This window comes from Sphingomonas hominis, from assembly GCF_013328205.1.
In the GTDB taxonomy this organism is placed as follows: domain Bacteria; phylum Pseudomonadota; class Alphaproteobacteria; order Sphingomonadales; family Sphingomonadaceae; genus Sphingomonas; species Sphingomonas hominis.
In genome coordinates this window covers 1-49,522 of the sequence record NZ_JABULH010000011.1, presented here as the reverse complement: position 1 = coordinate 49,522, position 49,522 = coordinate 1, and the positions used below count along the sequence as shown (strand labels likewise).

46 protein-coding genes and 1 pseudogene are annotated in these 49,522 nt (G+C 64.8%); 32 read left to right on the top strand and 15 right to left on the bottom strand.

All coding sequences use genetic code 11. The annotated features are described in order from the left end of the window. Window positions 1-148: 148 nt before the first annotated feature. Window positions 149-973: a hypothetical protein gene (locus HRV97_RS16070; protein ID WP_126014483.1), complete on the bottom strand. Its 825-nt coding sequence runs from the start codon at window positions 971-973 to the stop codon at window positions 149-151. Between the two features lie 20 nt (window positions 974-993). Continuing rightward, a complete protein-coding gene (locus HRV97_RS16065) occupies window positions 994-1,575 on the bottom strand; it encodes a recombinase family protein (RefSeq protein WP_007406331.1) in 582 nt (193 codons plus the stop codon). A 349-nt stretch (window positions 1,576-1,924) separates the two neighbouring features. On the opposite strand from HRV97_RS16065, the gene HRV97_RS16060 reads away from it, so the two are divergent. The 4 genes from HRV97_RS16060 to HRV97_RS16045 all read left to right on the top strand — a co-directional run bounded on the left by HRV97_RS16060 (window position 1,925) and on the right by HRV97_RS16045 (window position 5,421). Beyond that, entirely contained in the window at window positions 1,925-3,448 is a 1,524-nt protein-coding gene (locus HRV97_RS16060) for a Mu transposase C-terminal domain-containing protein (protein WP_223176904.1), read from the top strand. A 2-nt stretch (window positions 3,449-3,450) separates the two neighbouring features. Next, a complete protein-coding gene (locus HRV97_RS16055; protein WP_021245552.1) occupies window positions 3,451-4,368 on the top strand; it encodes a TniB family NTP-binding protein in 918 nt (305 codons plus the stop codon). Then, complete coding sequence (locus HRV97_RS16050; protein ID WP_021245551.1) at window positions 4,358-4,744, top strand: TniQ family protein; 387 nt, start codon at window positions 4,358-4,360, stop codon at window positions 4,742-4,744. Before HRV97_RS16055 ends, HRV97_RS16050 begins: the two co-directional genes overlap by 11 nt. Window positions 4,745-4,824: 80 nt before the next feature. Beyond that, window positions 4,825-5,421: a recombinase family protein gene (locus HRV97_RS16045; RefSeq protein ID WP_021245550.1), complete on the top strand. Its 597-nt coding sequence runs from the start codon at window positions 4,825-4,827 to the stop codon at window positions 5,419-5,421. 111 nt (window positions 5,422-5,532) lie between these two features. Here the strand turns inward: HRV97_RS16045 and HRV97_RS16040 are convergent, their stop codons facing one another. Then, a complete protein-coding gene (locus HRV97_RS16040) occupies window positions 5,533-6,009 on the bottom strand; it encodes a YkgB family protein (RefSeq protein ID WP_010339850.1) in 477 nt (158 codons plus the stop codon). Window positions 6,010-6,113: 104 nt separating this feature from the next. Here HRV97_RS16040 and HRV97_RS16035 point away from each other — a divergent pair, with 104 nt between their 5' ends. Together HRV97_RS16035 and HRV97_RS16030 are read left to right on the top strand one after the other, a co-directional pair. Then, window positions 6,114-6,656 (top strand): MarR family winged helix-turn-helix transcriptional regulator, encoded by a 543-nt coding sequence (locus HRV97_RS16035; protein ID WP_010339851.1) that lies wholly within the window; start codon window positions 6,114-6,116, stop codon window positions 6,654-6,656. Window positions 6,657-6,685: 29 nt separating this feature from the next. Further along, window positions 6,686-8,059, top strand: coding sequence for an ATP-binding protein (locus HRV97_RS16030; RefSeq protein WP_343044536.1), 1,374 nt, complete (start codon window positions 6,686-6,688; stop codon window positions 8,057-8,059). 4 nt (window positions 8,060-8,063) lie between these two features. Here the strand turns inward: HRV97_RS16030 and HRV97_RS16025 are convergent, their stop codons facing one another. The 3 genes from HRV97_RS16025 to HRV97_RS16015 form a co-directional block, all read right to left on the bottom strand. Further along, on the bottom strand, window positions 8,064-8,435 hold the full coding sequence (locus HRV97_RS16025) for a response regulator (RefSeq protein ID WP_093068257.1): 372 nt from the start codon (window positions 8,433-8,435) through the stop codon (window positions 8,064-8,066). A gap of 1 nt (window position 8,436) precedes the next feature. Further along, window positions 8,437-9,861, bottom strand: coding sequence for a sensor histidine kinase (locus HRV97_RS17535; protein WP_279333643.1), 1,425 nt, complete (start codon window positions 9,859-9,861; stop codon window positions 8,437-8,439). Window positions 9,862-10,053: 192 nt separating this feature from the next. Further along, window positions 10,054-10,839: a COG4705 family protein gene (locus tag HRV97_RS16015; protein ID WP_093068227.1), complete on the bottom strand. Its 786-nt coding sequence runs from the start codon at window positions 10,837-10,839 to the stop codon at window positions 10,054-10,056. A gap of 135 nt (window positions 10,840-10,974) precedes the next feature. Here HRV97_RS16015 and HRV97_RS16010 point away from each other — a divergent pair, with 135 nt between their 5' ends. The 5 genes from HRV97_RS16010 to HRV97_RS15990 are packed head-to-tail and all read left to right on the top strand — an operon-like array spanning window position 10,975 to window position 18,443. After that, complete coding sequence (locus HRV97_RS16010; RefSeq protein ID WP_093068224.1) at window positions 10,975-11,952, top strand: efflux RND transporter periplasmic adaptor subunit; 978 nt, start codon at window positions 10,975-10,977, stop codon at window positions 11,950-11,952. Further along, window positions 11,952-15,059, top strand: a complete 3,108-nt coding sequence (locus HRV97_RS16005; protein ID WP_093068221.1) for an efflux RND transporter permease subunit — start codon at window positions 11,952-11,954, stop codon at window positions 15,057-15,059. The genes HRV97_RS16010 and HRV97_RS16005 overlap by 1 nt, the downstream gene beginning before the upstream one ends. After that, window positions 15,056-16,432 (top strand): efflux transporter outer membrane subunit, encoded by a 1,377-nt coding sequence (locus HRV97_RS16000; RefSeq protein ID WP_093068218.1) that lies wholly within the window; start codon window positions 15,056-15,058, stop codon window positions 16,430-16,432. Before HRV97_RS16005 ends, HRV97_RS16000 begins: the two co-directional genes overlap by 4 nt. Window positions 16,433-16,439: 7 nt before the next feature. Continuing rightward, on the top strand, window positions 16,440-17,117 hold the full coding sequence (locus HRV97_RS15995) for a response regulator transcription factor (protein ID WP_093068215.1): 678 nt from the start codon (window positions 16,440-16,442) through the stop codon (window positions 17,115-17,117). Further along, on the top strand, window positions 17,118-18,443 hold the full coding sequence (locus HRV97_RS15990; RefSeq protein ID WP_093068212.1) for a sensor histidine kinase: 1,326 nt from the start codon (window positions 17,118-17,120) through the stop codon (window positions 18,441-18,443). It begins immediately after the preceding gene. A 248-nt stretch (window positions 18,444-18,691) separates the two neighbouring features. Here the strand turns inward: HRV97_RS15990 and HRV97_RS15985 are convergent, their stop codons facing one another. Together HRV97_RS15985 and HRV97_RS15980 are read right to left on the bottom strand one after the other, a co-directional pair. After that, on the bottom strand, window positions 18,692-20,122 hold the full coding sequence (locus tag HRV97_RS15985; RefSeq protein ID WP_093068209.1) for an IS1182 family transposase: 1,431 nt from the start codon (window positions 20,120-20,122) through the stop codon (window positions 18,692-18,694). A 172-nt stretch (window positions 20,123-20,294) separates the two neighbouring features. After that, window positions 20,295-20,648, bottom strand: coding sequence for a protealysin inhibitor emfourin (locus HRV97_RS15980; protein ID WP_093068206.1), 354 nt, complete (start codon window positions 20,646-20,648; stop codon window positions 20,295-20,297). Window positions 20,649-20,820: 172 nt separating this feature from the next. Here HRV97_RS15980 and HRV97_RS15975 point away from each other — a divergent pair, with 172 nt between their 5' ends. The 3 genes from HRV97_RS15975 to HRV97_RS15970 are packed head-to-tail and all read left to right on the top strand — an operon-like array spanning window position 20,821 to window position 22,764. Next, window positions 20,821-21,468 carry a ParA family protein gene (locus HRV97_RS15975; protein WP_093068204.1) on the top strand — a complete coding sequence of 216 codons (648 nt, stop codon included), beginning with the start codon at window positions 20,821-20,823 and terminating at the stop codon, window positions 21,466-21,468. Between the two features lie 2 nt (window positions 21,469-21,470). Continuing rightward, entirely contained in the window at window positions 21,471-21,764 is a 294-nt protein-coding gene (locus HRV97_RS17885; RefSeq protein WP_369523884.1) for a ribbon-helix-helix domain-containing protein, read from the top strand. A 46-nt stretch (window positions 21,765-21,810) separates the two neighbouring features. Then, window positions 21,811-22,764 carry a replication initiator protein A gene (locus HRV97_RS15970; RefSeq protein WP_093068201.1) on the top strand — a complete coding sequence of 318 codons (954 nt, stop codon included), beginning with the start codon at window positions 21,811-21,813 and terminating at the stop codon, window positions 22,762-22,764. A 650-nt stretch (window positions 22,765-23,414) separates the two neighbouring features. Here the strand turns inward: HRV97_RS15970 and HRV97_RS15965 are convergent. Further along, entirely contained in the window at window positions 23,415-23,663 is a 249-nt protein-coding gene (locus HRV97_RS15965) for a helix-turn-helix domain-containing protein (RefSeq protein ID WP_218142216.1), read from the bottom strand. Between the two features lie 75 nt (window positions 23,664-23,738). Here HRV97_RS15965 and HRV97_RS15960 point away from each other — a divergent pair, with 75 nt between their 5' ends. Continuing rightward, window positions 23,739-24,020 carry a hypothetical protein gene (locus HRV97_RS15960; RefSeq protein WP_093068199.1) on the top strand — a complete coding sequence of 94 codons (282 nt, stop codon included), beginning with the start codon at window positions 23,739-23,741 and terminating at the stop codon, window positions 24,018-24,020. Continuing rightward, window positions 24,001-24,606, top strand: coding sequence for a hypothetical protein (locus HRV97_RS15955; protein ID WP_093068196.1), 606 nt, complete (start codon window positions 24,001-24,003; stop codon window positions 24,604-24,606). Before HRV97_RS15960 ends, HRV97_RS15955 begins: the two co-directional genes overlap by 20 nt. Window positions 24,607-25,047: 441 nt before the next feature. On the opposite strand, the gene HRV97_RS15950 is transcribed toward HRV97_RS15955, so the two are convergent. Continuing rightward, complete coding sequence (locus HRV97_RS15950; protein ID WP_093068193.1) at window positions 25,048-25,314, bottom strand: hypothetical protein; 267 nt, start codon at window positions 25,312-25,314, stop codon at window positions 25,048-25,050. Window positions 25,315-25,316: 2 nt separating this feature from the next. After that, the gene (locus tag HRV97_RS15945) at window positions 25,317-25,742 is read right to left on the bottom strand and encodes a helix-turn-helix domain-containing protein (RefSeq protein ID WP_093068190.1); all 426 of its coding nucleotides are present in this window, start codon (window positions 25,740-25,742) and stop codon (window positions 25,317-25,319) included. 65 nt (window positions 25,743-25,807) lie between these two features. Between HRV97_RS15945 and HRV97_RS15940 the strand changes: the two genes are divergently transcribed. Together HRV97_RS15940 and mobF are read left to right on the top strand one after the other, a co-directional pair. After that, window positions 25,808-26,656: a hypothetical protein gene (locus tag HRV97_RS15940; protein WP_174195153.1), complete on the top strand. Its 849-nt coding sequence runs from the start codon at window positions 25,808-25,810 to the stop codon at window positions 26,654-26,656. Beyond that, on the top strand, window positions 26,653-30,015 hold the full coding sequence (gene mobF, locus HRV97_RS15935; protein ID WP_174195152.1) for a MobF family relaxase: 3,363 nt from the start codon (window positions 26,653-26,655) through the stop codon (window positions 30,013-30,015). The genes HRV97_RS15940 and mobF overlap by 4 nt, the downstream gene beginning before the upstream one ends. 50 nt (window positions 30,016-30,065) lie before the next feature. On the opposite strand, the gene HRV97_RS15930 is transcribed toward mobF, so the two are convergent. After that, window positions 30,066-30,239 (bottom strand): hypothetical protein, encoded by a 174-nt coding sequence (locus HRV97_RS15930; RefSeq protein WP_164523884.1) that lies wholly within the window; start codon window positions 30,237-30,239, stop codon window positions 30,066-30,068. A gap of 250 nt (window positions 30,240-30,489) precedes the next feature. On the opposite strand from HRV97_RS15930, the gene HRV97_RS15925 reads away from it, so the two are divergent. The 8 genes from HRV97_RS15925 to HRV97_RS15890 all read left to right on the top strand — a co-directional run bounded on the left by HRV97_RS15925 (window position 30,490) and on the right by HRV97_RS15890 (window position 37,118). After that, window positions 30,490-31,932 (top strand): SIR2 family protein, encoded by a 1,443-nt coding sequence (locus HRV97_RS15925; protein WP_246248801.1) that lies wholly within the window; start codon window positions 30,490-30,492, stop codon window positions 31,930-31,932. Window positions 31,933-31,966: 34 nt separating this feature from the next. Then, complete coding sequence (locus HRV97_RS15920; protein WP_042491036.1) at window positions 31,967-32,449, top strand: TIR domain-containing protein; 483 nt, start codon at window positions 31,967-31,969, stop codon at window positions 32,447-32,449. Window positions 32,450-32,463: 14 nt separating this feature from the next. Then, window positions 32,464-33,024: a toll/interleukin-1 receptor domain-containing protein gene (locus HRV97_RS15915; protein ID WP_076711807.1), complete on the top strand. Its 561-nt coding sequence runs from the start codon at window positions 32,464-32,466 to the stop codon at window positions 33,022-33,024. A gap of 183 nt (window positions 33,025-33,207) precedes the next feature. Further along, entirely contained in the window at window positions 33,208-33,792 is a 585-nt protein-coding gene (locus HRV97_RS15910; protein ID WP_093068247.1) for a recombinase family protein, read from the top strand. 18 nt (window positions 33,793-33,810) lie between these two features. Then, window positions 33,811-34,890 (top strand): DNA-methyltransferase, encoded by a 1,080-nt coding sequence (locus tag HRV97_RS15905; RefSeq protein ID WP_218142218.1) that lies wholly within the window; start codon window positions 33,811-33,813, stop codon window positions 34,888-34,890. Next, complete coding sequence (locus tag HRV97_RS15900) at window positions 34,887-35,945, top strand: hypothetical protein (RefSeq protein WP_093068241.1); 1,059 nt, start codon at window positions 34,887-34,889, stop codon at window positions 35,943-35,945. The genes HRV97_RS15905 and HRV97_RS15900 overlap by 4 nt, the downstream gene beginning before the upstream one ends. 21 nt (window positions 35,946-35,966) lie before the next feature. Next, on the top strand, window positions 35,967-36,362 hold the full coding sequence (locus HRV97_RS15895; RefSeq protein ID WP_143058630.1) for an ATP-binding protein: 396 nt from the start codon (window positions 35,967-35,969) through the stop codon (window positions 36,360-36,362). A 411-nt stretch (window positions 36,363-36,773) separates the two neighbouring features. Beyond that, window positions 36,774-37,118, top strand: coding sequence for a response regulator (locus HRV97_RS15890; protein ID WP_093068238.1), 345 nt, complete (start codon window positions 36,774-36,776; stop codon window positions 37,116-37,118). A gap of 25 nt (window positions 37,119-37,143) precedes the next feature. Here HRV97_RS15890 and HRV97_RS15885 read toward each other — a convergent pair whose 3' ends face one another. Further along, window positions 37,144-37,338, bottom strand: a complete 195-nt coding sequence (locus HRV97_RS15885) for a hypothetical protein (RefSeq protein WP_143058629.1) — start codon at window positions 37,336-37,338, stop codon at window positions 37,144-37,146. A 176-nt stretch (window positions 37,339-37,514) separates the two neighbouring features. Here HRV97_RS15885 and HRV97_RS17525 point away from each other — a divergent pair. After that, a pseudogene (locus HRV97_RS17525) lies at window positions 37,515-38,897 on the top strand (PAS domain-containing protein); the annotation flags it as partial. Window positions 38,898-38,939: 42 nt separating this feature from the next. On the opposite strand, the gene HRV97_RS17520 reads toward HRV97_RS17525, so the two are convergent. Further along, window positions 38,940-41,918 carry a Tn3-like element ISMpo10 family transposase gene (locus HRV97_RS17520; protein WP_012449407.1) on the bottom strand — a complete coding sequence of 993 codons (2,979 nt, stop codon included), beginning with the start codon at window positions 41,916-41,918 and terminating at the stop codon, window positions 38,940-38,942. Between the two features lie 4 nt (window positions 41,919-41,922). Beyond that, complete coding sequence (locus HRV97_RS15870) at window positions 41,923-42,507, bottom strand: recombinase family protein (protein ID WP_010339849.1); 585 nt, start codon at window positions 42,505-42,507, stop codon at window positions 41,923-41,925. A gap of 372 nt (window positions 42,508-42,879) precedes the next feature. On the opposite strand from HRV97_RS15870, the gene HRV97_RS15865 reads away from it, so the two are divergent. The 5 genes from HRV97_RS15865 (at window position 42,880) to HRV97_RS15845 (ending at window position 49,508) form a co-directional block, all read left to right on the top strand. Then, complete coding sequence (locus HRV97_RS15865) at window positions 42,880-44,403, top strand: Mu transposase C-terminal domain-containing protein (RefSeq protein WP_223176904.1); 1,524 nt, start codon at window positions 42,880-42,882, stop codon at window positions 44,401-44,403. Between the two features lie 2 nt (window positions 44,404-44,405). Next, window positions 44,406-45,323 (top strand): TniB family NTP-binding protein, encoded by a 918-nt coding sequence (locus HRV97_RS15860; protein WP_021245552.1) that lies wholly within the window; start codon window positions 44,406-44,408, stop codon window positions 45,321-45,323. Continuing rightward, window positions 45,313-45,699: a TniQ family protein gene (locus HRV97_RS15855; protein WP_021245551.1), complete on the top strand. Its 387-nt coding sequence runs from the start codon at window positions 45,313-45,315 to the stop codon at window positions 45,697-45,699. The genes HRV97_RS15860 and HRV97_RS15855 overlap by 11 nt, the downstream gene beginning before the upstream one ends. An 80-nt stretch (window positions 45,700-45,779) precedes the next feature. Then, window positions 45,780-46,376 (top strand): recombinase family protein, encoded by a 597-nt coding sequence (locus HRV97_RS15850; protein WP_021245550.1) that lies wholly within the window; start codon window positions 45,780-45,782, stop codon window positions 46,374-46,376. Between the two features lie 165 nt (window positions 46,377-46,541). After that, entirely contained in the window at window positions 46,542-49,508 is a 2,967-nt protein-coding gene (locus tag HRV97_RS15845; RefSeq protein WP_174195151.1) for a Tn3 family transposase, read from the top strand. Window positions 49,509-49,522 lie beyond the last annotated feature (14 nt).

The following is a 49,522-nucleotide window of genomic DNA, read 5'->3' as shown; positions in this document are numbered from 1 at the left end:
AGGGGGCACCTCAAGGTTTGTCATATGGACAGCGGCAGTCGGAACAAATGGTCAACAAAGGCCTGAGCGTTGCCGCAAAGTATATTAAGTTTCGTGGGTTTGTGAGGTTGGACGAGTTGGAAGTTACCGGATCACCTCTCGTGATGTTTCACCCGCGGAGCTCGTAGTAGACGATCTGCCATCCATTCTTGGGACCGCGCCACTGGGTGATCTGAAAGCTATGGGCTTGTGCAGACCCGTCCAGGACGCGGCTACTCCACCGTAGCGTTTCATCGTAACTGCTTCCGGACGATAACGCACCCGCTATGCGCCGAATGGGCAGCTTGGCGGGGAGCCTGCGGATGCGTCGGCCATCGTTGCCGACAAAGATAACGTCTTCGGCCACGCTTCGTCTTGGAACAGCCAACCAGTCGACCTGTTTGCCGGCCTGCTCCTGTCGCAAAACAGACGCGATCTCTTTCGCATCGCTAACGGCTTGGATTTGGAGCTGTTCATTGGTGAGTTTTGCCGAGCACTCAGGTTCGATCGCTTGTAAACTTTCTGCCGCTAATGCCTTCGATCCATCCCGACGATAGTCGTCGATTTCCCAGCGCCACCCCTCAGCACTGTTCCGCCAAAGCGTCTTATATGATCCAACTCGATTTCCGCCATCGTACAGCCCGCCGATAACAACTGCCGACCCGCTCGGATCACAGGACGGAAAGACAAGTTCGGGTCTGCGCTCGGCATGGCTCTCGACACTCATCATTGTGAGCCACCACCTTCGGCTACTCTCGGCTGCTTGCAACATGCTGGCCACAGATGGAGAGCGCGCGGTTTCGGGCGCATGTTGTATTGGCCAGGGGTCGCTTTGTGGACCGAAACTGCGTGCCGCTGCCTGACGGCCACTGGCAAGTACAGCTTCCGAGTAGGCCCGCTCCGCCTCCAGCGCGGAATTCGGCGAACTTGCCGCTAGTAGAAGCGCGAAGATCATGGCGAAATCCTACTCCTCAATCAACGTGTCGAGCGATGTACGGGCATCTGCGCCGGATGGTTGAGCGCCCGATAGAGCGTGGCATGATGACACTTCAGCAGCTTCGCCGCTTCGCGCACCGATGTGCCTTCGCCGACGAGACGCTGTCCGAGCGCGATCTGGTCCGGAGTGAGCTTGGGCTTACGCCCGAACTTCACGCCGCGCGCCATGGCTGCCGCGCGGCCGGAACTGGTACGCTGGTGGATCAGCTCGCGCTCGAACTCCGCGATGCCGGCGAACACGGTGAGCACCATGCGTCCCGCAGGCGTGGTCGTGTCGGCCCAGGGCTCGGCGAGCGAGCGCAGCCCCGCTCCCGCCTCGTTCAGCTTCTCGGCGATGTCGAGCAGGTCGCGCGTCGACCGCGCTAGGCGATCGAGCCGGGTGACCACAACCACGTCGTCGTCGCGCAGCTGCTCCAGCATCCGGTCGAGTTCCGGTCGGGCGCGCTTGGCGCCGGACACCTTCTCCTCGAATGTCCGCCGGCATCCGGCCGCCTTCAGTGCCGTCTTTTGAAGCGTGAGATCCTGATCGTCGGTAGATACGCGCGCATAGCCGAGGAGCATGTCGCAGATGTGCATTGGAACACGGCTGATTAGCAACAGACATTTGCGACAGCGTCCGCCCTCGTGGTGTCAGTTTTCGAAGCCAATGTCAGCGAAAGCCGAATGAACGCTTGCTAAGCGGGGCCGGCGTTTGTCACACTCGGCGTCGCTGGTGATCGGAGTCGATGTCAGCAGCTTGCACTTCCCTCGAAGTGGAGGTCGGCAGTTGGCGGAAGCAGCTTCGGACCTGAGCCTCGTTCCCGGGCCGTCATGGCAGGAGGCAGAGCGACGTGCGGCGGTGCTTCGGCCACTGGCGGCGCTGCCGGCCTGTCCCCGCGAGCAGGCCCGCGCAGCCGCAGTCGTCTTGGGCGTGTCCGAGCGTCAGGTTTACCGCTTGCTCCGAAAATGCCGCGAGGGCGGCGGTACGGTAACCACGCTGGTCAGCAGCGGATCGGATGGCGGGCGCGGCAAGAGGCGGATCGAGGAGCGCCGCGAGGCCCTGATCCGCGATGCCGTAGCCGAACTGTACCTGACGCCGCAGCGGCTGTCGGCCGAGAAGATCGTGGTCGAGGTTCGCCGGCGCGCCCGCGACCAGCATGTGCGCCCGCCATCGGCGAGTACCGTCCGGCGCAGGATCGCGGCTTTGTCGCAGGAAGAGCGGCGTAGACGCGGTGACGTGGCTGTTCCGGAAGCGGTGCTGGGATCGACCGTGACCGCCCAGGCGCCGCTCGACGTGGTGCAGATAGACCATACGCCAGTGGACCTCATCCTGGTCGATCCGATCGAGCGCCGCCCGATCGGCCGCCCCTGGGTGACGGTCGCAATCGACGTGTTCAGCCGCTGCATCGCCGGCCTCCTCGTGACGCTGGAAGCACCGTCCGCTACCAGCGTCGGGCTGTGCCTGGCGCATGTCGCGTCGGACAAGCGGTCGTGGCTGACAGCTATCGGGGTCGATGCGGACTGGCCGGTGATGGGACGCCCCCGGCAGATCGGCGTGGACAATGCCGCCGAGTTCCACTCCGAAGCTCTGGAACGCGGCTGCGCCCAGCACGACATCACGATCGACTGGCGACCATTCGGGCGACCGCAGGTCGGTGGTGTCGTGGAACGGGTGATCGGCACGCTGATGGAGTTGGTGCATGGCCTGCCCGGCACGACCTTCTCCAACGTCATGCAGCGTGGACGCTACGACAGCGACAAGGCCGCGTGCCTGACGCTCGCCGAGCTGGAACGATGGTTGGCCGTCGCCATCGCCAAGCTCTACCATCTGCGTCCCCATGCCGGGTTGGACGGCGAAGCCCCATTACAACGCTATCAGGAAGGCGTGCGCGCCCTTGCCACCGAAGGACTGGCACCGCCGTCGCCGCGTGATCCGCGCGCGTTCCTGATCGACTTTCTGCCTGTGGTCCGGCGGACCTTGCGGCGCGACGGGGTAGTGATCGACCACATCCACTATTTTTCGGATGCGCTGAAGCCCTGGATTGAACGGGACGGACCACCCCGGCGCATACTCATCCGCCGCGATCCCCGCGACCTCAGCCGCATCTATGTCCACGACCCCGACGACGGTGGCTATCTCGAAGTCGGCTACCGTGAACTTTCCCGGCCACCCGTCTCGCTATGGGAACACCGTCTCGCCCGATCCCGCCTGCGTCGCCAACGGCAAAGTGAGATAGACGAAGGCATACTGTTCGCCGGGATCGAGGAGATGCGTGAGATCGAGGTCCAAGCGCGAACCGCGACGCGCACGACCCGGCGCAATCAGGCCCGCCGGCTTGGGCTGCGTGTCATCACCGATCCCGCCCCACGGTTGAGCGAACCTGCTTCGCCTTGGCCTGTGCGAGCGGTCGATGGCACGGCATCATCCGAGCCTTTCGATGTAGAGGAGTGGTGAGCATGATGGGCGAGCCGGATCATCTCTCGCCCGCTGCCCGCCCTATCGCCGACCTGCCATCGTCGGAGCGCCTGGCGCATATGCACGGCCAATGGTGGATCGCTCATCCCCACGCGGAAGCGGCCCTGGCGCGGCTCGACGACGCCTTCCGATTTGGGCCAGGCCGCGTCCGGCCGCCCAACCTGCTGATCGTGGGGCCGACTAATAACGGCAAGAGCATGATCGCCGAGAAGTTTCGGCGCCTGCATCCGCCGTCACCAAGTTCGTGCGGCCAGCGCGAAGTCGTGCCGGTCGTGGTGATGCAGATGCCGACCGAACCAAGCGTCCGACGCTTCTACGGTGCGATCCTGACGGCGCTCAACGCGCCAGTGTCGTTCAACCTCCCCGGCGAACGTCTCGAACGCTATGCACTCGACCTTCTGCGCGCGGTCGAGGTGCGGGTGCTGATCGTGGACGAGCTGCACAACCTGCTCGCCGGCACGCACCGTCGCCGCGCCGAATTCCTGAACATGCTCCGCTTTCTCGGCAACACGCTCCGCATCCCGATCGTCGGCCTGGGCACCAAACAGGCTCAGATCGCGGTGCGCAGCGATGACCAGCTTGAGAACCGCTTCGAGCCGATCCCGCTACCGGCATGGCAGGACGACGGTGTGTTCGCGCGCCTCCTCGCCAGTTTCGAGCGGGCGTTGCCTTTGCGCGAACGATCGGCGTTGGCGGACGCTCCTGAAATACGCAGTATGGTGCTGCGCCGATCGACCGGCCTGATCGGCGAGGTCGCGGCCTTGCTCACTGCCGCGACGGTTCATGCGCTGCTGCATGGACGCGAACGGATCGACCGCGTGATGCTTGAAGGGTGCGACTTTCGTGGGCCGGACGAACGGCGCGCCCTGTTCGAAGCGTCCTTCCCCCGTGTTCGATGAAGTCGAGCTGATGGGCGACCTACCGCGCCCGCGCTGGCCGCTGCATCCGCAACCGCGTCCGTTGGAGAGGCTGGACACTTACGTCCGCAGACTGGCCGACACCTACGGCATGGGTGTAGCGACCTTCTGTCGATATGGCCTTGGCTGCAATGTCGGCGATCTTGACCGCTGCGCGGACGATCCGCCCCAAGCCTTGCTGGAACGCCTGTCGAGCGGCACCGGTCAGTCGATCCGCCGGCTCCGCAACATGACCGACGCCCGTTGCCATGCTCGAACCAAGGTGGCGGCGCGCTGGGTAATCCGCTGCGATCCAGAAATCGTCCACAAAATGCGGTTCAGATTTTCTGGACACGGCGGGTTTGTGGACAGTATTTAGAGACGGTCGGCGCCCGATTTTGCGAGCGCCGGCCCGCTTGTCCACAAACCGAGCGGATTAGGGACAGGGGTTACACCACGATGCCGGACGTGCTGGGCTATGCCCGCGTCTCCACCAGCGACCAGGACCTGGAGGTGCAGCGTCGCCGGTTGCGCGACGAAGCGGGCGCGATCCGCGTGTTCGACGATGTGATCTCGGGCAAGAGCTTCGATCGGCCCGGCCTAAACGAGCTGATTGGCTTCTGCCGACCCGGCGATATCATCTGCGTCGTCCGGCTCGATCGCCTCGGCCGATCGCTCAAGGAGCTGCTGGAAACCGTCGACATGTTCAAGGCGCGCGGGCTCGCATTCCGTTCGCTGGAGGAACGGCTCGATACATCCTCGGCTGCAGGCGAGCTGGTGTTCCATGTGTTCGGTGCCATCGCGCATTTCGAGCGCCGGCTGATCGTCGAGCGCACCCGCGACGGCATCGCCGCGGCGCGCGCGCGGGGAAAAGTGCCTGGACGCCCTACGCTCGACGCCGACAAGCTGGCGTCGGCGCTCAAGCTGATCGAGGCCGGCGTGCGTCCGGCGCAGGCGGCGAAGCAGCTTGGGCTTGGCCGATCCACTCTCTACCGCGAACTCGCTGCACTCAAAACCGAGGCACCCACCACGCCCGCACTCAACGCCGCAGAATGAGCCGTAACGTCGTGGCTGTCATCGTCTCTGACATATAGCTGACATCGACTTTGAAAACCGACAGTTCGGCAAAAGCGCAGGTCCGGAGCGTCGCCTATCACCTGTTTGCCGTCACGCGTCTGCTGTCCGTATGGACGCAAGTAGAAGGCACGCTGATGCCGCAAGAAGCACCAGGTCCTTCAACAGGAACTGTCCGGTTCCGGCCGAAATCGCCGGGAACCCGCCAGCGGTCGGCTCGGCGACGCCAGGCGTGCTCAGGAAAAACGTCAGTGTCACGGCATAAGTCAGGCATGACATCGCCGCGCCGAGAGCGGAGGCCGTCTTGTTGAAAGCACCGATAATCAGCGCAGCGGCCGTCGCGAGCTCGACGGTGCCTATAAAATAGCTTCCACCCTGCACCCCAAAAACGGCCGGAATCCAGCTCATGATCGGACTGTTCTTCATCAATGGCGCGATGCCCATCGCTTCATAGCTCGTGAATTTCATGCAACCGAACCAGAGAAAGATGACCACCAGCGCCCAGCGCAGCAACGCGAGAGACCCGCGAGAGCCGGTCGTCTTTTCAGCTATGTGTAATGTCGAAAACATGGTGCCTCGCTTTCATCATGGCGCATGACCTGCCTTCATGCTTAGACAGGCGTGATATATGCGCTGCGCATACACTATGCGCCGGCAATGAATGAGGCAACCCTTTGAACGTACTCTCGGACCGGCTCGTCAATCTGTTCGGCGCCCTCGCAGTGGGCATCACCGATCGAATTAAGAAGGCGGCATTCGACCCGACGATACCCGGCGGTGGCGAAACCACCGCGGCGATCGTCGTCATCGGTCACGCGACCGGTCTTTCGATCGACGAATTAGGACGGGTGCTAGGCTTGTCCCACGCGGGGACGGTGCGGCTTGTCGATCGATTGGTTGCAGCCGGGTTCGCCGTTCGATCCAAAGCGCTACGGGACCGTCGTGCAGTAGCGCTGATGCTCACTGAGGCAGGCGAGACTCGCCTATCTGCGATCCTGCAACGAAGAAACGAGACTTTATCCGAAATCCTTAGCCATGTCTCGAATGCTGACCGCCTCGTGCTGGAACGTATTGCCGAGACAATACTTGCGCAGATGTCTGACGACGCTGTCTCGGCGCTGACGATATGCCGGCTCTGCGACGAGAGGCGATGCTACAACTGTCCGATGGATGCCTTTGGAATGCTGGAGTCGTCGACGCATAGAGTCGACCCATAAGTGCGCGCAGAGACGCTTAGCGTATATCTGTGCCCGTTCTATGTCCTGACCCCTATTACTGGATCGAGGCGAACGGTCGTGTCGATCACGATCCCGATGGCACACCGCGCAGCTTTCCCGGCGTCCTCATCGACATCGAGGCCAAGCGGGCGGTCGAGGCAGAGCGCGACCGTGCCATCGCGGATTTGCGCACGCTGAACGAGACACTCGAACAGCGTGTCGCCGACCGTAGCGCCGAATTGATGGCAGCGGAGGAGCGGCTACGTCAGAGCCAGAAGATGGAGGCAATCGGCCAGCTCACCGGCGGGGTGGCACACGACTTTAACAATCTCCTGACTGTCATCCGCGGCTCCGTCGACCTGTTGCGGCGTGACAACGTCGCTCCCGAGAAGCGCCAGCGTTACCTCGATGCCATCGGCGACACCGCCGATCGCGCGGCCAAGCTCACCGGGCAGCTGCTTGCCTTTGCCCGCCGGCAGACGCTGGAGCCGGAGGTATTTGAGGTCGGGCAGCGGCTCGACGCTATCGCAGACATGCTCGACAGCATCACCGGCTCGCGCGTGTTGGTCCGCTTCGAAGTGCCGGACGCGATCTGCCGTGTGCGTGCCGACGTCAGCCAGTTCGAGACGGCGCTGGTCAACCTGGCGGTCAACGCGCGGGACGCGATGGAGAGCGAAGGCACGGTGACGATCCGGCTATGCTGCGACGCCCGAATGCCTTCGATCCGAGGACATGGGCCGGGAACCGGCGATTTCGTCGCCGTCTCGCTCAGCGATACTGGCATCGGCATCGCGCCCGACGATCTGGAGCGGATTTTCGAGCCGTTCTTCACCACCAAGGATGTCGGCAAGGGCACCGGCCTGGGCCTTAGTCAGGTGTTCGGTTTTGCGAAGCAGTCGGGCGGTGATGTCGATGTCGAAAGCGTCGTCGGCAAGGGCTCGACCTTCACCCTCTATCTGCCTCAGGCGGAATCGACGGTTCCTGGAGAGCCGCGACCGACCGGGCAGCAAGAGGCGATCGATGGCGAAGGGCGTTGCGTGCTCGTTGTCGAAGACAACATCAGTGTCGGGCAGTTTGCCACCCAGCTTCTCGAAGATTTGGGTTACGGTACGGCTTGGGTGACGAGCGCTGAAGAGGCGCTGGACCGTCTGGGGTCGGACGGCGATGGGTTCGACATCGTGTTCTCGGATGTGGTGATGCCGGGAATGGGGGGCATCGAGTTGGCGAAGCGATTGGCGCGCGATCTGCCGGCGATGCCGGTCGTGCTCGCCAGCGGCTACAGTCACGTTCTCGCGCAGGAAGGCGCGGAAGGCTTGGAGCTGTTGCGCAAACCCTATTCGGCCAGCCAGTTATCCGCTGCCCTCCAGCGGCGGATCGCATGGGCGAACGAACGCAACGGATGATCGCTTAGGAAGACAAGCGTTCGATCTCCCGCAGGACATACCGGGGATCGAACGGCTTGCTCACGAACAATGCTCGGGCTGGCAGTTCCGCTGAGGTCGGATTGACCATGCCCGAGACGACGATCAGGATCGTCGGCGGGTAGCGGTCGCGCACATGATGGGCGAGTTTCACGCCATCCATCGAGCCCGGCATCTGCACATCGGTCAGTACGATACGGATGGCGTGATTGGCGTCGAGCAAACCGATTGCTTCGTCGGCGTCCTCGGCTTCGAAGACACGAAATCCCCGATCTTCGAAAAAGTCGACCAGATCATAGCGGATGAACGGTTCATCCTCGACGATGAGGATGCTGCGCGGGGGCATGGCCTGTCCCATATCAGCCCGCCACCAGTTCGCCGGTGTCGCCGAGCGGCGCATCAATCCGGAACGTGACGCCTTCCGGCGCATAGTCCAGTACCGTCTCGCCCCGGAAATAGGACCGCAGCGAACGCTCAATCATGCGGGAGCCAAAGCCTCGACGCGCGGGGCTGCTCACCAGTGGACCACCCATTTCCTGCCAGAGAAAAGAGAAGTGAGGTCCATCGTTTTCGTCGGTTACCCGCCATCGAAGCGTGACCAATCCAGTATCGTTACTAAAAGCCCCGTACTTGGTCGCGTTCGTCGCCAGTTCGTGCACGGCCAATGTCAACGCGAGAGCCGCTTGAGAGTTCAGTTGGATACGCGGCCCCTCGACCCTGATCCGATCCAACAGACCCGCAACCGCGGAAAGCCCAGCGCCGAGTACATCGTGCAGTTCGGCCTGTTGCCAGGATGTGGCGGTGAGAACGTCGGTTGCCCGTCCGAGCGAGGCGAGCCGCGACGAGAAGGCGGCGGCTGCCTCTTCGAGGCTCCCGGCATCCCGCAACGTCTGATTGGCGATTGACTGTACCAGTGTCAGTACGTTCTTCAGCCGATGGCTAAGTTCACCGTTGAGAAGCTCCTGCTGTTCGCGCGCCTTGAAAAGGGCGGTATGATCGCGCGAAACGGACAGGATGCGCGAGGTGCTGCCGTCCGGTGCAAGGATCGGCGACACCGATACCGACCACCATTTCGGAATGCCCGCGTGTGTGTCTCCTGCCGCTTCAAAATGCGACGAGCCGCCCTTGGTCGCAGTGGCCAGCGCTTCCACGGCGAGGGCCGAGCCCCCGTCTTTCAAAAATTCGGGCCATGGGCATCCACGAACCGTGTTGAAGTCGCTGATGTCCATCACCTTCATGCCGCCTTCGCTCATGAAGGAAAGGCTGCCGTCCAGTTCCACGACCTTGATGCAATCTGTCGATGCCGCCAGGACGCTCGACATAAACGCCTCGCGCTCCGCCGACAGGCGTTCGCGCTCGACCAGTTCGGCGTTGAGCGCGATCGAGCGGCGCATCGCCTCCCTCAGTTCGGCTGCCAGCAACACAAGGCCGAGCGTCACCACCAGAAACAAGGTAGCGGCGATCCATTGAGCATGTGGTAGCCAGGAGGGATGGTTCGCATTCCCGATCGACACGATACCGGTAGCCGTCGATAGAACGCCGGCAAACAGGCCCGGCCCTTTGCCCAGTACGAGCGCGATACCGATCGTCGCCGGGATAAACAGCAGCCATGGCAGTGTATCCGGGACGAATAGAACCCGCGCCGCGCCAGCGGTGATGATCACGATGGCGGCGATCAGGTATCGCGTGATGACCGGTAACGGGCGGTTCAGCGACCATGCGACGATACGGTCAAAAAATCTTGTCGGCTGTGTCCTGGTCATCTCGGTGTCCGAAGTGGACACGCCCCCCGGCTTGTCCCAAGCTCCTGATTAGCGGCAAGTGTCGCAAAGGGCCATGCCGGGCATAGCTTCTGTGCTCGTCACAACTCGTCACCTGCATGAGCTATGGGAAGACAGCAGCAATCCCGTTTTACCATCCCAATCGAGAAATGGGATCAGTTAGGAGGTACGCTGGCGGCCTCTCCGCTTAGTTGTTCAGGCTGGGCTGCGGCCACGTCCATCAACAAGGTGCTGCCGGCGTTCGAAACACACGACAATGCCAGCAAGCAGCAGGACGCAGACCAAGGCAGTCGCAAACGTGTTGAGGCCAAAACCGCCCTTGGCGGCTTCCTTCGTGAGCAAATTCCCGAAGTCGGCGCCGAACGGCCTGGTGAAGACGAATGCCGCCCAGAATATAAATGCCGCGTTGATCCGGGCAACATAGTGCAAAAGCAAAACCGCGCCGATCACAGCCATGCAGACCAGCGATCCCGTGGTATATGTGAGGCCGAAAACATAGACGAGTCCATCGCCGAACGCCGTGCCGAGGCTGTTCGAGAACAGAACGGCGCCCCAGAAAAACAACTCGCTCTCACGGTCGACCACCGCGCTCACGTCACAGGTGCCCCGCCTGAGATACCAAATACCGAGGGTCAGCAACATGCCGCCGAAAAGGATGGCCGACGTCACGTTATAGCCAAGGTTGAGGGTGTGGGTCGACAGGTCGGCTATTTCGGTTCCCGCCGTGGTCGTACCGACGATCGTCGCCCAGAACAGAAAAGGACGATAGCGATCGGCACGAACCTGCGCGACGAGGAACGCCGCTAGCAGGCCCAGCGTGATGGCAAGCCCGGCGACGTAGCCCAGGTTCAGCGTCTGGGCGATGGCGTCACCCGCAACCTCACCCAATGTCGTGGCGACGACCTTGGCCAGCCAAAAGCCGAGGGTGATTTCGGCGACTTTACGGGCGGGATGCTCTCTCGTCACGTCGACTCTCTCCATACGCGCACCCCCGGGGCCGACGATCATCAGGTCGAAGCATCAAATTCAAATCGAAACTCGTGAATGACCAGCTACATTGGGACTTTGTATAGTCGGCTCCAGCAGCGCCCATGCTTTCGTGACTAAGCCGTCACGATGCGCCAGACCTTCCTTCTGATCCCGATCCTGCTTGCCGGTTGCGACGAGAAGGCTGCCAAGCCGCCCGCACCGCCTGCCCATGCCGAGACGATCGCGCATGAGAGCGAGCTGTTGAAGCTGACCCTGACCCCGCAGGCGCAGCAGCGGTTGGGCATCGCGCTTGCGCGGGTGGATGGCGGATCGGCCACGGCGACGCGCGAAGTGGCAGGCGAGATTGTCGTGCCGCCGATCAGCGCCAACGGCGTGCCGGTCAATTCGACAACCAACCTCCAGCAGATCGGCAGCCAGCAGGCCGCGGCAGATGCCGAACTGGCGCGTGCCACGGCGCAGGCGCGGCTTGCGCGGATCGCTCTCGATCGCGCCGCGAGCCTGGTGCGTGAGGAAGCGGGCAGCGTGCGTGCGCGTGACGAGGCCGCGGCGGCTCTGACCGCGGCGCAGGCCGCATTGGACGCGGCGCGGCAGCAGCGCCGGCTGCTCGGGCCGGCGGTCGCCTCGCTTGGCGCGCAACCCGTGCTGTGGGTGCGCGCATCGGTGTTCGGCAGCGACATGGGCGAGGTGCGACGCGAAGCCTCCGCTACGGTCCGCCCTCTTGGCGATGGCGGTGCGCCCCGCTCGGCGCGCCCGGTGCAGGCACCGCCTTCGGCCAACACCGTCGCCGGCACCGTCGACCTCTATTACGCGGTCGACAATCGCGACCGGGCTTTCCAGGTCGGCCAGCGCGTGTCGGTCGACCTGCCGCTCGCCGGGCAGACCGAGGGCCTGTCGGTGCCGTCTGCCGCAATCCTGCGCGACATTCATGGCGGCGAGTGGGTCTATCAGAAGACCGCGCCCGACACCTTCGTCCGGCAGCGTGTCGAGGTGGTATCGGAGAGCGGCGGACGGGCGCTGTTGGCGCGCGGACTGTCCGCCGGCGCGCAGGTCGTGACCGATGGTACGGCGGAGTTGTTCGGCACCGAGTTCGGGGCGGCGCACTGATGCTCGGCCGGCTCGTCCATTTCGCGCTGGCGCAGCGCGTCCTCGTTCTCGCGCTCGCCGCGCTGCTGGTGGTGCTCGGGGTCCGTGCCGGGCGCGACGTGCCGCTCGACGTGTTCCCCGAGTTCGCACCGCCGATGGTGGAAATCCAGACCGAGGCACCGGGCCTGTCGACCGAGGAGGTCGAGAGCCTGGTGACGGTGCCGATCGAGACCGCGGTCAACGGTGTCCCCGGCCTGATGACGCTTCGCTCCAAATCGGTGCTGGGCCTGTCGTCGGTGCAGATCCTGTTCGAGCGCGGCTCCGACGTGATCCGCGCGCGCCAGATGGTCGGCGAGCGCATCGCCCAGGTGCAGCCACGCCTGCCGCTTGCGGCACGACAGCCCGTCCTCATGCCGCCACTGTCCTCGACCAGTCGCGCGATGAAGGTCGGACTGTCGTCGACGAAACTCGATCAGATGCAATTGTCCGAGCTGGTCCGCTGGACGATCCGGCCACGGCTGATGGCGGTCCCCGGCGTCGCCAACGTCGCGGTCTGGGGGCAGCGCGACCGGCAATTGCAGGTGCTGGTCGATCCCGATCGTCTGCGTGCGTCCGGCGTGACGCTGGCGGAGGTCCGCGCCGCGGCCGGCGACGCGGTTTTGGTCGGGGGCGGCGGCTTCGTCGACACACCCAACCAGCGGCTCGCGGTCCAGCAGACCGGCACCGTCCAGACCGCCGCCGACCTCGCCCGGGCGATCGTCAAGCAGGCGGGCGAGGCACCGGTTCGGATCGGCGACGTCGCGCGCGTGGTCGACGGCTTCAATGCACCGATCGGCAACGCCATCATCGACGACGGTCCCGGCATCATGCTGATCGTCGAGAAACAGCCGACCGCCAACACGCTGGAGCTGACCCGCGCGGTCGAGGCCGCGTTCGCCGAGCTGAAGCCGGGCTTGAAGGACGTGAAGGTCGACACGACCATCTTCCGGCCCGCGACCTTCATCGAACGCTCGATTGACAACCTGACACGCGCGCTGATGATCGGCTGCGCACTGGTCGCGGCGGTGCTGTTCCTGTTCACCCGCGACTGGCGGCAGGCGACGATCAGCCTCGTCGCGATCCCGCTGTCGCTGCTCGGCGCCGGGCTGATGCTGCTGTGGTCGGGCGCGACGATCAACGTGATGATCATCGCCGGCCTCGTCATCGCGCTGGGCGAGGTGGTCGACGACGCGATCATCGACGTGGAGAATATCGCGCGCCGCCTGCGGCTGAACCGCGAGTCCGCCGATCCGAAGCCGGCCTTCGCGGTGGTGCTGGCCGCGTCGCTGGAAGTGCGCTCGGCGGTGGTGTTCGCCTCGCTGATCGTGATGCTTGTGTTCGTGCCGATCTTCTTCCTCGGCGGGGTGGCCGGCACCTTCTTCCAGCCGCTCGCCATCGCCTATGTGCTGGCGATCGGCATGTCGCTGCTGGTCGCGCTGACCGTCACGCCGGCGATGTGCCTGCTGCTCCTGCCGAACGCGCCGCTTACCGAGGAGCGCGACACCCGCTTCGTCGCCGGATTCAAGCGTCGCTATGTCGGCTTCCTGCCGCGCGTGGTGGGAAGGCCGGCGCTGGCGGTCGGGATCGTTGCGGGCGGGCTGCTGCTGGCGGGGGTCGGCTATGCGACCTTCAAGGACCAGTTCCTTCCCGACTTCCGCGAAACCGACTTTCTGATGCACTTCGTCGAGAAGCCGGGCACGTCGATCGAGGCGATGGACCGGATTACGATCCGCGCGTCGAAGGAGCTGCGCAGCATCCCCGGCGTGCGCAACTTCGGCGCGCATATCGGTCGCGCCGAGCAGGCCGACGAGGTGGTCGGTCCCAACTTCACCGAACTCTGGATCAGCCTTGACGAGAATGCCGATTACGATGCGTCGGTGAAGCGGATCAAGGAGGTGGTCGAGGGCTATCCCGGCCTCTACCGCGATGTGCTGACCTATCTGCGCGAGCGGATCAAGGAGGTGCTGACTGGTGCCGGCGCGACCATCGTCGTCCGCATCTACGGCCCCGACCAGCCGGAGCTGCGCGCGGCCGGCGCGCGTGTTCGGGACGCGATCGGCGGTATTCAGGGCGTGTCCGACCTGAAGCTGGAGAGCCAGGTGCTGGTCCCGCAAATCCGCATCCGCCCGCGCGCCGGCGAACTGGCCCGGCTCGGGCTGACCGCGGGCGAGGTCCGCCGGCAGGCGCAGGTGCTGGTCGCGCAGGCCAAGGTCGGCGAAATCTACCGCGACCAGCGCGCGTTCGACGTGGCGGTGTGGGGTGAGCCAGCGGTGCGGAACAGCGTCCATGCGCTTCGCGACCTGATGATCCAGGCACCCGTCACCGGCGCGCCGGTGCGGCTCGGAGACATCGCCGGTATCGAGATCGCGCCCGCTCCCAACGAGGTGAAGCGCGAGAACGGCCAGCGCCGCCTCGACGTGACGATGAACGTCGCGGGCGCGGATCTCGGCACCGTCGCGCAGGCGGTCGACGCCGCGGTCGCGAAGGTGCCGTTCGCGACCGGCTATCACCCGCAGGTGCTGGGCGAATATGCTGCCCTCAGGGAATCGCGCAGCCGGCTGTGGGGTATCGGCGCGCTTTGCCTCGTCGGCATCCTGCTGCTGGTGTGGATGGAGTTCCGCTCGCGCCGCATCACCGCGCTGGTCGCCGTCAGCCTGCCGTTCGCGCTGGTCGGGGGCGTGGTCGCGGTCGCGCTGACCGGCGGGGTGCTGTCGCTCGGGTCGCTGGTCGGGTTCGTCACCGTCATCGGCATCGCCGCGCGCAACGGCATCATGCTCCTCTCCCACTATCAGCATCTCGAACGCCACGAGGGCATGACCTTCGGCCGCGAGCTGGTGCTGCGCGGTGCCGAGGAGCGCCTGGTGCCGATCCTAATGACCGCCGCCTGCGCCGGTCTCGCGCTGGTGCCGCTGATCGTCGCGGGCAATGCGCCGGGGCACGAGATCGAGCATCCGATGGCGATCGTGATCTTGGGCGGCCTCATCTCGTCCACTGCGCTCAACCTGCTGCTGCTGCCGGCGCTCTATGCCCGTTATGGCGAGGAGCGCGCCGTCCCGCCTGCTCCTGCATCTACGGAGGCGCTGGCATGATCCGCCGCCTAGCCCCCGCCGCAGCCCTGCTCGCATCCGCCTGCATGAGCGTGCCCAAGCCGCCGCCCACTGTGGCGCCAGACAGCGCCACCGGGGCATTCGCGTCGCTTCCGGTGGCCTCGATCGCGCCCGTGCCCGACGACTGGTGGCGGCTCTATGACGATCCTGTGCTCGACGGACTGGTACGCTCGGCCTTGACCGCCAACGCGGACCTGCGGGTCGCCTATGCCAATCTCGATGGGGCACGCGCGGCCTTACGACAGGCACGGGCGGCGCGGTTGCCGCAGACGACGATCGAGAGCGCGCTTGGCGTCGACAACCCCGCCGGACAGCCGAGTGCGTCGGGCAATGTGCCCACGACGGATTACGATATCGCCGCAACCGCGAGCTGGGACCTCGACCTGTTCGGCCGGCTTCGCTCGGCCGCGACCGCGGCGGGCGCTGATACCGAGGCGCAAGCGGCCGTCGTCGACGGACTGCGCGTTGCGGTCGTCGCCGATACCGTGCTGGCCTATGTCGACCTGTGCGGATCGACCCGCGCCATCGCCACCGCGCGCGAGGTCGCTGCGGCGCAGGACCGTTCGGTCGCTCTCGTGCGCGAGCAGTTGCGTGCCGGCGAGGTGTCGCCGCTGGAAGTCTCGCAGGTCGCGACGATCGCCGCTGCCACTCGTGCCGCCATCGCCCCGTTCGAGGCGCAGCGCGCCAATGCGCTGTACCGGCTCGCGACGCTGCAGGGGCGCCCGCCCGCCGAAGCGCGCGCCTACCGCTTCGCCTGCACCGCCGCGCCCCGTCTGCGCGGGGCGGCACCGGTCGGCGACGGCACCGCGCTGCTGCTACGCCGTCCCGACGTGCGCGAAGCGGAGCGCCGCCTTGCCGCCGCGGCCGCACGGATCGGCGTGGCACGCGCGGACCTCTATCCACGGGTCAATCTGGGCGGGGCTGTCGGGTTGCTGTCCGGCGGGATCAGTGCGGCGGTGACGCCGCTCGTCAGCTGGGCCTTTCCCAACCAGGCACCGGCACGCGCAAGGCTGGAACAAGCCCGCGCGACCGAGCGCGCGGCGCTGGCCGGGTGGGACGTAGCGGTGCTTCGGTCGCTGCGCGAGGTCGAGACGGCGCTCGCCGCCTATGACGCCGAAACCCGCCGCAACCGCGATCTGGCGACGGCTTCGCGCGAGGCACAGGCCTATGCGCGGCGGGCCGCTGCCCGGGTCCGCCTCGGCGACGCGCCCGGCCTGCTTCAGGTCGACGCGCAGCGCGCGGCTGCATCCGCGACCCTCCAACAGGTCCAATCCGACATAGCGGTTTCGCAGAACGAGGTTGCACTGTTCCGCGCGCTGGGCGGTGGTTGGCGCGTTGACGCCGCTGCGCGATAGGTAAGCGATGCGGATATTGATCGTCGAGGATGATGCCGACACCCGCGCCTTCGTGGCACAGGGCTTGGGTCAGGCCGGGCACCAGGTTGCGGTCAGCGAGGATGGTCGCGACGGGTTGTTCCAGGCGACCGGCGGTGGCTTCGACGCGATCGTGGTCGACCGGATGCTGCCCGGTCTCGACGGGCTGGCGCTGGTGAGGGCGTTGCGCGCGGCCGGCGATGCCACCCCGGTTCTGATGCTTACCGCAGTCGGTGGAATCGCCGATAGAGTGGAGGGGCTGGAGGGCGGAGCAGACGACTATCTGGTCAAGCCCTTCGCCTTCTCCGAGCTGGCCGCGCGCCTCAACGCGCTGGCGCGCCGGCCTTCCTCGCGCGGCGATGACGCGCATCTGCTGCGGGTCGGCGATATCGTCCTCGACCTGCATCGCCGCACTGTCGAGCGCGATGGTCGGCGCGTCACCCTGCAACCGCGTGAGTTTGCGTTGCTCGCGGAGCTGATGCGCAACCCGCGCCGAGTGATGACCCGCACGATGCTGCTGGAGCGGGTGTGGGATTTCGATTTCGATCCGAAGACCAACATCGTCGAGACGCATCTGAGCCGGCTGCGCTCCAAGCTCAACGCCGGCTTCGACGCCGATGCGATCGAGACGGTGCGCGGTGCCGGCTACATGATCCGGGGTGAATAGATGCTCACCCGCCTGTGGCGCTCTACCTTCGGCATCGTCGTGCTGGTCGCGCTGGCGTTCAGCATCGCGACGCTGGCGATCGGCGCCGTCGCCTATGAGGTGACGCACGAGGCGCTGGAGGAACAATTGGACCACCGCGTCGCGGTGGAGACACGCGCGCTGATGGCCGAGGTGCGCGAAGGCGGCCTGGCGGGGGTGGCGGACGCAATCCGCTTGCGCGAGGACGCCCGCAACGAAGCGAGCCTCGACTATCTGCTCGTCGACCGCGCCGGGCGGCCGGTCGCCGCGACGATCACGTCGCTGACGCCGGTCGAACCTGGCTATCAGGAGCATTTCGGCTTCCGACGCGGCAACAATACCGGCGTCGGTCAGGCGCTCGCGACGCCGCTGTCCGGCGGGATGCTCGTCGTCGTCGCTGATAGGCGCGACCTCACGGCGATCGACCGCACGCTGGCGGCGCTGTTCGCGACGGCGCTAGCGGCGATGCTGGCGCTGGGGATCGGCGCGGCCGTGCTGGTTGGATGGCTGACCCGGCGTCGCCTGTCGCGCATCGATGCCACCGCGCAGGCGATCATCGCCGGCGACCTGACGCAGCGGGTGCCGCGCGACGGGTCGGACAGCGAGTTCGATCGCCTCGCCGCCACGCTCAACCGGATGCTCGACCGCATCGCCGCGTTGATGGATAATCTGCGGCAGGTGTCGACCGACGTGGCGCACGACCTGCGCACCCCCCTTACCCGCCTGTGCAACCAGCTTGATCGCGCCGCGACCGGGGACAAAGACGCGATCAAGGCGGCACGGCGGCAGGCCGACGATCTGCTGGAGATATTCGCCGCGCTGCTGCGCATCGCCGAGGTCGAAGGGTTGGCTGAACGTCGAGCGTTGGGAGCGGTCGATCTGTCGGCGCTGCTGGAGGACATGGCCGAAACTTATCGTCCCGACTTCGAGGCTGCCGGCCATACGCTGACGATCGACGTCATGCCCGGACTGCATATCGAGGGCGACCGGCGCCTGCTCGCGCAGGCATTGTCGAACCTTCTGGAGAATACGTTGCGGCACACGCCGGCCGGCACCGCCGCGAAGCTCTCCGCCAAGGTGTCGCATGATGCGATTGAAGTGACGCTGGAGGACAATGGTCCGGGCGTTCCTCCTGCTGATGCCAAACGCCTGTTTCAGCGTTTCGCCCGCGCCGAAGCGTCACGCACCACCGATGGACATGGGCTGGGCCTTGCTCTGGTTCGCGCCATCGCCGTTGGTCATGGCGGCGATGCGCTTCTGTCCCGATCCGAGCGGGCCTTCGGTGTCACCATACGCCTTCCCAAATAGAGCGAGAGGCGCTGGCGATCGACTTCAGAGTTCTCAAAACTTGAGTGAATGAGGCTTCTGAGAAGCCGCAAGCTTTCCCGTTTCAGCATCCAGACCGTGCGAAAACTCGCGGTCATGAAGCCGCCCGTCGTTCTTTTGGTCAGAGTGGCAGATACTGCTGATATGTTCGGGTTTCCCGCTGCATCGGGGTCAGAACGGCTTCGTGGGGAAGATATCAGACGCTGCGCTGGCCCATATAGCAGCGAGGTTCAGGCTTGCACCGCCCGGATCAGCCCCTGTACGCCGACGAGGTTGATCGCCCGCCTGAGGTTGTAGGTGAGCGCCGTCAGGCTGAACTCGCCGCGGACCTTGTCGAGCCCACGCATCAGGAAGGCCCCCTGGTTCATCCACTGCTTGATAGAGCCGAAGGGGTGTTCGACCGTCTCGCGCCGGATGTTCAGGATCTCAGGCCGCACGGCAAGGCGTGTCGCCATGCGGTCGAGCACCGCCTCGCCTTCCCACCGCGTGATGCGGCGGAAGCTACCGCGGGCACACTGCGCCTTGAGTTCGCATCCGCCACAGGCGCGCGGGTTTGAATATTGCACGATGATGTGACCGCCCTGGAGCCAGCGGTACCGTGTATCGAGCCGCTGGTTGCCCGGGCAGTGATAGCAATCCGCCGCTTCATCGTAGCGGAACCGCTCTTTGGGAAAGCGGCCGTCGCCGACGGCCGTGCCGCGCTGGGGACGGGCGACATAGGGAGTGATGCCGGCCCGTTCGCACGCGGCGATGTCCTCACCCATGTAATATCCCATATCGGCGACCACATCGATCCGGTCCACGCCGAGCAGGTCCTTGGCCGCACCCGCGGTTTCGGCCAGAAAACCCAGATCGCTGCCCGCGTTGGTGACATGCTGTTCGACGATCAGCTTGTGCTTCGCATCGACCGCGACCTGGGCGTTGTAGCCGACGCCGACCTTGGGATGGGCCGCCATCGCACGCGCATCGGGGTCGGTGAGCGAGATCTGGCTCTCGCCGCTGGCCTTCAGCTGCTCAAGCATCGCCTCGCTGACCTGACGCTGCTCGCGTACCCTGGCGATCTTCGCCGCGAGCGCCTCGCTCCGTCTGGTCGTGCCTGCCTCCTCACCACGGTCGGCGTCATCCAGCTGTGCGAGGTACTTCTCGAGCCGCTCGTCAGCGGATTTTACGTACTTGTCGAGCCTGGCCTTCGTGAAGTTGCGCGTCCGGCTGTTCACCGCCTTCAGCCGCGTGCCGTCCACCGCGAGCAGCTCGCGCCCGAACAGGTCGAGCTTGCGACACAGCACCATGAACGCGCGGAACACCGCCTTGAACGCCGAGCGGTTGTCACGGCGGAAGTCGGCGATGGTCTTGAAGTCGGGCCGCAGCCCGCGCAGCAGCCAGATCAGTTCGAGATTGCGCGTCGCCTCGGTTTCCAGGCGACGGCTCGACCGCACCCGGTTGAGGTAGCCGTACAGGTACAGCTTCAGCATGTCGCGCGGGGAATAGCCCGGTCGGCCAGTGGCCTTGGGTCGCGTCCGCAGGAAGCCGGCTTCGCCCAGATCCAAGTCTTCAACGAAGGCGTCGATGAAGCGCACCGCATTGTCCGCCGACACGTAATCCTCAACCGATGCCGGCAGCAGCAGCGCCTGGTCGCGCGCGTGACCCTCGATATACGCCATGCCCGCAGCATACGCCGATCCGCGACCGGGCGGAATCACAGGCGCGGCTTTTCACACGGTCTGGATCCTTTGCGGGAATTTCGATCGTGACAACGCGCCGCCCGCCGGCCGGGTCGAAGACGGCGAAGCGTGATCGGCGCATGGCTTGTCGGTGATTTCACCGGTGAGTTGGCTAAGAGCTCTGGCTCGGGCGTTGCTTGCTCAAGCGACGTACAACCGACACAAGCTTCGCCAGCGTTGGGTCGCGGATCGGTTCGGTGACGCGGAGTTCGTGACTGCGGCCGGCGATGGTCAGCCCAACCGTATAGCTGCGCGCATCCGGCCCCGCGCTGTCGTTTGCAGGCGTGCAGTTGAAGAAGTCCGCCTGATCGACGAGACTGGCGATCTCCTGGCACTCCGGGGTGGCGAGATCATCAAACGAGACCGTCTGCTCCTTCGCCAGTCCGGGGAAATGGGCAAGACCGCCCTCTATGCACAAGCGGACCTCACCTTTTATCGTCTCGTCCAAGGCCTTGCCCTTCTGCATCAGATCACTCCAACTATGCTCCGGGCCTCGGTAGCAGCGGCGCATCGTACAGATTTATCCAGCGCATGCCCATGCGTTGCCATGCTTTAGGAGCAGAGCGCCTCACCATAGCACTTGTGCGACCTTGCCGTTCTGCATAACGTCATATCTGAATTATTGAAGGTGTGCACACGTGCATATTATCACTCTTGCAGCTCAAAAGGGTGGCGTTGGCAAAACGACGCTCGCGGTGAATTTGGCGGTCGCTGCTGAAGCGGTCGGGATCAAGACGGCTCTCTTTGATCTCGACCCGCAGGAGAGCGCGACCGCTTGGAGCGAGCGACGAACGGCCGAGCTGCCGCACGTCGAGCCAATCAGTGCGAGACGCCTCGATCAAGCGATTGATGCAGCTGAGGCCAACGGCTTTGCACTTACTATCATCGACACACCGCCAGCGGCGGGCGCGGAAGCCGCCGCAGCGGCGCAGCGTGCCGATCTGGTCGTTATCCCCTGCCGTCCGTCATTGATCGATCTCGATGCGATCAAGCGCACGGCACAGCTTATCACCAGCACGGGGCGAACGGGCGTGGTCGTGCTGAATGCCGCCCCTCCTACCGCAACCACATTGCTGGACGATGCCAGAACGCTTGCCGAGGCAACCGGCTTGCGGGTGGCGCGTGCCGTATTGCGGGAGCGCAGCGCCTACCGAGCGGCATGGCCTTACGGCTTGGGCGTCATCGAGCATGAGCCGAAAGGTAAAGCTGCCTTGGAAATTGCAGCCTTGCAGAAGCACATATTTGATGATGTGATCAATTGCACACCTGCAAATGTGAAAGCTTGATTATGGCGAAACGGACTTCCCTGTTGGGGCCGGCAGTAGCGGCACCCTCCCCTCGCGAACCCGAGCCGGAACGCCAGTCGGCTCCGACGACCTTGCCGTCGAGTGCCGCACGATCAGGTGGCAAACGACCGGGTAAGTATCACCTTGGGGCATATTTCGATCCTGCAGATCCCACGGCGGAGGCATTTCGCGTTTTGGCAGCGCGGACCCGGCGGAGTCACCAAGATCTCCTTGCTGAAGCGATCAGCGAACTGGTCGCCAAGTATGAAGCCGACAAGCAATTCGGTCGTGTGTGACGATGTGCACACCTGCAATTATGCAGGATGGCAGGATTGATGTTTCATGACCAAGCGCCAAAATCCCAACCCCGAATTTGATCTGTTCATCCCGTTGATGGGCGACCTCCCGCTGAAAGATCAGCGGGAGACGATGGAGCGGCCGTTCTTCTCGCTCCAGAAGCGCAAGCGGGTGAAGCCGATCGAATATAGCAGCCCGGACGGCGAGACGTGGGTCAAGATTGAGGCGATCCCCGCCTACGGCATGGCCACGATCTGGGACGCCGATATCTTGATATGGGCGGCGTCCACGCTCAATCGGATGCGGGAGCAGGGGGTCAACGACCTTCCCCGGACACTTAGAACTACGTCCTATGACCTGTTGCGGGCGATCAAGCGCGACACCAGCGGCCGAGCTTATCAGGAGTTGCAGGCTGCACTCCAGCGGCTTCAAACGACTTCCATATCGACCTCGATCCGCGCGCCCAAGCGGCGGACCAAGGCCGGTTTCAACTGGCTCGACAAATGGACGCTGGAGGTGGACCCGGACACCGACCAACCGCGCGGGATGACCATTACGCTGTCGGACTGGGTGTATGAGGGTATTATGGGGGAGCGGTCACTGCTCACCATGCACCAGGATTATTTCCTGCTGACCGGGGGGCTGGAACGCGCCCTGTATCGTATCGCGCGCAAGCACGCCGGCAACCAGAAGGGCGGGTGGACGTGTCGCGTCGAGGTGCTGCGCGACAAGACAGGCAGCGACAGCAAACCAAAAGAGTTCAACCGGATGCTGCGCAAAGTGGTGGAGGCCGACCAGCTCCCCGATTATGCGATGCACATGGCCGCAACAGTCGATGGCAGTCCTGCCGTGCTGTTTCGACTTCGGGGTGAAGCGGAGGCGCTGGCACTGACTGCCAAGTTGGAAGCCGAGCAAGAGCGGCGGAACCGATTCGATGCCGATCGCCGCCGCGCCGCCGAGGTGGACGACCTGATGGACAAGCTTGCCGGAGAACGCTGACTATCGTGGTATCACACACCGCAAGGCCCATCCGTATCAGAGGCGGAGGCGGGCAGCAGGCGTTGAGAGTGTGGATCGAGCAATAATCGACCCGCAAAGAGGCAAGCGATCATCGTGGGATCACACACCCGGGCGTCGTGGGATCACACACCGCACTATCGTGGGATCACACACCGAATCACGTGGGATCACACACCGGGAAGATTCTCAAGGTATTACGAAGACGCGGTTTTTTGGCCGCTTTTCGACACTTAACCTTCTTAACGATTCCTATTTAACAGAATCACTTAACCCCAAGACCCGGCTCAAAAGGAAGGAAAAGGAATTGCGGAATTGCCCCTTGGGCAATGGCCCTTCGTTGCGTGCCGGCTATCGCCGTCACAAGAGCGGCCTGACGGCCGCAGGCTTCCGGGAGAAGCCAAGCCGATCCGGCGGTGTGTACCTGTCAGCGTGACGCCCGTTGAAAGGGCAGGGTGGGGAGATACCCCGAACCGATCGTCGGGTTCGCCGGTGTGTGCGATCACGGCGGATCCTAGAGGCCATCGAACGCGCGTTCGGCATCGTAGCAGATGTCGCGCCGTTGATCGGGTGGGCGTTATCGTCGGCAGATGCGCCTGGGCATCGCCTCGATGGGCGGTCCTGAGCTGTGATTACGAGCAGTCTTGACAGAGAAGTTCGCCGAGCAAGGCCACCGGATCGACCCCGATCGCCACGGCGACCGCGACATATTCATCCACGCTCAACTGGCGCTCACCGGTTTCGTAGCGCGATACATAGGCCTGCTGCCATCCGAGCCGCTTCGCGAGGTCGACCTGACGAAGCCTGGCGTCCCGCCGTGCCACGGTCAGCGCAGCGACGATGCGGGCGTGCAGATCGGATGGGACAGGGGAGGCGGGCACACCGAAGCATCTAGACCGGCTTGAGCGATATGCGGAAAGCGTATATCATCCAGGCTTCCGATCGGGAGTGCTGACATGAGACTGTTCGAGCGCATCGCCACCTGGTTCGACGACTGGACGCTCCCAGGCCACTCGGGAATTGGCAGCGACGGAACGGATATCAATCCGACAACCGGATTGCCGACGATCGCGGGGGCGGGAACACCCGACGTCGCCGGCAATCCCTACGGTTCTACCCGTTCGCACGATTACGAGTCCGACTGGCAGCGCCACGATCGCTGGGACAGCGGCGCTCACGACCATTTCCAGCATCACGACAGCTGGTCGGCGAGCAGCCATGATCCCTGGCGTGACTAAACGCGTCCCGATAGTCGACCGGCTGATCGCGCGATGGGAAGTGAGCCAGCTGAACGTCGTCCCTTATGCGATCAGCGCCATATCCTTCCTGCCGATGCTGATCGTGACGATCGGTATCGCCAGGGCGATCGGCGCCAGACCGGTCGTCATGGGACGAGGCATGCTCGTCATCTGGGTAGCCCTGTTCGCAACCGAGATGGGGCGAGGGATCTGGACGCTGCGGCACCGTTACGCCTCGCCGCGCTGGCTGCGCGCGGTCCATGCCGCGGTCGGTGACGACTTGGCCGTTCACGCGCTCGCCGAGCTTATGCGCCAGCATCGGTACGAACCCGATTATGTCCTTCTGAGATCCGACATGACCAGCGCGGTCCAGCAGGAATACGCCCGGCGCAAGGACGCGGCCCGACGTGCCGAGGGTATCCGGGTGATGGAGGAACCGGATCCTGCCCCGGGTCCGGAGCCGGAAGGCAGCGACCCCCGGATCGGCGAAGATCAACGCGCCCGGGCACGTGAGCGTCGTGCCGCCAGGAAGATACTGGCGGCGGCAGCGCCAGTGACAGGCGATATATCCTGCGGCTCACCCTGAACCGGCTGCCGCACCGTCGAGAAGACGGTCCGGAGTTCGCTTGCTGGCCGGCTGACACGCCGGCCCGGGTGCCCCGCCGGAAGCCGCAATGAATGCCGGAGCACCACGGCATCGATACGGCAGCATCCGGATCGTGCAGGAAAGGAGCACACACCACGCTATGGATAGCGGCCATGTTCAGAGCATAAAATCGCAAATTATCAGTGATGTAGCAGGATATCGGCCGTGCTGCGGGTTCCGCGAAAGCTGCCTCCTGACGTGCTACAAGGGTGCTACGGCGCTACGGACGCCGTGATTTACCGGGCTGCGCAGCGACATGAGGGTCGCAAGCAAGCGACCCGTTCGGAGGCACGGCCCATCTCCCGAGGGGCGTCATGGACAAGACTGATGGGCCAGCACCGGCCGATGCGAACCCGGCTGCGCGCGCTTGTTTCCGTGTGGTCAGGACGTGCCGGACGGCCGTGCGCGGAAGCGGCGCGGGTCGAAGAACCAGATCAGCATGACCGCGCCGGTGACAACTGCGGCGATCCAGCAGGCAGCCGCAAGGGCAGGGGCATAGCCCAGCAGACGGATCGCCAGACCTGCCAGCAGCAGTCCTGTGCACAGCGCCGCCAGTCGGCGCACGACCGGCCAGTTGCGTCGCTTGAACCCAACGCGCCGGGTATCTGCCATCCAGGCGGCCAGTTGTTCCTTCGAAGATCCGCTCATCCTCAATCCCCCAGCGACAAGGCGAGCAGCGTACCGCGCAGCTGCTTGCGGTTGGCGGCGCCCGCGTCCGCGCCTCCGTCGTATATCACGCGCGCGAGCGCCTGGCTGCGTTCGTCAGGCAGCTCCAGCCCGACGTCCCTGCAGACGGCGTCCACGTCCGCGCGCAGGCGGTCGAGACGGTCCCAGTCGACCGGCCCGTAGTAGCTCCGGGGCACGGTGTCCTCGCCCAGGATCACCCATTCGGGATCGACATCGTAGTCGCGCCGGAGCTTCGCCATCAGGGCGACGGGCGGCTCGGCCCCGCCCAGTTCCCAGCTGACCAGCGCGCGCTTCGAATAGCCCAGCGCCTTCGCGAACGCGTCCTGTCCCAACCCGGTCCTGAGCCGTACCGCCTTGATCCGCTCACCGATGGTGGATGCACCGCTCACGTCGCCATAATCGCTTGCTTAATCCTGCTCATTGTGGCGCAATCGTGCCACTATGCAATCATGGCATGGGAGCGGTGCCGGCGACCAGCATTAGGCCGGACATGGGCAGGAACTTCATGGGCGGTCAGGTCAATGTACGGCTTGGGGACGACGACGATGCGGATCTCACCCGTTGCGCGGCCGAGCGTGGTGTCGAGCGTGCGACCTTGGCCAAGTCGTTCGTTCGGGAATGTCTCGATGCGTGGCGGGAGGGGCGGGCCGTATTCGATCGGCCCGAGCAACTGGGGCCCGGTGACGTCGTCGCCTTCGGCGCCAGGCTGGACAAGGCGGTCATGGAGATCGACCGCATCGCCCAAAGCTGGGCAGCGCACGAGAGCGACATGCACAGGCTGGAGCGCGAGGATCAGCTGGCGCTGACGCGAGCCCGGACCGAGTTCATCAAGGGCATGCCGGAGCGCATCACCGCCAGCTTCAATCCGATCAGGGCGGAGATGCGGTTGCTTGCCGAACGGATCGACAGGCAGCCCCGTCTGGATGCCATCGACGAACGGCAGCGCGACCACACCGAGGCGTTACGGGAGAACACCGCCGCTATCAGGAGCCTCGAGCAGCAGCCCCGGACAAAGGTCAGCTACACCGTCTGGGACAGGGACTGGTCGGGTCGCAAGGTGGGTGCGGCGCTGTCGGTCGTCTGGTTGCTCTGCGTCGGCAGCTATTTCTTCGCCGCGATGGCGCTGCCGCCGTCGTGGTTCGCCGTCCGCTCGGCCAACTATCTGTTGGGCGGCGGGGATCAGGCGGTCTGCGCGCTCGTGAATTACCGGCTCGCGACCGACAGCTGCCGGACGCAGTTCGAGGGCAAGGCAGGCAGGATCACCGTCCGGGCAAAGCCCGGCACCCCGCAGGGCAAACAATGATCTCGGTCGCTGCGGTCGGTTCGGCCTCCGACGCAGCCGCCTATTACGCCCGGGACAATTATTACACCGCCGATCAGGCAGAAGGGGCTAGTGTCTGGGCAGGCGAGGGGGCGGCCGAGCTGGGTCTGTCCGGACCCGTTGACGCCGAGCGGTTCAAACAGGTGCTCGCCGGCGAACTGCCCAACGGCACCGTTCTGGACGCCAAACGGGGTGAGCACCGAGCGGGCTGGGACGTCACCATGTCCGTGCCCAAGTCGGTGTCGATCCTGGCGCTGGTGGGCGGTGACGCGCGGTTGGTAGTCGCGGTGCGGGAAGCGGCTGCCGCGACCCTAGCCTGGACGGAGCGCAACATCGCGGAAGGGCGGGTCTGGAACGGCAAGGGACAGGTGCCCGAGACGACCGGCCGGTTCGTCGCCGCGACCTTCCTTCACGACGTGAACCGCAGCGGCGAGCCGCAGCTCCACGTCCACAACGTCATCGCCAACGCGACCCGCACCGCCGACGGCAAGTGGCGGGCGCTGCATGCGGATCAGCTGTACGAGCGCCAGCACGTCATGGATGCGGTGTTCCTGTCCGCATTGCGCAGCCGGGTCGAGACGCTCGGCTTCGCCACCATCCCCCGGCACGACGGCCGCAATGGCGCCTTCGAGATTGCCGGCGTGTCGCGTGCGGTGGTGGAAGCATTCTCCGGCCGCTCGGCCGAGATCGATGCGTACATCAAGGCGCGCGGATTGGAGAACACTCCGCAGACGCGCGAATATGCGGCGCTGGCGACCCGCGACTCCAAATCAACCGATCTCGTGCCGGAGCAGCGCGCGGAAGGGTGGCGGAGGCTGGCGGCGGAGAAGGGGCTGGATCCGGCAGCGTTGGTGAAGGGTGCGCTGGCGGAGGCGGGGCGGGGGCATGATGTGTGGACGCGCGCAGTGCGGGGTGTGCGCGGAATAGGAGAGCGCGGGCTGGCCATCGCCGGCCGCATGGGGCTGACCCCGCGCGACGGCGATCCGCTGGTCCCTGAACGACTGGGACGACTGGAGCCGCGGGCCTATGCCGCGGCGCAGGCGGTCGCGTCGGCGGTACGCGATCTGGGCGAGCGGGAGGCGGCGTTCGATCGGTTGGAACTCGTCCGCGAGAGTCTGTCGCGCGGCGGGCCGGTGACGGTCGTCGATGTCGAGGCCCGGTTGGCGCTGCTGCAGGCGAAAGGCCTGTTGCTCGGCGACGGCGATCGCATGGTGACGACGCAAGGGTCGGTGCGGCTCGAGCAGGCGTACCTTGCCACCGTGGAGGCGGGGAAGGGGCGATCTGCCCCGATCGTTCCGCCGGTCGATGCCGCGGTCCGGGCGCAGGAGGCGGCACGCGCGCTGGGGCTGCATCGCCTCAATCCGGGTCAGGAGGCTGCGGCCGTGCTGATGCTGTCCTCGTCCGACCGGGTGGTGAACGTGCAGGGCGGGTCGGGGCGCGGCAAGTCGACCGCGATGGCGCCGGTGGCGGCGGTAGCCAAGGCGGAGGGCCGGGCGGTGATCGGGCTCGCCGTCGCCAGCGTGAAGGCGAGCGAGTTCGGACGTGATACCGGTGCCGACGTGAGCACCGTCGCCCGCTTCCTGGCGCGTCATGCCCGCGTGATCGACAGCACCGCCCGACCGGAACAGGTCGCCCGCGCGAAGGCGGAGCTGTCGGGTGCGATCATCATGGTCGAGGAGGCCGGACAGCTCGGTACGCGTGACATGGAGCGGATCGTGCGCCTCGCCAACATGACGGGCGTCACCCGCGTCGTGCAGACCGGCGATACCCGCCAGCTGACCGCGATCGCGGCCGGCAAGCCGTTCGAGGCGAGCCAGACGGCCGGCGTCGCCACGGCCCATATCACCGAGAACCTGCGATCCCGGTCGGATCAGATGAAGGCGGTCACCGCCGCGCTCGACCGCGGCGACGTGTCGGGTACGTTCGAGATCCTCAGGGCTGCGACGACCGAGGTGCCGGGGAACGCAGTGGCGACCACGACCGCCGCGCACTGGGCGGCGCTGCCGCAAGATCAGCGCGACGCCACCCTTCTGCTCACCGCCGGCCGCGCCATGCGTAGCGAGGCCAATCAGGCGGTGCAGGCCGAGTTGAAGGCGAGCGGTGAGATCGCCGCCACGGGCGCGCCCTTCATCGTGCTCGACCGGGTCAATGCCACCAGGGAAGGCGCGCGACTGATGCGCGCCTATCGACCGGGGCATGTGGTGGAGGTTCGCACCAACCTGCCGAGCCAAGGCCTGGTTCGCGGCGATCGCGGTGTCGTGACCGGCGTCGACGGCGACCGGGTGCGGCTCACCATGACTGACGGGACCGGGAAGCTGTTCCGGCCCGGCCGGTTGGCGAGAAACCTCGACCGCGATGCCGTATCGATCTTTGCGCTGAAGGAGGTCGAGTTGCACGTAGGCGACCGCATCCGTTGGAGCGACAACGATCGGACCCGGGGACTCGATAATGGTGCGATGGCGCGGGTCGAGGAGGTGGACCGGGGCAGGCTGATTGTATCCTCGCTGATCGATGGCACCGTACATGAGATCGCGTCCGGCGATCGCATGGCCGAACGGCTGGACCTTGCCTACGCGATCAACGTCCATGTCGCACAGGGGGTCACCACCGAGCACGGCATCGTGGCGATGCGCTCGTCGGAGCGGAAGCTGCTGACCGAACGGTCGTTCCTGGTCGCGCTCACCCGCGTGGCGGACAAGGTGGCGCTGGTGGTCGACGACGGGCAGAAGGTCGAACGGCACGTTACCCGTAACACCGGCGACAAGACCTCGGCGCTTGATGTGGTCGAGCGTGGCCAGGCAACCGACGCTATCCGGCTGCCGGATGCGGGCTCCCCGCTCGACCGGGCGCTGGAGCGTTACGCCCAGTTGTTCCTGGCGGCCGAGCGGATGCACGAGGACGGGCAGGAGCTGTCGCCGTCCAAGGTGCGCGAGCTGGACGCAGCCTCGGCCGCGCTCGACCAAGTCCGGCCCTATGCCGCCGAGGATCTGCGGATCGTGCTGGACCGCAGCGCCGACCCGGTACGCGGTCTGGAGCAGATTGCTCCGGGAGAGTTGCGGCAGGTCTGGGCGGAGGAGGGGCAGGCGCGCGCCGATCCTCGCGCCTATGCCGACCGGTTCGTGGCCGACTGGCGCTCGGCGTCAGGCGACCGGGGTGAGGCTGAAACGCCGCGGATCGAAGACCGGGCGGAGCGTCGCCTCGAGCGGCTCGAGGACCGTATGGCGCGGCAGCCCGCACTGGAGAAGGCGCTCGACGCCCGCATTCCCGAGCGGCAGCTGCGCCTCGACGGCCCCGGCATGGGTGGCGGTGGCCGCGAACGGGACTACGGTATGGAGATGTAAGCCGAGGTGGCAAGTTGTGTATCGCGCGTGTCCCGTTTGCCGGGTTTCACTCAGTCTTCCGCAGCTTCCGCCCTGTCGAGTGCGACAAGGCGCGCATACTCTTCGACCGGCACGATGGCGATCATGGGCGATCCGTCGCGTTCGACCGCAATCGCGCCTTCAGCTGCCAGTGCAAGGCATTCACGGACCTGGGCGGGTGTGCGGGGAAAGGGGACCGTGCGCATGGCCGTATCATATCACTCCGCGGGAATCGTAACTAGGGCTGCGATACGTCAAACACCCAATCAGGCGGTGCTGATGAAGGCAGCTATCTCGAATGACATAGCAGCGGTGAGGCCGGCGAGATCACCGATTGGATCGATACGCATTGCGCGCCGCGGCTGGTCATGGCTGATGGCAGACCGTACGACTTGAAACGTTCCTCAGAAGAACGTAATGTGAACGAATGATGCTGATAATCTTCGCCGGTGCCCTTTGAGCGATCGCGATGTATTTTTGAGAGAGTACACCTCAGCACTTGCTGAGGATGGTGCTTCGGTTCTTGTCGGTGCCGGCACTTCCATGGCCGCGGGGTATCCCTCGTGGAAGGGCTTGCTGCAGGAAATTGCGGGTGATCTCGGCCTCGAAATTGAGGACGTCGACGATCTTACGGCAGTTGCCCAATGGGCGATTGGTGCGGATCATTCGAACCGCACGACCGTGCTAAATGCCATACGGGAGCAGATCGAGCCGGATCATGCCATCCCCTCGGCGTTGCTGTCGCTGGCAAGGCTGCCGATCCGCGAGGTGTGGACGACGAATTACGACCGGCTGATCGAGCGTGCGTTCGGCGAGCTTGGGCGCCCGGTTGATGTTCGGGCCAACCAGGAGCAGTTGGCACTGCGCAAGCGCCGCGCGGGAGCGGTCCGCATTTACAAGATGCACGGGACCATCGATGCAGTTGATGATCTGGTAATTTCCACCGAGGATTACGAACTGTACCGGCAGCGGCGCGGTGCATTTTTGGGTCTGCTGCACGCTCATTTGACAGGAATGACCTTCCTGTTCGTGGGCATGAGCCTGACGGACCCGAACGTCCGCCACGTGCTTGCCTTGCTGCGTGAGCATTTTCCAACGACCCCGCCCCGACACTTCATGATCGCACGGCGGCCACAGCGGGCGGATTTTGGGTCTGATGATGCCCACGCCGCCCGGTTGAAGCGGCATGACTATTGGGTGCGCGACTTGCGACGCTATGGTCTTGTCGTCGTCGAGATCGATGCGTTCGCTGAAATTGATGAATTGATGGATGAACTCGAACGGCGTGTGGCACGTCGTCGGATATGGGTGTCGGGTAGCTGGCCGCTCGATGCCGGTGATTCTAGCGCGGGGTTCGTTCACGATGTAGCGCGCGCGATCGGGCGTAGGATCGGATCGACAGATCTTTTCATGCTATCCGGGGCCGGGCTGTTGGTCGGATCAGCTTCGCTGTCAGGGTTCCTCGAAACCATGCAGGGGCGCGGTGAGTGGGACTTTGATCGGCGGTTGGTTGTTCGTCCCTTTCCGCAACCGGTCGGTGACGCTGAGCCGGATCGTCAGCATTGGGCAGAGTTGCGTGGTGAGTTGGCGCGCTTGGCGGGTATCGTGGTTTTCGTTGGCGGTGCGAAGATCGAGTCCGGCGGACTGGTGTCTGCCACCGGTGTGTTCGAAGAGCGCGCCCTCGCCGATGGTAGAGGTGCATTTCTATTGCCCGTTGGAGCCACCGGAGGCGCTGCCTCGGTTATCGCCAATGAGTTGCTGACGTCAGCCCTTCCGTCGACTGGCAGTAATGCCCGGCGCCCCACGGACGATGAGTTGCGCATATTGTCAGACGCCTCGGCAACGCCAGATCAACTCGCTGATGCGGCTTTGAAAATCATTAAGCGGATCGCACGCTGAAAATCGTTTGTGATGAACATCTGGGAGAACGGCATTGGCGAGGCGGGTATTCTTCAGCTTTCACTTCGCGCGAGATGCATGGCGCGTGTCGCAGGTCCGCAATGCCTGGATGTTGCCGGGAAGCCGTGATTCCAACACTATTGTCGACCATGCGTCGTGGGAAGAAATCATGCGCAAGGGCCCGCAGGCGATTCAGAACTGGATCGATACGCAGATGAACGGCAGTAGCGTGGTAGCGGTACTGATCGGTCGCGATACGCATACGAGGCCGTGGGTGGAGTATGAGATCCGCAAGGCCCACCGCGAGGGACGCGGCATCCTTGGTGTGCACTTAGCTGGCATGAAGGATAGTAACGGCACCGTTGATCCGGCCGGGGCCGATCCGATCGCAAAGCTTGCGCTTACCGATCGGTTCGGGACCAGAGTGACTTACCCTACTTATTCCTGGTTGCAGGGTGACGGAAGAAAGAACTTTTCGTCGTGGGTTGAAGCCGCCGCCCAGCGCGCCGGTCGTTAAAGGCGAGATCGATCATGTCCTACGTTACCGAATCTGAGGTCCGGGCTGCCGCTGCTCGTGCGAAAGCAGCTACGTTCAAATCTGCGGGCATTTTGTTGCGCGAATCGCGTGACACATACCAATCTTCATTCGATGTATTCCTGTCTCATTCTTTCATGGATCAGGAACTTGTCCTTGGAGCGAAGCAACTGCTCGAGGAAAAGGGGTTGTCCGTCTATGTCGATTGGATCGACGATCCGCTGCTAGACCGTACCGCCGTAACGCGGGCGACCGCCGAGAAGATCAGAGGGCGGATGCGACAGTGCCGGACGCTGCTCTATTTGCATTCGGCGAATGCCACCAAGTCCAAGTGGTGTCCGTGGGAATTGGGCTATTTCGATGCCTTCACCCATCCGTCCCGGCGCGTTTTCATTTTCCCCGTCACCGCTGCGGATCGATCCTATACGAGCCAGGAATATCTCAATCTCTATGATACGGTCGACATGGCTTCGATCGGCGTGGCTACACGCAGGCGCGATGATATCAGGGTCAAGGGCGCGGATAGTAGCTTCAGAGCGTGGAGCGTTGCCGCCTGATCGATCATTCCTTGAGCTTTTCGGCGACCGCGAACGCGGCATCAGGAGGCGGGTAGAGTCAGCTATTTTCGCCATGGCGCACACGGGTTGCCATTATCGGAGGTAGAAAGGTCTACCTTTCTCTCGCCCGTTCAGCCACAAGCATAATCAGGCGCTTAGGAGAGAAGAAAGGTCAGGGTAGAAATGCGCTACGGCTACGCCCGCGTTTCGACCGACGAACAGAGCCTTGCCCGCCAGCGCTCCGCTCTCGCGCTCGTCGGGTGCGACCAGGTGGTCGAAGAAGTGGAGAGCGGTGTGAAGGCGCGGCGGCGCCTTGATGGTCTGCTAGAGCGGCTGCACGACGGTGACGAGCTGATCGTGTCCGAGCTGGACAGGCTTGGGCGCAGCACGGGCGAGGCGGTGCTGTTGATGGACGAGCTTATCAAGCGTGGCGTGCAGCTTCGGGTTCTCGCCCTTCCCTCCCTCGACATCGCGACGAACGACGGTCGGCTGATCGCCGACATTCTCGCCAGCCTGGCCGCACACGAGCGACGCCGACTGCGCGAGCGGCAGCGCCAGGGGATCGCCGCGGCGCGATCGTCGGGCCGACACCTTGGCCGCCCCCAGAAGATGAATGGTCAGCAGGTTAGCGAGGCACGCGCCAGGCTGGCAGCCGACGAGCCGATCCCTGTTGTGGCGCGGGCCTACGGTGTCACGCCGAAGACGCTTCGCGCGACGCTAGCAAGGCTTGATGAACGTGCCGCAGGTCCGGCGCGGCGCGGGCCGTGAGCATGCCTGCCGTCGCCGATGCTCTCCGATCACCTATTCCATTCGCGCTTATCAAATCGCGTGCATGTCAGGTCCTTTAAGGTAGAACAAAACATGGCCACTCGAATCATTCAGCCGCCCGCGGCCCGCGCTCCATCTCGCCAGCGCGTGCCGACGTGGCGACAGGCCCTGACCGAGCGCATCGACGATCAATGGGACCTAGTGCGCGAAGTCGGCGCCGATCGCCGCGAGCATCTGTCGTCCAACGCGACTTATGTGCTGGCGGATGCGGTGCAGTTCCTCGCCGAGCTGCCGCCCAACTCCATCCATGCCGTCGTGACCGATCCGCCCTACGGCGTGATTGAGTACGAGCAGAAGGACCATCAGAAGCTTCGCAGCGGCCGTGGCGGCGTATGGCGCATCCCCCCGTCGTTCGATGGCGCAAAACGTTCACCCCTCCCCCGTTTTACCGTGCTTTCAGAGGAGGAGTTGACCAAGCTCCACAGCTTCTTCTCGGCAATCGCCTACGGCATCCATCGGGCGCTTGTTCCGGGGGGACACGCCTTCGTCGCGGCCAACCCGCTGCTCTCCACCATGACGTTCCACGCCTTCCAAAGCGCGGGGCTGGAAAAGCGCGGCGAGGTGATCCGGCTGGTGACGACGCTGCGGGGTGGCGATCGACCCAAGGGTGCCGAGAAGGAGTTCAGCGACGTCTCCATGATGGCGCGGTCGGGCTGGGAACCGTGGGGCATTTTCCGCAAGCCGATGATCGGCACCGCCGCGGCCAACCTTAAGGCATGGGGCACCGGCGGGCTTCGTCGGATCAGCGCCGACGAACCGTTCCGCGACGTTATTCCATGCTCCCCTACCCGCGGGCGAGAGCGTGAGATCGCGCCCCATCCTTCTCTCAAGCCGCAGCGGTTCATGCGCCAGCTTGTCCGCGCCGCGCTGCCGCTGGGCGTAGGCATCATCTACGATCCGTTCGCCGGCAGCGGCTCTACCTTGGCGGCTGCCGAGGCGATCGGCTATCGTGCTATCGGCACCGACCGGGACGTCGAGTATTTCGGCATCGCGACACGCGCCTTCCCTGCCCTGTCGAGGCTCGCGATCGTACAATGACGCCGGACGAGCTATTCCACGAGTTTGAGGCAGGGTTTCGCCGGCGGAAATACACAGCCGGACTCCTTGTATCCTTCATCGACTTCGTTCAGGCGCTCGACGTTCCTGGCAGCGGTGTGACTACCTTTGCCGAGCTGACGGCCAAGTTTCCCCAAGTGACGACGACGAGCCGGGGCGATAGCGCCAACACGCTGATCGTGGAGAAGCCAGGAGGCGGCACCTTGTCTCTCCGCGGCTTCTACGACGCGATCGAAACCTACTACCGCGCTGAGGAGAAGCGGTTCGATTATCCGAGTGCCGCTCCATTTGCGACCGGGCGCTGGGCTGATTTCATTCCGTGGCTAGAGACGGTGCTGACAGCGACGGCCGAGGAGTTGGTGAAGCTCCGCGCCCGAGTGAACCAGTTCGTTCTCGACAATCTCAAAAGCCAGGCGTTCGACCCCAACTCCGTCGAGGTCGAGCCTCCTCTGTTCCGGCTATTGTTGGAACGTTTCGACCTGACGGCCGTGAGCCGGCGTGAACCGACCGGTGCATCCTTCCAGGGTATCACCTTTGGGTTCCTACGGGCCGATAACCCGCACCTCCAGATCGAGATCGATAAGGTTCGCACCGGATCGCGTCGCCTTCAACGCATCGGCGACGTCGACGGCTGGGAAGGCGGCCGGCTCGCGATCTCAGCCGAAGTAAAGCAGTACCACATCACGTCCGCGGGCGTGCAGCAGCTCGAAGGTTTCGCGAACGCGACGGGCATTCGCGGCGCGCTTGGGGTGGTCGCAGCGCTCGGCTTTGATGATGACGCTCGCCAAGCTGTCTCCGATATGGGTCTAATCCCTCTTGATCGTGCGACGATGTTGCAGATTGTAGAACTGTGGGACCCCATCAAGCAGCGTACGGCGGTGACGTCGTTTGTCTATTACGCTTCGCACGTTGAAAAGAACTCCAGCCTCAGTGATCGATTGTCGGCGTTTCTGACTCAAGCCGGTGCCGATTGGCAGGAGGCACGTGCGGCAGCGGTCGAGGTGGCTACCGAAGGGGAGCAGAACGAGAGTAGCTGAGACGTTGAGGGGGTGTGGGGGATGACGGAAGCACAGGCGCTCGCAAGCATCGTCGCTTGGTCTGAGGATAGTCCAGGCTGGCAGCGCGACGCGCTGCGTCGACTGGCAACCGGAAATTCTCTCACTGGTGCTGAGCTCGATGAGTTGGTCGCCATCTGCAAAGGCCAGGCCGCAGCAAATCCGGTAACCGCCGACAGTTTCCGCGATCCTGCGCGTGTCCAAGGGCCGGTGCACCTCCGTCGCGTTCACAACGTGAACCACGTCAATGCCTTGGCATCCGATCAGAGACTGGCGTTTCAACCCAATGGCCTGACGATTATCTATGGCGACAATGGATCGGGAAAGTCTGGCTATTCGCGCATCCTGAAAAAGGCCTGTCGCGCCAGAACACCTAACTGTAGGCGCTTGCAATCGTAGCGGCGTCTGCTCGCAAACAGCCGGTTTTCTGCTCACGCTCTCTGCCACTGGCGGGTGGCATCCTGCTCGAATTATCTGCCAGCGTGCTCGCCATCATCCGGGGCTGCTCGCAATCGGACATGGCTGCTCACATTATCCGCTCCGGGCGGATGCTAAAGGCGGGTTCATTGCACGGGCGGGATCGTCCCATTTCTCCGTCTCCAACCGGTCATTTCGGGAAGGAGCAATCGGGAACATATTTTGGGAAAACGGCTATTTCCCTACCGTCCGGTGCGCCTTGCGACCGTCAGCCGTCTCCCTGAACCTTCCCAATCGGGAACGTCCCAAAGTCCTGCTCGCCCTGTGCGATCTGAAGCGGACGAACCAAAAGCTCCTGATCTGCGTTATCAAGCTCCAAGCCGGAGCCGATGAATGTGTCACGTACTGATTATCGAGGATGAGCCGTTCATCGCCATGAATATCCAGTCGATGTTGGAGGGTGTCGGCGCCACCTCTTTTGATTTCGCCGTATCAGAAACGGAAGCCGTTGCTTTGGCGCTGGTCCGTCCGCCCGACCTGATAACGTCGGATGTGAAGCTCGTAACCGGCACTGGACCGGCAGCTGTCGCCCGGATTCACGCCCACCTCGGAGAGATGCCGGTCATATTCATCAGTGCAACGCCGGGCGAATGTCACCCTTGCAGTCCTCCAGGCGTCGTTCTCGCCAAACCGTTTCGGGAAAGCGACTTGCAGAATGCCTTTCGCCGGATGGTGTAGGTGGCTTTGTCATCTGCGGCGGCCGCTAATTCCAGAGAGGCAGATCGATCCATCCTCTGTCTCGCAGCGGGTCCGAGCGCCCCTTGCTGAAGCCATCCATCCAGCTCAGCCGCAAGATGATCTGCTCATGCCCAATTGGGCAATCGATCGCCGATCCGTGCGGCACGGTGCCAATCCGTCGCCCGGCCTCAAAAGCGTCATTCATCGAGACCAGCAGCATTTGCATTGCTTGGCCAGCGTAGCGCAGTCCTTGGACTAGGCAAATCCTTTACATCAAGCCGGCGGGAACGAACCAAATTCGTTTTTGCTAGCCCGGACTGTCCGAAGCCCAAACGTTCATTGCCGTTGCGGCCCGAACCCGCCAGGCGATAGTAGATCAGCGATACAGAACGAGCGATGTGGGAACGGGTGTCGTCCTTGAATACCATGACGAGAGAAGAGCTTGAGGCCGAAGTCACGCGCCTGAGATCCGAATTGGCGCATGCCGGGATCCATGCGCAGCGTGCCAGCGATCAGCAAGCGGAACGCGATCATCGCTATGTCGCCGATCTCACGGCGAGCCGTCGGCAGACCATCGAAGCCAATCGGCGAACGCTCGATGCCCATTCCCACGTACAGGATGTTGTACAGGCTCACAGGCGACAGATGGCCGGCGCTGCGGCCGAGCTGAATGCAACGCGCGACATGGTGGCGGAGTTGAAAGCCAGTCAGGCGGCGCTGGCGGCAAGCGAAGCCCGACAACGCGCGATCTTCGACAATGCCGCGGACATCGCCATGATCGTCACCGATCCGGCAGGTGTCATCACCGACTGGAATGTCGGTGCGGAGAACATTCTGGGTTGGACGGCCGAAGAAATTCGCGGCCAGAATGCCGAGCGATTTTTCACGCCTGAGGATCGCGCAATCGGCCGCGTCGACCATGAGATGGCAGGAGCGCTACGGGACGGACGCGCTTCCGACGAGCGGTGGCATCTTCGGAAAGGTGGCGAGCCCTTCTGGGCATCGGGCGAGATGCTCCCGCTCTTCGATGAAGACGATCGGCATCTCGGCTTCGTGAAAATTCTGCGCGACCGGACACGCGAGCACCTTGACGGCGCGGCGCTCCGGGCGGCGCAGGATCGGTTTCAAACAATCGTCGAGACGATCGACGCTGCATTCGCCATCGTCGAGGTTAAATACGACGCTGACGACACGCCGATCGACTATCGCTTCCTCGAAGCCAATCCCGCGTTCGAGGAGCAATCCGGCGTCAATCTGCGCGGGAAATGGGTGACCGAGTTCGCCCCCGATTTGGAGCGTTTCTGGTTCGAGACCTATGGTCATGTCGCCAGCACCGGTGAGCCTGCCAATTTCGAAAGCTACGCAGAGGCCTTCAAGCGCTGGTTCGATGTGCGGGCGGTTCGGGTAGGCGATCCCGCCGATCGGCAGATCGCCATCCTGTTCAACGATGTGACGGCTCGCCGCGAAGCACAGGATCAGCTTCTCGTCAGCGAAGCGCTGGCGCGCGCGAATGTCGAGCGGGTGCAGCTCGCACTGGAAGCCGGTGCGATCATCGGCACATGGCATTGGGACATTCCGACCGATCGCTTCACGATCGACGACGCCTTTGCCCGCACGTTCGGCCTCGATCCGGTGCTTGGACGCGAGGGCATTCCGCTCGCGCAGATCGTCGAGACGGTGCATCCGGACGATCAGCCCGGTCTTGCGGCAGCGATCGATGCCGCAATCGTGCGAGGCGGTCGTTACGCCCACCAATACCGTGTGCGCCATGCGGATGGTCACTATTACGGGGTCGGTACACAGAACGGACCCAGATATACGCTAAGGTTTTGCCGTGCCTTCGACGGCGCGCATCTGGCGAAGCGGTCTGAGCGCGGTGGATGGCGCATCGGGATCGGTCCAGAGGTAATCGCCGGTGAGATTGATATGCTGCCAACCGAGCGGTGATAGGTGTTGCAGCAGGTCCGGCGGGACCGGCCGGCCGAGGTTGGCGAGATGCATCCGGGCGGCTTGCAGGTAGGTCGTGTTCCACAGGACGATGGCACCGGCGACGAGGTTCAGCGCGCTCGCCCGATGGCTTTGGGCTTGCAGCGCATGATCGCGGATACGGCCGATGCGATGGAAGAAGATGGCGCGTTTCAGGGCATTTTCCGCTTCTCCCTTGTTGAGTTCGCGGGTGGCGCGGCGACGCTGTTCGGGCTGCTCGATCCAGTCGAGCGTGAACAGGGTACGCTCGACGCGACCGATCTCGCGCAACGCCAGTGCCAGGCCGTTGGCGCGTGGATAGGAGCCGAGCCGTTCCAGCATGATCGAGGCGCTGACGACGCCTGTGCGGATCGAGGTTCCCAGTCGCAGCACGTCGTCCCAGTGTGCCTCGATCAGACCTTCGTCGATGCGGCCCGCGACCAGCGGCGCAATATCGGGGCCGGGTTCGATGCCGTTAAACAGGTGCAAACGGCGTGCGGCGATATTCGGGATACGCGGCGCGAACCGGAACCCAAGCAGATGACATAGCGCGAACACATGGTCGGAGACGCCCCCGCCATCGACGTGATGCTCTTCGATGTGCAGATCGGCGCCGTGGTGGAGCAGCCCGTCGAGCACCTGTGCCGCCTCGCTCGCCGAAGCGGAGATAACTGTGGAATGGAACGGCGCGTAGCGATCCGAGACGTGGCTGTAAAAGGAGACAGCCGGCTCTGTCCCCTTGTGCGGATTGACTGCGCCGGTTGCCTGGGCGCGGCGGTCGAGCGGAAAGTTCTGACCGTCTGAGCTGGACGAGGTGCCGGACCCGAACAGCGCGGCCAGCGGCGCGGTGTGTTGGGCGTCGACAAGCCGGGCGAGCGCGCGACCGTAGGTTTCCTCGCGCAGATGCCATGAGGCGAGCCAACCGAGTTGGCGCTGGGTCACGAGATTGCAGGCTTCCGCCATGCGCGTATGGCCCAGATTGGTGGCATCGGCGAGCACCGCCGTGAGGATCGCACGTGGTTCATCCGCGGCACGGCCACTTTGCAGATGCGTGAAGCACTGGCTGAACCCGGTCCATCGATCGACTTCGGCAAGAAGGTCGGTGATGCGGATCGCGGGCAGATGCGCATAGAGCGGCGCAAGGGCGGTATCGGATTCCTCGGGAGTAATCGCCTTCAAGGGCGAAATCCGCAGCCTGCCCAAGCTGAGCTGCACGTCTTCCAGCGCGTCCGTCTCCGCCTTTCGCTCGACCTCGGCCAATCGACGGGCGAGGCGGGCGCGTCGTTCGGCCAGCCAGATATCGGCCGTATCCGGTGCCGGTATCGGCAAGGGGCCGGCCGCGCGCATGTTGGCGAATACGGGGGCAGGAATGAGTTGCTGCTCGACAGCACGATAGCGTCGGCTTCCCTCGACCCACATGTCGCCGGCGCGAAGCCGGTCGCGAAGCTCGACCAGCACGCACAATTCATAGATCCTGCGATCGGGAATGCCGGTGCCGATCGCCCGACGCCAAGCTTGCCGGATGAAGCCGACTGGCGTGCCTGCAGGCAATTTGCGCAGATGACCAAAATGAAGGTCGCGCATGATCGCGACCGCTCGCGCGAGCGCATGGCAGGCTGGCACCGCCCCGAATGTGAACGAGGCGATGAACGAGGGACCGACCTGTCGGAGGACGGGGTAATTGGTCGCGGCGACCGCGACGGGATCGACCGAATCGGGGCGGATCAGCTTGCGGGCTTCATCGACCTCGCGGCCGAGATCATTCCATCCGATCGCTGCCTCGACCGCAGCGCCGATATCGCCACCTGATATCTTGGCGGCGAGCAAGGCAGCGCCGAGTTGGGCAAGCAGCCGGATTTTGCCGTTGATGGTGCGCCGGTTGCGCTTGAGTGTCGTGTCCGCGCTGTTCTGTTCGCGCCGGAACATCTGCCCAAGCAGGCGATCGAACATCAGCACCGCATCGTCGGTGAGGGTAACGATGGTTTCGAGGATGGTCGCCACCAATGTGGCGCGACGCCGCGTCGCTTGCAGCGTCCGAACATGTTGCGCGGTCAGCCGCACGCCTTCCTGGCACAGGCGTCGGAGGCGCTCGGGATGGACGCCTACGGCGATATCCGGATCGATCCCGATGGCCCGAAGCAGTGTCAGTCGCTCGATGATGGCGGCGAATGTCTTTCGGCCGGGCTTGCCGGGTGACTGCCGCACCCAGGCCAGATCGCTCAAGTTCGTGCCTGTGTGGGGCAGGAGAAGCGCATCGAGCAGCCGGCGCTGTCGAGCATCGAGTCCTCGGGTCAGATGCTCGGCGACATGGCGTTCGGCATCGAGCAACGCCTGTGCGACCATCCGCTCGACCGAACTGATGCCCGGCACAATGATGCGCCGTCGCCGGCACTCATCCAGCATCACGCGCGCCAGCCTAGCCCCGCTGGTCGTCGTCAGCGCGATCGGCAGGAGCCATTCCTGCAACGTCGTTCGCAGCGGCCGACTGAGCGGCATGAAGCCGAATGCATCGCGCAGTGCATCGAGCTGTTCGTACCGGGTCGGGCCGCGCGTCGCGTAGTCGGCCAGCACCTCGGGTCCGACCTGCAATTGCTCTGCGACGAACGCGAGCGGCGTATCAGGGATCAGTTCACCGGGTCGCAGGAAACGGCCAGGATAGCGCAGCGCGCAAAGCTGGATCGCGAAACCCAGCCGGTTATGCGGTCGCCTCCGGCGGACGATGATGGCCAAGTCGTCCCGGCTCAATGTCCAGTGCTGGACGAGCAGGGTTTCGTCGTCGGGAAGCGCGAGCAACGCCGCGCGTTGCTCGTCCGACAGGACGGCGCGACGCGGCATCGGCTTAGACCTTGGCCGGTGCGGTCCAGCCGATCCGGGCAAGCGTGCCGAGAAGGGTCGAACGCGGCACCTTGAAGGTCCGGCAGACGGACGCCTTGCTGGCCCCGCCATCCAGCGCGGCGGTGATCCGCTCGAGCGTTTCGGCGTCGATCATCGGCGGGCGGCCACCTTGGCGTCCCCGGCGTTTGGCAGCAGCCAGTCCCGCCATCACCCGTTCGCGCGTGAGCGCACGCTCATATTGTGCCAATGCACCGAACAGCGAGAACAGCAATTCGCCGTGCGGCGTGGTCGTATCCATCTGCTCGGTCAGCGACCGGAACGCGATGCCGCGCGCCTTCAGATCGGTGACGATCGTCAGCAGGTGCGGCAGCGAGCGTCCGAGCCGGTCGAGCTTCCACACGATCAGTGTGTCGCCCGCGTTCAGATAGTCGAGGCAGGCTTTCAGGCCTGGTCGGTCGTCGCGCGCGCCGGATGCCTTGTCGGTATGGAGATGCCGATGATCGACCCCGGTTGCGACGAGCGCGTCCCGCTGGAGATCGACCGTTTGGCGGTCATCGGTCGTTGACACCCGCATATATCCGACCAGCATGTACGACAAACCCTCGAAAGCATGTTTTCGAACACCCTATCAAAGCGACAGGGTTTGTCGATCGTTATGGGCTGAGGCGGGTATGGTTCGTGTCAGTTTTCGAAGCCAATGTCAGCGAAAGCCGAATGAACGCTTGCTAAGCGGGGCCGGCGTTTGTCACACTCGGCGTCGCTGGTGATCGGAGTCGATGTCAGCAGCTTGCACTTCCCTCGAAGTGGAGGTCGGCAGTTGGCGGAAGCAGCTTCGGACCTGAGCCTCGTTCCCGGGCCGTCATGGCAGGAGGCAGAGCGACGTGCGGCGGTGCTTCGGCCACTGGCGGCGCTGCCGGCCTGTCCCCGCGAGCAGGCCCGCGCAGCCGCAGTCGTCTTGGGCGTGTCCGAGCGTCAGGTTTACCGCTTGCTCCGAAAATGCCGCGAGGGCGGCGGTACGGTAACCACGCTGGTCAGCAGCGGATCGGATGGCGGGCGCGGCAAGAGGCGGATCGAGGAGCGCCGCGAGGCCCTGATCCGCGATGCCGTAGCCGAACTGTACCTGACGCCGCAGCGGCTGTCGGCCGAGAAGATCGTGGTCGAGGTTCGCCGGCGCGCCCGCGACCAGCATGTGCGCCCGCCATCGGCGAGTACCGTCCGGCGCAGGATCGCGGCTTTGTCGCAGGAAGAGCGGCGTAGACGCGGTGACGTGGCTGTTCCGGAAGCGGTGCTGGGATCGACCGTGACCGCCCAGGCGCCGCTCGACGTGGTGCAGATAGACCATACGCCAGTGGACCTCATCCTGGTCGATCCGATCGAGCGCCGCCCGATCGGCCGCCCCTGGGTGACGGTCGCAATCGACGTGTTCAGCCGCTGCATCGCCGGCCTCCTCGTGACGCTGGAAGCACCGTCCGCTACCAGCGTCGGGCTGTGCCTGGCGCATGTCGCGTCGGACAAGCGGTCGTGGCTGACAGCTATCGGGGTCGATGCGGACTGGCCGGTGATGGGACGCCCCCGGCAGATCGGCGTGGACAATGCCGCCGAGTTCCACTCCGAAGCTCTGGAACGCGGCTGCGCCCAGCACGACATCACGATCGACTGGCGACCATTCGGGCGACCGCAGGTCGGTGGTGTCGTGGAACGGGTGATCGGCACGCTGATGGAGTTGGTGCATGGCCTGCCCGGCACGACCTTCTCCAACGTCATGCAGCGTGGACGCTACGACAGCGACAAGGCCGCGTGCCTGACGCTCGCCGAGCTGGAACGATGGTTGGCCGTCGCCATCGCCAAGCTCTACCATCTGCGTCCCCATGCCGGGTTGGACGGCGAAGCCCCATTACAACGCTATCAGGAAGGCGTGCGCGCCCTTGCCACCGAAGGACTGGCACCGCCGTCGCCGCGTGATCCGCGCGCGTTCCTGATCGACTTTCTGCCTGTGGTCCGGCGGACCTTGCGGCGCGACGGGGTAGTGATCGACCACATCCACTATTTTTCGGATGCGCTGAAGCCCTGGATTGAACGGGACGGACCACCCCGGCGCATACTCATCCGCCGCGATCCCCGCGACCTCAGCCGCATCTATGTCCACGACCCCGACGACGGTGGCTATCTCGAAGTCGGCTACCGTGAACTTTCCCGGCCACCCGTCTCGCTATGGGAACACCGTCTCGCCCGATCCCGCCTGCGTCGCCAACGGCAAAGTGAGATAGACGAAGGCATACTGTTCGCCGGGATCGAGGAGATGCGTGAGATCGAGGTCCAAGCGCGAACCGCGACGCGCACGACCCGGCGCAATCAGGCCCGCCGGCTTGGGCTGCGTGTCATCACCGATCCCGCCCCACGGTTGAGCGAACCTGCTTCGCCTTGGCCTGTGCGAGCGGTCGATGGCACGGCATCATCCGAGCCTTTCGATGTAGAGGAGTGGTGAGCATGATGGGCGAGCCGGATCATCTCTCGCCCGCTGCCCGCCCTATCGCCGACCTGCCATCGTCGGAGCGCCTGGCGCATATGCACGGCCAATGGTGGATCGCTCATCCCCACGCGGAAGCGGCCCTGGCGCGGCTCGACGACGCCTTCCGATTTGGGCCAGGCCGCGTCCGGCCGCCCAACCTGCTGATCGTGGGGCCGACTAATAACGGCAAGAGCATGATCGCCGAGAAGTTTCGGCGCCTGCATCCGCCGTCACCAAGTTCGTGCGGCCAGCGCGAAGTCGTGCCGGTCGTGGTGATGCAGATGCCGACCGAACCAAGCGTCCGACGCTTCTACGGTGCGATCCTGACGGCGCTCAACGCGCCAGTGTCGTTCAACCTCCCCGGCGAACGTCTCGAACGCTATGCACTCGACCTTCTGCGCGCGGTCGAGGTGCGGGTGCTGATCGTGGACGAGCTGCACAACCTGCTCGCCGGCACGCACCGTCGCCGCGCCGAATTCCTGAACATGCTCCGCTTTCTCGGCAACACGCTCCGCATCCCGATCGTCGGCCTGGGCACCAAACAGGCTCAGATCGCGGTGCGCAGCGATGACCAGCTTGAGAACCGCTTCGAGCCGATCCCGCTACCGGCATGGCAGGACGACGGTGTGTTCGCGCGCCTCCTCGCCAGTTTCGAGCGGGCGTTGCCTTTGCGCGAACGATCGGCGTTGGCGGACGCTCCTGAAATACGCAGTATGGTGCTGCGCCGATCGACCGGCCTGATCGGCGAGGTCGCGGCCTTGCTCACTGCCGCGACGGTTCATGCGCTGCTGCATGGACGCGAACGGATCGACCGCGTGATGCTTGAAGGGTGCGACTTTCGTGGGCCGGACGAACGGCGCGCCCTGTTCGAAGCGTCCTTCCCCCGTGTTCGATGAAGTCGAGCTGATGGGCGACCTACCGCGCCCGCGCTGGCCGCTGCATCCGCAACCGCGTCCGTTGGAGAGGCTGGACACTTACGTCCGCAGACTGGCCGACACCTACGGCATGGGTGTAGCGACCTTCTGTCGATATGGCCTTGGCTGCAATGTCGGCGATCTTGACCGCTGCGCGGACGATCCGCCCCAAGCCTTGCTGGAACGCCTGTCGAGCGGCACCGGTCAGTCGATCCGCCGGCTCCGCAACATGACCGACGCCCGTTGCCATGCTCGAACCAAGGTGGCGGCGCGCTGGGTAATCCGCTGCGATCCAGAAATCGTCCACAAAATGCGGTTCAGATTTTCTGGACACGGCGGGTTTGTGGACAGTATTTAGAGACGGTCGGCGCCCGATTTTGCGAGCGCCGGCCCGCTTGTCCACAAACCGAGCGGATTAGGGACAGGGGTTACACCACGATGCCGGACGTGCTGGGCTATGCCCGCGTCTCCACCAGCGACCAGGACCTGGAGGTGCAGCGTCGCCGGTTGCGCGACGAAGCGGGCGCGATCCGCGTGTTCGACGATGTGATCTCGGGCAAGAGCTTCGATCGGCCCGGCCTAAACGAGCTGATTGGCTTCTGCCGACCCGGCGATATCATCTGCGTCGTCCGGCTCGATCGCCTCGGCCGATCGCTCAAGGAGCTGCTGGAAACCGTCGACATGTTCAAGGCGCGCGGGCTCGCATTCCGTTCGCTGGAGGAACGGCTCGATACATCCTCGGCTGCAGGCGAGCTGGTGTTCCATGTGTTCGGTGCCATCGCGCATTTCGAGCGCCGGCTGATCGTCGAGCGCACCCGCGACGGCATCGCCGCGGCGCGCGCGCGGGGAAAAGTGCCTGGACGCCCTACGCTCGACGCCGACAAGCTGGCGTCGGCGCTCAAGCTGATCGAGGCCGGCGTGCGTCCGGCGCAGGCGGCGAAGCAGCTTGGGCTTGGCCGATCCACTCTCTACCGCGAACTCGCTGCACTCAAAACCGAGGCACCCACCACGCCCGCACTCAACGCCGCAGAATGAGCCGTAACGTCGTGGCTGTCATCGTCTCTGACATATAGCTGACATCGACTTTGAAAACCGACACGTGGCGTGACCGGTCAGGGCCGCTGTCGCGAAACTTGAGAGTTACGCGACACCTCGCACGTGTCGGCCATAAACTATACGCTCCCGGACAGGGGGTGATCGATGGCCAGACGCGATCTGTTAACGGGCGACGAACGCCGCGCGTTGTTCGGCGTGCCCCTCGACCATGCCTCGCTCGCCAAGCATTACACGGTTGCCGATGAGGACCGGCCACTGATCGAAGCGAAGCGCGGCGACGCCAACCGGCTCGGCTTCGCGCTGCACCTCGCCCTGCTGCGTCATCCCGGCTTCGGCATACGCCACGACGATGTCGTCCCCGATTTTCTGATCCGGCACCTGGCCGCGCAACTCGACATCGCGCCCACAGCGTTCGAGGGCTACGCGCATCGCGCCCAGACCCGGCTCGAACACGCCTGGGAGGCGATGGAGCGTTTGCGCCTGCGCGCGTTCGAGGCGGCCGACGTCCCCGGCGCGCTCGGCGCAGCCACCCGCGCGGCGGAAGCGACCGAACGGGGCAAGCCGATCGCCGCGGCAGTGCTGGGCCATTTGCGTGCTGCCCGGATCGTTCTGCCCGCGCCCGCCCGTATCGAGCGGATCGGGGTGGCGGGACGCGCCATGGCGCGCCGCCTCGCGGCCGACACGCTGGTCGATGCGCTCGGTCCGGAGCAGGTGGCGGGGCTGGATGCGTTGCTGATCGTGGACCAGGATCGCGGCACGACGCCGCTCGCGTGGCTGCGCGACACGTCGGACAGCCCGACCGCGCGCAATCTCGCCGGCATTCTCGCCCGGCTCGCGCACGTGCGCCGGCTCGGGCTCGACCCGGGCATGGCCGGCCGCATCCACGAGCACCGCTTCGAGCAGCTCGTGCGCGAAGGCCACGTCGCGCCCGCGTTCCTCCTGTCCGACTACTCGCTCCGCAGAAGGCGCGCGACACTCGCCGCAGCCGTCATCGACCTGGAAGCGCGGCTCGCGGACGCCGCGATCGAGATGTTCGGCAAGCAGACCGGCCTCCTGTTCGCCAGGGCCAGGGCCGCGCAGAAGCGCGGCATCGAGGCGACCACACGCGACGTGAACCGGCTCATGCGGCTGCTGGGCGCCACGGTCGGCGCACTCCGGGTCGCGCGCGAGGACGGGTTGGACGTCTGGGCGGCGCTCGACGACGGGGTGGGCTGGACGAGGCTTCTGGACGCCGAGAGCGAGGCGACCGCGATCGCCGACCTGACTCGCGACGAGCCGCTGATCCGCGCGGCGGGGCGCTACATGACGATGCGGCGCTACGCGCCCGCGTTTTTTGACGCGTTCCGGTTCAAGGCGGCAGGCTCGCGCGACGGCGTGCTCGGCGCGATCAAGGTCGTGCGCGCGCTGAACGCGACCGGGCGGCGAGACGTACCGGCCGATGCGCCCATGCCGTTTTCCAGAAAATGGAAGGCGGCGATCACCGAGGGCGGCGTCATCGACCGCCGTCGCTACGAAACCGCCACGGTCGCGACCGTGCGCGAGCGGCTCCAATCGGGCGACCTGTGGGTGGAGGGTACGCGCGAACACCTGCGCTTCGACAGCTATATGCTCCCGCCCGGCAAAGCGGCCGAGATCGCGCTCACGCTGCCGTTCGACACCGACGTCGGCCGCTACTTGGAGGGGCGCGCCAGGCTGCTCGACTGGCGGTTGCGCCGGTTCGCAGGCTCGCTGAAGCGCGGCACGCTCGACGGCGTGGAGCTGCGGGGCGGTAACCTCAGGGTCAGCCCGCTCGCGGCCGTAACGCCCGCTGCGGCCGACAGGCTGGACGCGGCCGTCGACCGGCTCATGCCCCGCGTGCGCATCACCGAGCTGCTCGCCGAGGTGGAAGCCCGCACCGGGTTCCTGTGCGCATTTCCGGAACTGCGCTCGGGCCGCGCCCACTCCAACCCGCAGGCCGTGCTCGCCGCGATCCTGGCAGACGCGACGAACCTCGGCATCGAGCGCATGGCCAACGCCAGCCAGGGCGTCACCTACGCCCAGCTCGCCTGGACGCATGGCTGGTACGTATCGGAAGAGAATTACGCGGCAGGGCTGCGCCATCTGGTGGACGCGCAAGCCGCGCTGCCGCTCACGCGCGTGTGGGGCGACGGCACCGCGTCGAGCTCGGACGGGCAGTTCTTCCGCTCGGGCAGGCGGGGCGCGGCCGGCAGCACCAACGCGCGCTACGACCGGGAGCCGGGGCAGAAGATCTACGCCCATGTCGCCGATACCTACGCGCCCTACCATGTCCGGCTGATCTCGGCGACCGCGGCGGAGGCGCCCTATGTGCTGGACGGGCTGGTCGCGCACGGCTGCGGCATCGAACCCGCGACCCACTATGCCGATACGGGCGGCGCGTCCGACCACGTGTTCGCGCTCGCGCACCTACTCGGCTTCCGGTTCGTGCCCCGCCTGCGCGATCTAGCCGATCGCCGGCTCGGCCTGTTCCCGGGCACGGCCCGCCCCGAGGCGCTCGCGAAGCTGATCGGGCGCCCGTTCAACATCGCTGCCATCCGCGAAAGCTGGGACGAGATCGTCCGGCTCGCCGCGTCCGTGAAGGCCGGCGTGGTGCTACCGTCGGTCATGCTGAAGAAGCTGGCCGCGTACCGTCGCCAGAACCGGCTCGACTTCGCGCTCCAGGAGCTGGGCCGGATCGAGCGCACGCTGTTCACGCTCGACTGGCTAGAATCCAGGGCGCTCCGCCAGCAGTGTCAGGCTGGGCTCAACAAGGGCGAGGCGCGTCACACGCTCGCCCAAGCCGTGTTCGTCCACAAACAGGGCCGCCTGCGCGATCCGCAGTTCGAGAACCAGGCGCTGAAAGCGTCCGGGCTGACGCTGGTCACCGCCGCGATCGTGTACTGGAACACGCTTTACATGGGCCGCGCCGTCGAGCATCTGCGCGCCAGCGGCGAGCCCGCGCCCGACGAGCTGCTCGCCCATGTAGCCCCGCTAGGCTGGCGACACATCAGCCTGACCGGCGATTACCTCTGGCAAAACGCCGCTGCCGAGCTCGATCAAGACGGCTACCGCGCACTCAACATCGCCGGCGGACCCGGAGCCAAGGTGGCCTGAGCCGCCCTGTTCGC

Excerpts from the sequence above, each read along its gene's own strand:
- HRV97_RS16070 (WP_126014483.1), bottom strand. The coding sequence starts at position 973 with ATGATCTTCGCGCTTCTACTAGCGGCAAGTTCGCCGAATTCCGCGCTG.
- HRV97_RS16065 (WP_007406331.1), bottom strand. The coding sequence starts at position 1,575 with ATGCTCCTCGGCTATGCGCGCGTATCTACCGACGATCAGGATCTCACG.
- HRV97_RS16055 (WP_021245552.1), top strand. The coding sequence starts at position 3,451 with ATGATGGGCGAGCCGGATCATCTCTCGCCCGCTGCCCGCCCTATCGCC.
- HRV97_RS16045 (WP_021245550.1), top strand. The coding sequence starts at position 4,825 with ATGCCGGACGTGCTGGGCTATGCCCGCGTCTCCACCAGCGACCAGGAC.
- HRV97_RS16040 (WP_010339850.1), bottom strand. The coding sequence starts at position 6,009 with ATGTTTTCGACATTACACATAGCTGAAAAGACGACCGGCTCTCGCGGG.
- HRV97_RS16025 (WP_093068257.1), bottom strand. The coding sequence starts at position 8,435 with ATGGGACAGGCCATGCCCCCGCGCAGCATCCTCATCGTCGAGGATGAA.
- HRV97_RS16015 (WP_093068227.1), bottom strand. The coding sequence starts at position 10,839 with ATGGAGAGAGTCGACGTGACGAGAGAGCATCCCGCCCGTAAAGTCGCC.
- HRV97_RS16010 (WP_093068224.1), top strand. The coding sequence starts at position 10,975 with ATGCGCCAGACCTTCCTTCTGATCCCGATCCTGCTTGCCGGTTGCGAC.
- HRV97_RS16005 (WP_093068221.1), top strand. The coding sequence starts at position 11,952 with ATGCTCGGCCGGCTCGTCCATTTCGCGCTGGCGCAGCGCGTCCTCGTT.
- HRV97_RS16000 (WP_093068218.1), top strand. The coding sequence starts at position 15,056 with ATGATCCGCCGCCTAGCCCCCGCCGCAGCCCTGCTCGCATCCGCCTGC.
- HRV97_RS15995 (WP_093068215.1), top strand. The coding sequence starts at position 16,440 with ATGCGGATATTGATCGTCGAGGATGATGCCGACACCCGCGCCTTCGTG.
- HRV97_RS15990 (WP_093068212.1), top strand. The coding sequence starts at position 17,118 with ATGCTCACCCGCCTGTGGCGCTCTACCTTCGGCATCGTCGTGCTGGTC.
- HRV97_RS15985 (WP_093068209.1), bottom strand. The coding sequence starts at position 20,122 with ATGGCGTATATCGAGGGTCACGCGCGCGACCAGGCGCTGCTGCTGCCG.
- HRV97_RS15980 (WP_093068206.1), bottom strand. The coding sequence starts at position 20,648 with ATGCAGAAGGGCAAGGCCTTGGACGAGACGATAAAAGGTGAGGTCCGC.
- HRV97_RS17885 (WP_369523884.1), top strand. The coding sequence starts at position 21,471 with ATGGCGAAACGGACTTCCCTGTTGGGGCCGGCAGTAGCGGCACCCTCC.
- HRV97_RS15970 (WP_093068201.1), top strand. The coding sequence starts at position 21,811 with ATGACCAAGCGCCAAAATCCCAACCCCGAATTTGATCTGTTCATCCCG.
- HRV97_RS15960 (WP_093068199.1), top strand. The coding sequence starts at position 23,739 with ATGAGACTGTTCGAGCGCATCGCCACCTGGTTCGACGACTGGACGCTC.
- HRV97_RS15955 (WP_093068196.1), top strand. The coding sequence starts at position 24,001 with ATGATCCCTGGCGTGACTAAACGCGTCCCGATAGTCGACCGGCTGATC.
- HRV97_RS15950 (WP_093068193.1), bottom strand. The coding sequence starts at position 25,314 with ATGAGCGGATCTTCGAAGGAACAACTGGCCGCCTGGATGGCAGATACC.
- HRV97_RS15940 (WP_174195153.1), top strand. The coding sequence starts at position 25,808 with ATGGGAGCGGTGCCGGCGACCAGCATTAGGCCGGACATGGGCAGGAAC.
- mobF (WP_174195152.1), top strand. The coding sequence starts at position 26,653 with ATGATCTCGGTCGCTGCGGTCGGTTCGGCCTCCGACGCAGCCGCCTAT.
- HRV97_RS15930 (WP_164523884.1), bottom strand. The coding sequence starts at position 30,239 with ATGCGCACGGTCCCCTTTCCCCGCACACCCGCCCAGGTCCGTGAATGC.
- HRV97_RS15915 (WP_076711807.1), top strand. The coding sequence starts at position 32,464 with ATGTCCTACGTTACCGAATCTGAGGTCCGGGCTGCCGCTGCTCGTGCG.
- HRV97_RS15910 (WP_093068247.1), top strand. The coding sequence starts at position 33,208 with ATGCGCTACGGCTACGCCCGCGTTTCGACCGACGAACAGAGCCTTGCC.
- HRV97_RS15905 (WP_218142218.1), top strand. The coding sequence starts at position 33,811 with ATGCTCTCCGATCACCTATTCCATTCGCGCTTATCAAATCGCGTGCAT.
- HRV97_RS15900 (WP_093068241.1), top strand. The coding sequence starts at position 34,887 with ATGACGCCGGACGAGCTATTCCACGAGTTTGAGGCAGGGTTTCGCCGG.
- HRV97_RS15895 (WP_143058630.1), top strand. The coding sequence starts at position 35,967 with ATGACGGAAGCACAGGCGCTCGCAAGCATCGTCGCTTGGTCTGAGGAT.
- HRV97_RS15890 (WP_093068238.1), top strand. The coding sequence starts at position 36,774 with ATGTGTCACGTACTGATTATCGAGGATGAGCCGTTCATCGCCATGAAT.
- HRV97_RS15885 (WP_143058629.1), bottom strand. The coding sequence starts at position 37,338 with ATGCTGCTGGTCTCGATGAATGACGCTTTTGAGGCCGGGCGACGGATT.
- HRV97_RS17520 (WP_012449407.1), bottom strand. The coding sequence starts at position 41,918 with ATGCCGCGTCGCGCCGTCCTGTCGGACGAGCAACGCGCGGCGTTGCTC.
- HRV97_RS15870 (WP_010339849.1), bottom strand. The coding sequence starts at position 42,507 with ATGCTGGTCGGATATATGCGGGTGTCAACGACCGATGACCGCCAAACG.
- HRV97_RS15860 (WP_021245552.1), top strand. The coding sequence starts at position 44,406 with ATGATGGGCGAGCCGGATCATCTCTCGCCCGCTGCCCGCCCTATCGCC.
- HRV97_RS15850 (WP_021245550.1), top strand. The coding sequence starts at position 45,780 with ATGCCGGACGTGCTGGGCTATGCCCGCGTCTCCACCAGCGACCAGGAC.
- HRV97_RS15845 (WP_174195151.1), top strand. The coding sequence starts at position 46,542 with ATGGCCAGACGCGATCTGTTAACGGGCGACGAACGCCGCGCGTTGTTC.